Genomic DNA, 56585 nt, shown 5'->3' on the forward strand with positions numbered 1-56585 from the left:
TGATGATCTATAAGGGCGTCGAGAAGGAACTGTGGGGCGGCGAACGTGAGACCACCAACAACCGCATGGAGCTGATGGCCGCGATCCAGGGCCTGATGTCGCTCAAACGTGAATGCGAGGTGGTGCTGACCACCGACTCGCAGTACGTGATGAAGGGCATCAACGAATGGATGGTCAACTGGAAGAAGCGCGGCTGGAAGACCGCCGCCAAGGAGCCGGTGAAGAACGCTGACTTGTGGCAGCAGCTCGATGAGCAGGTCAACCGCCACAAGGTGACCTGGAAGTGGGTACGCGGCCATATCGGCCACCCCGGCAACGAACGCGCCGACCAGCTGGCCAACCGTGGGGTCGATGAGGTGCGCGCCCAGCGTTGAGCTGGGGTACAATCGCGACCTTTGTAACGGATGCAAGTTGGAGCGCCCGCGTGGAGCAGCAGCAAGATAAACGGTTCGTCATTCTCGATACCGAAACCACGGGTATGCCGGTTGGCGAAGGCCACCGGATCATCGAGATCGGCTGTGTCGAGGTCATCGGCCGGCGCCTGACCGGGCGGCACTTCCACGTCTACCTGCAGCCCGACCGCGAGAGTGACGAGGGCGCGATCAACGTTCACGGCATCACGGATGCCTTCCTGGTCGGCAAGCCCCGCTTTGGCGATGTCGCCGAGGAGTTCTTCCAGTTCATCCAGGGTGCCACGCTGGTCATCCACAACGCGGCGTTCGACGTTGGTTTCATCAACAACGAATTCGCCTTGCTGGGCCAGCAGGACCGTGCTGACATTTCGCAGCACTGCACCATTCTGGACACCCTGTTGCTGGCACGTTCGCGCCACCCGGGGCAGCGCAACAGCCTGGATGCGCTGTGCAAACGCTACGACATCGACAACTCGGGCCGTGAGTTGCACGGCGCACTGCTCGACTCGGAACTGCTAGCCGACGTTTACCTGGCAATGACCGGTGGCCAGACCAGCCTGTCGTTGGCTGGGAATGGCGCAGATGCCGAGGAGGACGGGCAGGGCGCTGGCGGCAGCGAGATCCGCCGGATTGTCGGGCGTGCGCCAGGGCGGGTGATCATGGCCAGCGCTGAAGAGCTGGAGGCGCATGCCGAGCGGCTGGCGGCCATTGCCAAGTCGGCGGGTGGGCCTTCGCTGTGGCAGGCCCTGACTGAGACGCCAGCCGGCTGATCTTTCGCCCTGCAACAGAAGTGGAGATCGTTGTAGGCGCGGGTTTACCTGCCGAATACGGTGGCGGCTGCGGCGGTGAATGGCGGGGGCAGATTGGCCAGCAGGCCCGGCCCTTTCGCGGGTAAACCCGCTCCTACGACGGCCTGTGTCCAATCACCGACCGGTGCCCAGTAGGAGCGGGTTCACCCGCGAAAGGTCCAGTACAGGCAATACAAGGCTCAACTACCCTGAAATGGACGCCATGTCCTTCGGAGGTAGCCACCTGATGTACAAGGACCTCAAGTTCCCGATCCTCATCGTCCACCGCGCCATCAAGGCCGACAGTGTTGCTGGCGAACGTGTGCGCGGCATCGCCGAGGAATTGCGCCAGGATGGCTTTGCCATTCTCGCCGCCGCTGACCACGCCGAAGCGCGCCTGGTCGCTGCCACCCACCACGGCCTGGCCTGCATGCTCATCGCGGCCGAAGGCGCTGGCGAGAACACCCATTTACTGCAGAACATGGCCGAGCTGATCCGCCTGGCCCGTCTGCGCGCACCCAACCTGCCGATCTTCGCCCTGGGCGAGCAGGTGACCCTGGAAAATGCTCCCGCCGAAGCCATGAGCGAGCTCAACCAGCTGCGTGGCATCCTTTACCTGTTCGAAGACACCGTGCCGTTTCTCGCCCGCCAGGTGGCGCGTGCTGCACACACCTACCTCGACGGCCTGCTGCCGCCGTTCTTCAAGGCGCTGGTGCAGCACACTGCGCAGTCCAACTACTCCTGGCACACCCCGGGCCATGGTGGCGGTGTGGCCTATCATAAAAGCCCGGTAGGCCAAGCCTTTCACCAGTTCTTCGGGGAAAACACCCTGCGCTCGGACCTGTCCGTTTCCGTGCCGGAGCTGGGTTCGCTGCTCGACCACACAGGCCCGCTGGCCGAAGCCGAGGCCAGGGCGGCGCGCAACTTCGGCGCCGACCACACCTTCTTCGTCATCAACGGTACCTCCACGGCCAACAAGATCGTCTGGCACGCCATGGTCGGCCGTGACGACCTGGTGCTGGTGGACCGCAACTGCCACAAGTCGGTGGTGCACGCGATCATCATGACGGGTGCCATCCCGCTGTACCTGTGCCCGGAGCGCAACGAACTGGGCATCATCGGCCCGATCCCGCTCAGCGAGTTCAGCCCCGAGGCGATCGCCGCGAAGATTCAGGCCAACCCCCTTGCCCGTGATCGTGGGCAGCGTATCAAGCTGGCGGTAGTGACCAACTCCACCTACGACGGGCTGTGTTACCACGCCGGGCTGATCAAGCAGGCCCTGGGTGCCAGTGTCGAGGTGCTGCACTTCGACGAGGCCTGGTTTGCCTATGCCGCGTTCCACGACTTTTTCACCGGGCGCTACGCCATGGGCACCGCCTGCGCGGCAGACAGCCCGTTGGTGTTCAGTACCCATTCCACCCACAAGCTGCTCGCGGCGTTCAGCCAGGCTTCGATGATTCATGTGCAGGACGGGGCCAGGCGGCAGCTGGACCGGGACCGTTTCAACGAAGCGTTCATGATGCACATCTCTACCTCGCCGCAGTACAGCATTCTCGCCTCGCTGGATGTGGCTTCGGCCATGATGGAAGGGCCGGCCGGGCGCTCGCTGCTGCAGGAGATGTTCGACGAGGCGTTGAGTTTTCGTCGTGCCCTGGCCAACCTGCGTGAGCACATTGCCGCAGAGGACTGGTGGTTCAGCATCTGGCAGCCGCCAAGTGCCGAGGGCATCCCCCGTCTGGCCGCGCAGGACTGGTTGTTGCAGCCGGGGGCGCAATGGCATGGTTTTGGTGAAGTGGCGGCCGACTATGTGCTGCTCGACCCGCTGAAAGTGACTTTGGTGATGCCGGGCCTGAGCGCTGATGGTGTACTGGGCGCGCACGGCATCCCGGCGGCAGTAGTCAGCAAGTTTCTCTGGGAGCGCGGGCTGGTGGTGGAAAAAACCGGCCTGTACAGCTTTCTGGTGCTGTTTTCCATGGGCATCACCAAGGGCAAGTGGAGCACCTTGCTCACCGAACTGCTTGAGTTCAAGCGCCACTATGACGGCAACACCCCGCTCAGCAATTGCCTGCCGAGTGTGGGGGCTGCCGACGCCCTTCGCTACCAGGGCATAGGCCTGCGCGACCTGTGCGACCAGTTACATGACTGCTACCGCGTCAATGCCACGGCCAAGCAGCTGAAGCGGCTGTTCACTCGTTTGCCGGAGGTGGCCGTAAGCCCGGCCCAGGCCTATGACAAGATGGTGCGTGGCGAGGTGGAGGCGGTACCGATCGAGGCGCTGCTGGGGCGTGTGGCGGCAGTGATGCTGGTGCCGTACCCGCCTGGCATTCCGTTGATCATGCCGGGTGAGCGGTTCACCGAGGCGACCCGCTCGATCCTGGACTACTTGGCATTCGCCCGAGCATTCAACCAGGGCTTTCCCGGGTTTGTCGCCGATGTGCACGGCCTGCAGCACGAAGGGGGCCGCTACACGGTGGATTGCATCACGGAATGCGCGTGATCTCGACGCCGGAGCGTGCCAGTTCGAAACGGTTATCACCCAGGTGGTTGACCTTGTCGCCGATGGCCAGGCGGTAGGTGGTGATGGGGGCGCCCAGCGTGCTGCCGTCGAGTTGCAGGGTGGATTCCTGAAACTCGTGCACGGGGTAGATGCGGCCTTCGGCGTCACGGGCGTGGAATTGGCCGACCATTACTGCTGCCATTTGGGTGGAAACCTCTGAATTACGTAGGAAATGTATGAAGGCATAGACCGTGAAACAGACGCGGAAGTTTTCGCCCTGCGGAAAAAAAACTTAGGCACTGGAGAACGGTCATCTATAACTACAACGTCTATTTAACCCGCAAAGGTTGGAATTGCCATGAGCCAGGTGTATTCGGTAGCAGTCGTCGTGGGCAGCTTGCGCAAGGAGTCCTACAACCGCAAGGTCGCCCGCGCACTTTCGGAGCTGGCGCCGTCCAGCCTTGCGCTGAAGATCGTCGAGATTGGCGACCTGCCGCTGTACAACGAAGATATCGAAGCCGAGGCACCGCCGGAAACCTGGAAGCGTTTTCGCGATGAAATCCGCCGCAGTGATGCGGTGTTGTTCGTCACCCCGGAATACAACCGCTCGGTGCCAGGCTGCCTGAAAAATGCCATCGATGTGGGTTCGCGTCCTTACGGGCAAAGTGCCTGGAGCGGCAAGCCGACGGCGGTGGTGAGTGTGTCGCCGGGGGCGATTGGTGGCTTTGGCGCCAACCATGCGGTGCGCCAGTCGCTGGTGTTTCTCGACATGCCCTGCATGCAGATGCCCGAGGCTTACCTTGGCGGTGCGGCGAGCTTGTTCGAGGATTCGGGCAAGCTCAACGACAAGACGCGACCGTTCTTGCAGGCGTTTGTCGACAGGTTTGCTTCATGGGTGAAGTTGAACAGGGCGGTCTGAGCCCCGAATGATGCTGTGCAGCGCCCCTGTGTAGGCGCGGGTTTACCCGCGAATGCGTCATTGAATTTGCCGACGCATTCGCAGGTAAATCCGCGCCTACCCGTCAGCGGAAGCTGTAGGAAACCCCGGCATATACGCCAAATCCTTCGCCCGGTGTCGAACGGGCATTGTCCTGGCCGGCGTCGTTGTAGGCCGGCGTCACGGTCGCTGCATAGCGCTGGTTGGTCAGGTTGCGCAGGTCCAGCCAGGTCTGCCAGTCCTGTTTCGGTGAGTCCCAGCCAACGCGTGCGCCGAGCAAGGCATATTCATCGGCGTGGTAGCTATTGGCGTAGTCCACCTGCACCTTCGAAGCCATTTGTGTGTTGACCCCGGCATAGAAGCCGCTCGGCCAGTCATAGCGCAGCTCGGCCTGGTAGTAGTGCATGGGGATGCCGGGCAGACGGTTGTCGCCAAACGTGTCGTCATCACGGTAGTGGAAGTCGCTGAAGGTGTAGGCCTGGCGCAAGCTCAGCTTGCCAGTGCCCGCGCGTTCCCACAGGGTGCTGTCGAGGCCGGCTTCAACGCCTTGGTGCACGGTAGCGCTGGCGTTGAATTCCGAGGTGAAGTTCGGCACTACCTCAACGGCCAGCAGTTCGTGGCGCACTTGCGAGTAGTACCAGGCCAGGTCCCAGCGGCCGAGCGCCGAGTCGCCACGGGCGCCCAGTTCCAGGGTGGTGGCTGTCTGGTTCTGCATCTCGATCGGCTGGATCTGCTTGCCGCCTGTGCTGGGCGCGCTCCAGATCAGCGACCACGGGTGTGGCGGCTCTACCGAGCGGCTCAGGTTGCCGTACACCTGCAAGTCCGGGCGGATGTCGTAGCGCAGCCCCAGGCGGGGTGCATAGTCCCAGTCATGCATGCTCACCTTGCCGCCTTCAGCGGGGTAGGTCACGTCACTTTCGCGGCGTGTGTAGACCATGGCCAGGCCGGTGCTCAGCCACAGGTTGGGGACCAGTTCCAGATCGTTGCCAACATGCAGCACGGTGTCCGAGCCCTGGTAGGTGAAGTCACGGGTGCGCTCGCCGAACACATCGCCATTGCGGGTAAATTGCGAAGCGCCGCTGTTGGGCAGGTGCTTGGTGGTACGCCAACCGACGGTGGTCTTGCTCTCGCGCCCGAACAGTGTGTCGCGGCGGAAATAGTTCAGCGTACCGCTGACATCGGTATAGGCGACCTTCAGGCGCATGGGGCCTTCGCGCAGGTCCATCGGGTAGTCGTGATAGACCAGGCCGGCTTCCAGGCGCGCCTCGTCGTCGAGGTAGAAGGTGGTCTTGTTGCCCACCCAGGTGCTGCCTGGTTGCGGGCGGCTGTCGTCGCGTGCCAGATAGTTGGGGTTGGCCGCGCGTGGGTGGTGCTTGATCTGGTCTTTGGTCAGGCGCCCAGGCAGTTCGTTTTCAGTTTCCCGGTAGCGCAGGTAGAAGCGGGTTTCCAGGTCGGGGTTGAAGCGGTAACCGACATTGGCGGCAATGCCCTTGGCGCTGCCGCTGCTGTGCGCCTGGTAGCCGTCATATTCCGAGTCGGTCAGGGCCACGTAATAGTCGAGATTGCCCAGCACCTGGCCCGAACTGATGTGCCGATGCTGGTAGCCGCGGCTACCGACCTCGTAGCGTACTTGCAGTGCAGGCGCGTCGTAGCCGGTGTGGGTGACGTAGTTGATGGCACCGCCCAAGGCCAGGGAGCCTTGGTCAAAGCCATTGGCGCCACGCAGCACTTCGGCACGGCTCAGCCACAGCGGTTCGAACAATTCGTAAGGCGTGCCGCCCGGGCCGGTCAGCGGCAGGCCGTCGAACATCGTGTAAACGCCGGAACCGTGCGCCCCCGGCGCGCGGTTGAGGCCCGAGCCGCGTATCGACAGCTTGATGCCGTCGTTGCCTGCCGATTGGGCGAACACCCCAGGCTGGTAGGCCAGCACGTCCTGGTTGCTGGCCACTCGGCCTTGCCCCACGCGCTGCATGTCCACCAGGTTGCTGGCTCCCGGTATTTCACGCAGGCGCTCGCTGGCTGCCGTCAGCTCGTTCTGCTCCTCATCGGTGATCAGCACTCGGCCCAATTCGACCGAGGATGCCCCCAGAGCGGGCTGAGTAGCAGCCAAGGCCGCCAGCAGACCGAGGCAGGACGAGAGGGGTAAATCGGAACGCATTGTACGACTCCAGGCGAAAGGCGAATGGACAACGGCGTTGAGACGAGCGAAATGCGGCTTGGAGCACGCAGAAAGTCAGCAAATCGTGCGTAACCTTCGTCATACGGTCTTGTACGAAAGTTCTTTACAAACCACGGCGGTGGAGGTGGGTGGCCTGTGCTTCGTAAGGTGACTGCAGGTAGGCAGTAATGCCTCGCTCAATCACCCGTGGAGTTCAAACATGACTGACAACGCTCGACACTCGCAGCAACCCTTGGCGGACGCCCCGGTTCGCCTGACGCCACGTGAACAGCAAGTGCTGTTGTGGTGTGCTTATGGCAAGAGCTCGTGGGAGATCGGCCAGATCCTTGAATGCAAGGAGTCGACGGTGAACTTTCACGTGTCCAACATCCTGCGCAAATTTGAAGTGCCTACCCGGGTGGCAGCTGTGATCAAGGCCATTCGCTACGGCATGCTGGCCGAGCAGTAAGGGGGGTAGAGCATGAGCAACGATCCTCGGCTACCGCGCTTTGCCGATTGCCATGACCCGTTCTGGCCGCGGGTGGATTTGGGCAGTTTGCGTGAGCACCTGCAACTGCCGCGGTCTGTCAGTGATGCTGCTTTGGAAGTGGCCGCGCGCTGCGCTGCTATCGAGGCTGCACGCGAATTCGCCCGCTGGCGGTCAGTGCTGCGAGAGCGGGGCTACAAGCGCCTCGAGGATGTGGCCGGGCATGATCATGGGCGTGCCTTGCGGGTGTGCTACATCCGTTTTGTCGAAGCGGCGGTCATGTATAGCCTGGGGGCAACCGCCTGCCTGCCTGTTCCGCGCGGAGGGCAAGCCCATGCCTGAGCGACCTGTTTTAGACAGTTTGACCTCGGCATTGGTGGCGTTCCTGGGGGTGGATGGCGATGTGTTGTTCGCCGCGTTGCTGGGGGCATTGCTGGTGAGCGCGGCACGCGATCGATTGATCACCAATGAGACCAGGCGCCTGACACTGGCCAAGAAACTCCTGCTGGTATTCGTGACCGTGGGCGTGGGCCATTTGTTTGAGCCACTGGTTTCGTCATTGGTGCCTTTGCTGACTCGGGGCATGTCGGCATTCGTGGCCGCTGTGGTGGTGATCCCCATCAGCCTCAAGGTCATGGTCTGGCTGGATACACTCGACCCGCGCGAACTCATCCAGCGCTGGCGCCGTCGGGGTTAGCCATTGGTTGCGCCGCCGAGCTCGCTCAGTTGCTGTTCCAACTGCTGGATGCGCTGCTTGTCCTTGATGAACAGCAGGATGGCCTGGCGATCGCTGTGCGAGAGCGTGCGCAGCCGTTCGAGCATGTCGCACTCCCAACCCGCATCACTTGGTGCGGCGTTGTGCTCGGCATGGCCCAGCAATAGCCAGTCCAGAGAGCATGCATGCTTTTTGGCGATGTCTATGCAAAGTGAGTAAGGGATGCTTTCGCGAACCTTCCAGCTGCTCAGCGTTTGCGGGCTGACCGACAGTGCACGTGACAGCTCGGCATCTGTGTTTGCGCCAGTGAGAAGCTTAAGGCGGGTGAGCACCTCAGCAAGTATGTGAGTACTCATAACAAATATCCATGACTGGTTTAATGATATTCCATGGGCTTAAACTACTCGTTATGAATACAGCCCTGCGTTTTAAGGAGCACTTCTGCAATGAGAACCATCAAATTGAAGAATACACCCACAGTTGCAGCCAATACTGATACACAGGCTAGCCTGGGCAATGCTAGCAGGTACTTGCCGTGAGTACTTACAAGCTGGTTTGCCCGCATTGCCACAGCCGGATGCGCATACGTACTAGCGAAGGGCGCCATATTTTCCTGCGAATCGCTTATTTGCAATGCACCACCGAGGCGTGTGGCTGGTCAGTGCGCGCCGAATTCGAAATGACCCATGAACTCTCCCCCAGCGGCATGCCCAACCCGGAAGTGTACCTGCCTTCGGCCAATGGTGATTTGCGCAAGGCCGCCTTGCCGGGCGCAGGCCAGGGCTGCCCGAGTGAGTGAGGCACCATTGGGCGCAGGTAACAAAACGTGCAGATAAAAAAACACCCCGCCTAGGCGGGGTGTTTTCTATTACTGGGGCTGCCAGGGTGATCAACCGATCAGTTGCAGGCCCGCTTGCTGAACCAGTTCCAGCAGCGGTTGCGGGTACACACCCAGTACGAAAGCGAGAATGGCGATAGCCAGCAGCATGACGCCGCCGGTGCGCTGTTCCCACTTCAGCGGGGCGTCGTGACGACGCAGATTCGGCTCGACCAGGTACAGGGTAACCATGACGCGCAGGTAATAGTACACGCCGATGGCACTACCGATCACCAGTGCACCGACCAACCACCACAGGTGCGATTCGACGCCGGTAGCGATGATGTAGAACTTGCCGATGAAGCCGGCGGTCAGCGGGATACCCGCCAGCGACAGCATCATCACGGTCAGTACCGCTGTCAGGTACGGGCGGCGCCAGAACAGGCCGCGGTACTCGTACAGGGCATCGGCGTCACGGCCGCCGTATGGCGAGGACATCAGGGTGATGACGCCGAAGGCGCCCAGGCTGGTGATCACGTAGGTGACCAGGTAAACGCCCATGGCTTCCAGGGCCAGGCCCTTGCTGGCGACCAACGCGATGACCAGGTAACCGAAGTGGGCGATGGACGAGTAACCCAGCAGACGCTTGAGGTTGCTCTGGGTCAGCGCCAGCAGGTTACCAATCAGGATCGAGGCTACGGCAATCACCGCCAGTACGGTGCTGAGCACGCCGCTGCTGGCAGCAGGGGAGAGCATGAACAGGCGTACGACAACGGCGAATACTGCCACCTTGCTGGCGGTTGCCAGGAACGCGGCGACCGGCGCCGGAGCGCCTTCGTACACGTCCGGGGTCCACAGATGGAACGGCACCAGCGACAGCTTGAAGGCCAGGCCGACCAGCATCATGCCCAGGCCCAGCTGGGCCACCAGGCTTGGCATGCTGGTGGTAGCCAGGGCTTTGCCGATCTGGTCGAAGCTCAGGCTGCCGGCGTCGGCGTACAGCAGTGCCATGCCGAACAGCAGGAAAGCCGAGCCTGCGGCCGACAGCACCATGTACTTGATGCCGGCTTCCAGCGATCGCTTGTTGAAGAAGGCATACGCCACCAGGCCGTAGACCGGTACCGACAGCAGCTCCAGGCCGATGAACAGGCCGGCCAGGTGGTTGGCGCTGACCAGCACCAGGCCACCGAGGGCCGACATCAGCAGCAACAGGTACAGTTCTTCACGGTTGCCCGGGAAACCCTTGGAGCCCTCGCCGAGGTAGGCGTGGGCAAGGGTGACGCAGGCCAGCGTCGCGATGAGGATGATCGCCATGTACAGGCAGGCGAATTTGTCGATGGTGATCAGCGAGGTGACCGCCAGCGGCGCGACCTTAAGCGCCGGCAGGAGCGACAGCAGGGCCAGGTTCAGGCCCACGGTGGACAGCAGGAAGGTCTGCGAGTGGTTGCGCTTCCAGGCGATCGCCAGCATCACCACCACCGTGGTGATGGTGGTGATCAGCATCGGCGCCAATGCGATGAAGTGTTGAGTGGTGAATTCCATAGCGCTCTTACCGGGCCGAAGCGAGTTGAGTGAAAGCGGATCCGAGCCACTGCTGCACACCACTCATGGTGGCGGCAGAGGTGTCGAGGAACGGCTGCGGATACACGCCCAGCAGGATCAGCAATACCGCCAGACCCAGAACCATGATCAGTTCGCGACCGTCCATGCCGGCCAGCACGGTGTCGGTCTTGGCCGGGCCGAAGTAGGCGCGGTGGATCATGATCAGCGAGTACACCGAACCGAACACCAGGCCGGTGGTGGCAATCACGGTGATCCACGGTACATGCACGAAGCTGCCGATCAGGATCAGGAACTCGCCGACGAAGTTGCCGGTGCCTGGCAGGCCCAGCGATGCCGCTGCGAAGAACAGGCTGATGGCCGGCAGGTAAGCGATGCGGTGCCACAGGCCACCCATCTGGCGCATGTCACGGGTGTGCAGGCGCTCGTACAGCTGGCCAGACAGGATGAACAGTGCCGCAGCCGACAGGCCGTGGGCCAGCATCTGGATCACCGCACCTTGCAAGGCCTGCTGGCTGCCGGAGTAGATACCGATCAGCACGAAGCCCATGTGCGAGACGCTGGAGAAGGCGATCAGGCGCTTGATGTCGGTTTGTGCGAAGGCCAGGAAGGCACCGTAGAAGATACCGATCAGGCCCAGGGTCATGGCGATCGGCGCGAACTCGGCCGAGGCGTTCGGGAACAGCGGCAGGGCGAAGCGCAGCAGGCCGTAGGCCGCGGTCTTCAGCAAGATACCCGCCAGGTCCACCGAGCCTGCGGTCGGTGCCTGGGCGTGAGCGTCAGGCAGCCAGGAGTGGAACGGCACCACCGGCAGCTTCACCGCGAAGGCGATGAAGAAGCCCAGCATCAGCACGTACTCGACACCGGCAGGCAACTCGGCCTTGAGCAGGTCGCTGTAGTTGAAGGTGAGCACGCCAGTGGTGTTGTAGTTGACCAGCACCAGGCCCAGGATCGCCACCAGCATGATCAGGCCGCTGGCCTGGGTGAAGATGAAGAACTTGGTCGCCGCGTAGATCCGGGTCTTCTTGCCGTCTGCCGAGCTGTGACCCCAGAGCGCGATGAGGAAGTACATCGGCACCAGCATCATTTCCCAGAAGAAGAAGAACAGGAACAGGTCCAGGGCCAGGAACACACCGACCACGCCGCCGAGGATCCACATCAGGTTGAGGTGGAAGAAGCCGACGTGGCGCTGGATCTCTTTCCAGGAACACAGTACCGACAGCACACCGAGCAGGCCGGTGAGCAGGATCATCAGCAGCGACAGGCCATCAAGGGCCAAGTGGATGCTGATGCCGAAGCGCTGGATCCACTGGACTTTGTATTCCAGGGCCCAGGCCGGTTCGGCGCCCGGGGCGGGAGCAAGGGTGTAGTCGCCGGTACCCCACAGCCACAGGCCGATGCCAAGCAGCAGGGACATGGTAAGCAGCGCGATCCAGCGCGGCAGGGTGGCGCCGAAGCGCTCACCCAGCCAGCACAGGAAGCCGCCGATGAAGGGGATCAGGATCAGCCAAGGCAAAATCATGACGGGTTGGTTTCCTTTGGCAAAGTCGCAAGATTCATAGTCATACCGCAGCCACTACCACGGCACCGAGCACCAGCACGGCACCCACGGCGATAGAGGCGGTGTACCAGCGCAGTTGGCCAGTCTCGGTCTTGCTCATGGCCACGTGGCCACCACGCGCCATCCGAGGAATCAGGCCGATGGTGCGGTCAACCGGGTCCTTGCGCAGGATGTGGCTGATCAGCAGGTACGGTTTGACGAAAAGCTTGTCGTAGATCCAGTCGAAGCCCCAGGCAGCGAACCACCAGGCCGACAGGACGCGACCGATGCCACTGTTAGCGACGGCGCTGACGAAGCGGCGCTTGCCCAGGAACAGCAGGGCGGCCAGCAGGATACCGGCGATGGCGATGGCACCCGAGGTGATCTCCAGCGCGTGCTTGGCTTCGCCACCGGCATGGCCGGCGCTTTCTGGCAGCACACCGGCCAGCGGCGGGGTGATCCAGGCGCCGACGAAGGTCGACAGCACGATCAGCACGCCCAGCGGCAGCCAGTGGCTGATGCCGTGGCCCGCGTGGGCTTCGGTCTTGGCTTCGCCGTGGAAGGCGATGAAGATCAGGCGGAAGGTGTACAGCGAGGTCATGAACGCGCCTACCAGGCCGGCATACAGCAGGCCGGTGTTGCCGCTGGCGAAGGCTTCCCAGAGGATCTCGTCCTTGGAGTAGAAGCCCACGGTCACGATCGGCAGGGCCGCCAGTGCCGCACCACCGACCACGAAGCTGGCGTAGGCCAGCGGCAGCTTCTTCCACAGGCCGCCCATCTTGAAGATGTTCTGCTCGTGGTGGCAGGCAACGATCACCGCACCGGAGGCAAGGAACAGCAGGGCCTTGAAGAAGGCGTGGGTCATCAGGTGGAAGATCGCCGCGTCCCAGGCACCCACGCCCAGGGCCAGGAACATGTAGCCGATCTGGCTCATGGTCGAGTAGGCGAGGATACGCTTGATATCGGTCTGTACCAGCGCAGCGAAGCCTGCCAGTACCAGGGTCACGCCACCGACCACACCTACAAGGTGCAGGATGTCCGGCGCCAGCAGGAACAGGCCGTTGGTACGGGCGATCAGGTACACGCCCGCGGTCACCATGGTTGCGGCGTGGATCAGTGCCGAAACCGGAGTCGGGCCCGCCATGGCGTCGGCCAGCCAGGTCTGCAGTGGCAGCTGTGCCGATTTACCGACCGCACCACCCAGCAGCATCAGCGTGGCCAGCACCATCCAGGTGTCGCCAGCCTGGAACTTCTGCGGTGCCAGCACCAGCAGTTCCTGCACGTTCAGGGTGCCCAGCTGGGCGAACAGGATGAACAGGCCGATGGCCATGAACACGTCGCCGATACGGGTGACGATGAATGCCTTGAGTGCCGCGTTACCGTTGTTGCGGTTGCTGTAGTAGAAACCGATCAACAGGTACGAGCACAGGCCCACGCCTTCCCAGCCGAAGTAGATGAACAGCAGGTTATCGCCAAGGATCAGGAACAGCATGCTGGCGATGAACAGGTTGGTGTACGAGAAGAAGCGCGAGTAGCCGGCTTCGCCACGCATGTACCAGGATGCGAACAGGTGGATCAGGAAGCCGACACCGGTCACCACACCGAGCATGGTGACCGACAGGCCGTCCAGGTACAGGGTGAAGTTCGGCGCAAAGCCGTCCACCGACATCCACTGCCACAGCAGCTGGCTGTACGCGCCGCCCTCAGGCGGGGCGACGTTGAACTGCCAGATGACGTAAGCGGCCGTGGCGGCCGACAGGCCTACCGAGCCGACGCCGATCAGGGCGGACAGGTTCTCCGAGAACCGTCCGCGCGAGAACGACAGCAGCAGGAAGCCGATGAGGGGAAAGACGAAAGTCAGGAAGAGAAGGTTCATCCGCGCATCTCACTGGCAGCATCGATGTCGAGAGTGTGGAAGCGGCGATACAGCTGCAGCAGGATGGCCAGGCCAATGCTGGCCTCGGCGGCTGCCAGGCTGATCACCAGAATGAACATCACCTGGCCGTCGGGCTGGACCCAACGGGCACCGGCGACGACGAACGCCAGGGCAGAGGCGTTCATCATGACTTCCAGGCTCATGAGCACGAAGAGGATGTTGCGGCGGACCATCAGGCCAACCAGACCTAAGCAGAACAGGATGCCGGCGACCGCCAGACCATGCTCGAGAGGGATAGCACCCATGATTTACTCCTTCGCCTCGTTGCGGCCCAGGTGGAAGGCGGTGACGGCTGCAGCCAGCAGCAGCATCGACGCCAGTTCGACCACCAGCAGGTACGGGCCGAACAGGCTGATGCCCACGGCTTTCGGGCCCACGGTGGTACCGCTGATGCCGGCGCCGCTCGGGGCGACGAACAGGACGTACAGCAGCTCCGCCAGCAGCAGGGTGCCGAGGATCACCGGCCCTGCCCAGATACCGGGCTTGAGCCAGCCCCGTTCCTGGGCGACCGAAGCCGGCCCGAGGTTGAGCATCATCACCACGAACACGAACAGCACCATGATGGCGCCGGCGTAGGCGATCACTTCCAGGGCGCCGGCAAACGGCGCACCCAGGGCGAAGAAGATCATGGCCACGGAAATCAGCGAAATGATCAGGTAAAGCAAGGCGTGCACGGGGTTGGTGCCAGTTACCACCCGAAGGGTGGAGACCACGGCGATCCCGGATGCGAAGTAGAAAGCGAATTCCATCTTTCTGTCCTTATGGGAGCAAGCTCTTCACGTTGATCGGCTCGGCTTCGTTCTGTGCAGAGCCCTTCGGCTTGCCAGCGATTGCCATACCCGCAACACGGTAGAAGTTGTAGTCAGGGTTCTTGCCGGGGCCGGAGATCAGCAGATCTTCTTTCTCGTACACCAGGTCCTGACGCTTGAACTCGGCCATTTCGAAATCCGGAGTCAGCTGGATCGCGGTGGTCGGGCACGCTTCTTCACACAGGCCGCAGAAAATGCAACGCGAGAAGTTGATGCGGAAGAACTCCGGGTACCAGCGGCCGTCCTCTGTCTCGGCCTTCTGCAGCGAAATGCAGCCAACCGGGCAGGCCACCGCGCAGAGGTTGCACGCTACGCAGCGCTCCTCGCCATCGGGGTCGCGGGTGAGGACGATGCGGCCGCGGTAGCGCGGCGGCAGGTACACGGGTTCTTCGGGGTACTGCAGGGTGTCGCGCTTGCGGAACCCGTGGGAGAACACCATTGCCAGGCTGCGCAGCTGGGTGCCGGTGCCCTTAACGATGTCGCCGATATACTTGAACATGGGTCAAATCCTCACTGGGCCGCGACGGCTGGCGTGTTGTAGAGCACGATCGCAGCGGTCACCAGCAAATTGATCAGGGTCAGCGGCAGGCAGAACTTCCAGCTGAAGTCCATCACCTGGTCATAGCGTGGGCGCGGGATCGAGGCGCGCAGCAGGATGAACAGCATGATGAAGAACGCGGTCTTCAGGGCGAACCACAGGAACGACAGTTGCGGCAGGATGCCGAACGGGCCGTGCCAGCCGCCGAAGAACAGGGTTACCAGCAGCGCCGAGATGAGGATGATGCCGATGTACTCACCGACGAAGAACATGCCCCACTTCATGCCGGCATACTCGATGTGGTAGCCGTCGGCCAGTTCCTGTTCTGCTTCCGGCTGGTCGAACGGGTGACGGTGAGTCACGGCGACGCCAGCGATGAAGAAGGTGCAGAAGCCGAAGAACTGCGGAATGATGAACCACAGGTTCTGCGCCTGGTACTCAACGATGTCGCGCATGTTGAACGAGCCCACCTGCACCACCACGCCCATCAGCGCCAGGCCCAGGAACACCTCGTACGACACGGTCTGTGCCGAAGCACGCAAGCTGCCCAGCAGGGCGTACTTGTTGTTCGACGACCAGCCGGCGAACAGCACCGCGTAGACCGACAGGCCGGCCATGGCGAAGAAGAACAGCAGGCCGATGTTCAGGTCGGCAACGCCCCAGGTCGGGGTGATCGGGATGACCACGAAGGCGATCAGCAGGGCGCTCATGGCCACTACCGGTGCCAGGGTGAAGATCACGCGGTCGACGAAGGGTGGGTTCCAGTCTTCCTTGAAGAACATCTTCAGCATGTCGGCAGCGATCTGGAACATGCCGAACGGGCCGACGCGGTTCGGACCGTAGCGGTCCTGCCACCAGCCCAGCAGGCGGCGCTCGACGAAGCTGAGCAGCGCACCGCAGACCACCACGGCCAGCAGGACCACGATGGCCCGCAGCACGGTGAGGATCACATCGATCACTTCGGGGGTGAACCAGCTCATTGTGCTGCCTCCTGCAGACCTTCGACGGATGCACCGAAGATGGCAGGCGGAATGCCAGCCAGGCCTTTCGGCAGCGCGACCAGGCCAGCGCCCAGCTCTTCATTGATACGCAGCGGCAGGCGCAGGGCCACACCGGCGACGTTCAGGCTCAGCAGGGCACCCTCGTTGACGCCCAGGCGGTCGGCTTCGGACTTGGCCAGGGCCACGTAGGCAGCCGGGATGCGTTCTTGAACCGGAGCGGCGCGCGAGGAGCTTTCTTCGCTGCCGAACAGGTGGAAGAACGGTACGGCAGTCCAGGTGCCACGGGCCGGGTTGAAGGCCCCCGGAATGGTGTTGAACCAGTTCAGGCGGTCGCCTTGCGATTCGATCAGGCGCACGCCCGGGTCACCGGCACGCAGGTGGCCACCGACCTCGTCCTGAAACTTGTTCCAGGCTTGTGGGGAGTTCCAGCCCGGCGACCAGGCGAACGGCACCTGCTGGCGCGGTTCGGCCGAACCCGAGTAGCCTTCCATGGAGAAGGCGAACGCGGTGTCCTTGTCTTGCGGGGTGCGCGGCTCGTGCACGCTGATGTTGGCACGCATGGCGGTACGGCCGGAGTAGCGCAGCGGCTCACGGGCCAGCTTCATGCCCTTGATGCGGAACGCAGCGCTTGGCGCGGCGTTGACGATGCCGGCCAGTTGCGGGGCGGCTTCGGCGCAGGCGCTGGTGACGTGGTCCAGCTGGGTCCAGTCGACCGGCTTGTTCAGCAGGGTGGCACGCAGGGCGTGCATCCAGCGCCAGCCTTCGTGGATCTGGATGCTGCTGTCCAGGTACTGCGGGTCGAACACCTGGAAGAAGCGCTGGGCACGGCCTTCCTGGCTGACCAGGGTACCGTCACCCTCGGCGAACGAGGCGGCCGGCAGCACCAGGTGGGCGCGGTCGACGGTGGCAGTTTTGGAGTGGTCGGCAACGATCACCACCTTGGCCGCAGCCAGGGCTGCATCGACCTTGGCGGCCGGTACGCGGGCGTACAGGTCGTTTTCCAGCACGACGATGGCGTCTGCTTTGCCGCTGATGACCGCGTCCAGGGCGGCATCGACCGACTCGCCACCGAGCATGGCCAGGCCGATGCTGTTGGCCTCAGGCACCACCAGGCTCAGCGAGCCGTTTTTCTCGCGCAGCTTCAGGGCCTTGGCGATGTTGGCGGCGGCTTCGATCAGCGCCGGGTCGGCCAGCGACGTACCGGCAACGACCAGTGGGCGCTTGGCGGCGACCAGGGCGTCGGCGATGCGCTGGGCCAGGGCCTTGGCTTCGTCGTCCAGGCCGGCGACGGCAGGGGCGCTCGGGTCGATGGCGTGGGCCACGGCGAAACCGATGCGGGCCAGGTCGGCCGGCGCGGCGTGTACGCACTCTTCGGCGACGTCGTCCAGCTTGGTTTCCGCCAGGGACGCGATGAACAGCGGGTACAGCGCGTGCTGGCCGATGTTCTTCACGGCAGCGTCGAGCCAAGGCTGCACTTTCATTGCTTCGGCCATGGCCTCGGCCTTGCCTTTGGTGGCCTGGCGCACGGCCAGGGCAACGCGGGCAGCGGTCTGGGTCAGGTCTTCACCGAGCACGAACACGGCGTCGTGGTCTTCGATGTCGCGCAGGGTCGGCACGGGCAGCGGGCTGTTGTTCAGCACGTTCAGGGCCAGGCGTACGCGGGCCAGTTCGCCCGCTTCCATGCCCGAGTAGAAGTACTCGGCGCCGACCAGCTCACGCAGGCCGTAGTTGCTTTCGAGGCTGGCGCGTGGCGAGCCGATACCGACGATGGTACGGCCGCGCAGCAGGTCGGCGGCCTTGTCCAGGGCGGCGTCCAGGCCCAGCTTGGTGCCGTCGGCCAGTTGTGGCTGGCGCGGGCGATCCTTGCGGTTGACGTAGCCATAGCCGAAGCGGCCGCGGTCGCACAGGAAGTACTGGTTGACCGAACCGTTGAAGCGGTTTTCGATACGGCGCAGTTCGCCGTAGCGCTCACCCGGGCTGATGTTGCAGCCGCTGGAGCAGCCATGGCAGATGCTCGGGGCGAACTGCATGTCCCACTTGCGGTTGTAGCGCTCGGAGTGGGTCTTGTCGGTGAATACGCCGGTCGGGCAGACCTCGGTCAGGTTGCCGGAGAACTCGCTTTCCAGCACACCGTCTTCGACGCGGCCGAAGTACACGTTGTCGTGGGCGCCGTAGACGCCCAGGTCGGTACCACCGGCGTAGTCCTTGTAATAGCGCACGCAGCGGTAGCAGGCGATGCAGCGGTTCATCTCATGGGCGATGAACGGGCCGAGGTCCTGGTTCTGGTGGGTACGCTTGGTGAAACGGTAGCGGCGCTCGTTGTGGCCGGTCATTACCGTCATGTCCTGCAGGTGGCAGTGACCGCCTTCCTCGCACACCGGGCAGTCGTGCGGGTGGTTGGTCATCAGCCATTCGACGACGCTGGCGCGGAACGCCTTCGACTCTTCATCGTCGATGGAAATCCAGGTGCCGTCGGAAGCAGGGGTCATGCAGGACATGACGATACGACCACGGGTGTCGTTCTCGTCGGTGTACTGCTTGACTGCGCACTGCCGGCAGGCGCCAACGCTACCAAGCGCCGGGTGCCAGCAGAAATAAGGGATGTCGAGGCCGAGCGACAGACATGCCTGTAACAGGTTGTCTGCACCGTTGACTTCGAGCGCTTTGCCGTCTACGTGGATAGTGGCCATTGTTCAAAGTTCTTCGTTGGCCCGCGTGAGCGGGCGTGGCTAATGGAAATCGGTGAGCTTGCGACACGCCTCGATTGCTCGGGCCTGCCGGTAAGCTGGCGAGTGGCACGGACCACCCGCCTAATCATCTTGTTATGCGCCGACCACGATCGGCTTCGCCAGGTCGGGGCGCAGGGTGGCAGCGCTTTCTGGCGCCACACCGGCCTCGAACTCCGAGCGGAAGTATTTGATGGCACTGCCCAGCGGCTCGACGGCACCCGGTGCGTGAGCACAGAAGGTACGGCCCGGGCCGAGGAAGTTGACCAGTCCCAGCAGCGTCTCGATGTCCTCGGCGCGGCCTTGGCCGTTTTCCAGTGCGCGCAGCATCTTCACGCTCCACGGCAGGCCGTCACGGCATGGGGTGCACCAGCCGCACGATTCGCGGGCGAAGAACTCTTCCATGTTGCGCAGCAGCGACACCATGTTGACGCTGTCGTCGACCGCCATGGCCAAGCCAGTACCCATACGGGTGCCGACCTTGGCGATGCCACCGGCGTACATTTGTGCATCAAGGTGCTCGGGCAGCAGGAAGCCGGTACCGGCGCCGCCTGGCTGCCAGCACTTGAGCTTGAAGCCATCACGCATGCCACCGGCGTAGTCTTCGAACAATTCGCGTGCGGTAACGCCAAATGGCAGTTCCCACAGGCCTGGGTTCTTCACCTTGCCGGAGAAGCCCATCAGCTTGGTGCCGTGGTCCTCGCTGCCTTCGCGGGCCAGCGACTTGTACCAGTCGTTGCCGTTGGCGACGATGGCCGGGACGTTGCACAGGGTTTCGACGTTGTTCACGCATGTCGGCTTGCCCCACACGCCAACGGCGGCAGGGAAGGGCGGCTTGGAGCGCGGGTTGGCGCGGCGGCCTTCCAGCGAGTTGATCAGCGCGGTTTCTTCACCGCAGATGTAGCGGCCGGCACCGGTGTGCACGAACAGCTCGAAATCGAAACCGCTGCCCAGGATGTTCTTGCCCAGCAGGCCGGCGGCCTTGGCTTCATCGATGGCACGGTTGAGGTTTTTCGCTGCGGTGGTGTACTCGCCACGCAGGAAGATGTAGCCGCGGTAGGCCTTCAGGGCGCGGGCGCTGATCAGCATGCCCTCGACCAGCAGATGGGGCTGTTGCTCCATCAGCATGCGGTCCTTCCAGGTGTTCGGCTCCATTTCGTCCGCGTTGCACAGCAGGTAGCGGATGTTCATGGATTCGTCTTTGGGCATCAGGCCCCACTTCACGCCAGTGGGGAAGCCTGCGCCGCCACGGCCTTTGAGGCCGGAGTCCTTGACGCTCTGCACGATGTCGTCGGCGGACATTTGCGCCAGCGCCTTGCGGGCTGCGGCGTAGCCGTTCTTCGATTCGTACTCGGCCAGCCAGACCGGCTCGCCGTCGTCGCGCAGGCGCCAGGTCAGTGGGTGGGTTTCGGCCGAGCGCGCGATGCGGTTGGCCGGGCCGAAGGAAGTAATGGTCATACGTAACCCTCCAGCAGTTTGGAAACGCCAGCCGGCTGCACGTCACCGAAGGTGTCGTCGTCGATCATCAGTGCCGGGGCCTTGTCGCAGTTGCCCAGGCAGCACACGGGCAGCAGGGTGAAACGGCCGTCGGCGGTGGTCTGGCCGAGGCCGATGCCCAGCTCGCTCTGGATCTGGCTGACCACCGACTCATGGCCGCCGATGTAGCAGACCATGCTGTCGCACACGCGGATGATGTGGCGGCCGACCGGTTGGCGGAAGATCTGGCTGTAGAAGGTGGCGACACCCTCGACGTCGCTGGCCGGAATGCCCAGCACTTCGCCGATGGCGTGAATGGCGCCGTCCGGCACCCAGCCACGCTCCTTCTGGACGATCTTCAGGGCTTCGATGGACGCCGCGCGCGGGTCCTCGTAGTGATGCATTTCGTGCTCGATGGCCGAGCGCTCGGTTTCGCTCAGGGCGAAACGGTCTGTCTGGATAAGCGTGCTGTTCATGCTTAGCGGTCCACGTCAGCCATAACGAAGTCGATACTGCCCAGGTACGCAATGAGGTCGGCAACCATGCTGCCTTTGATCACCGAAGGGATCTGCTGCAGGTGCGGGTAGCTCGGGGTGCGGATCCGGGTGCGGTAGCTCATGGTGCCGCCATCGCTCGTCAGGTAGTAACTGTTGATGCCCTTGGTCGCTTCGATCATCTGGAACGACTCGTTGGCCGGCATGACCGGGCCCCACGAGACTTGCAGGAAGTGCGTGATCAGGGTTTCGATGTGCTGCAGGGTGCGCTCTTTCGGCGGCGGCGTGGTCAGCGGGTGATCCGCCTTGTACGGGCCTTCCGGCATGTTGCGCAGGCACTGGTCGATGATGCGGATACTCTGACGCATCTCCTCGACACGGACCATGCAGCGATCGTAGGCATCGCCGTTGTGGGCCAGCGGTACTTCGAACTCGAAGTTTTCGTAGCCGGAGTAAGGACGGGCTTTACGCAGGTCGAAGTTGCAACCGGTGGCACGCAAGCCGGCACCGGTGGTGCCCCATTCCAGCGCTTCCTTGGTGTTGTACGCGGCAACGCCGATGGTACGGCCCTTGAGGATGCTGTTTTGCAGGGCGGCCTTGGTGTATTCGTCGAGGCGCTTGGGCAGCCACTCGACAAAGTCCTTGACCAGCTTGTCCCAGCCACGTGGCAGGTCGTGGGCGACGCCACCGATGCGGTACCAGGCCGGGTGCAGGCGGAAACCGGTGATCGCTTCGATCACGGTGTAGGCGCGCTGGCGGTCGGTGAAGGTGAAGAACACCGGGGTCATGGCGCCGACGTCCTGGATGTAGGTACCCAGGAACAGCAGGTGGCTGGTGATGCGGAAGAACTCGGCCAGCATGATGCGAATCACGTCGACCTTCTGCGGCACCTTGATGCCGGCCAGCTTCTCTACCGCAAGCACGTACGGCAGGTTGTTCATCACCCCGCCGAGGTAATCGATACGGTCGGTATAGGGGATGAAGCTGTGCCAGGACTGGCGCTCGGCCATTTTTTCGGCACCACGGTGGTGGTAGCCGATGTCCGGTACGCAGTCGACGATTTCTTCACCGTCCAGCTGCAGGACGATACGGAACGCACCGTGCGCCGAAGGGTGGTTGGGGCCGAGGTTGAGGAACATGTAGTCCTCGTTGGCGCCCTGACGTTTCATGCCCCAGGCTTCCGGGTTGAAGCGTGCCGATTCCTCTTCAAGCTGCTGCTTGGCCAGGGTCAGGCTGTAGGGGTCGAACTCGGTCGCACGGGCAGGGTAGTCCTTGCGCAGCGGGTGACCTTCCCAGGTCGGCGGCATCATGATGCGGCTGAGGTGCGGGTGGCCGGCAAAGTCGATGCCGAACATGTCCCAGACTTCGCGCTCGTACCAGTTGGCGTTTGGCCAGATGCCCGTCACGGTCGGCAGGTTCAGGTCGCCTTCGCTGAGCGACACCTTGATCATCACATCGCTGTTACGCTCGATCGACAACAGGTGGTAGAACACGCTGAAATCGGCGGCTGGCAGGCCACGGCGCTGGGTGCGCAGGCGCTCGTCGACGCCATGCAGGTCGTACAGCATGCTGTAAGGCTTGGCGACGCCGCGCAGGAAACTGAGCACCTCTTTGAGCTGGGCGCGTTTTACCCACAGCACGGGCATGCCGGTGCGGGTCTCCTGGGCGACGAATGCTTCGGCGCCAAAACGGTTGTTCAGTTCGACGACCACATCCTGGTCGTCAGCCTTGTAGGGCGGAATGAAAATAGCGTTGTCCGCTGTCATGGTCTCGGTCGCTTTGGGTCAACGTTAAGAATGAAGCCAGGCCGCCGGCTCCTTCGGGAGCGGGCGGCAGGTCGCTGGATCAGACTTCGTCGGGGCTGCGCAGGTTGGTTACTGCAATGCGCTGCTCACGACGCAGGTCTTTCTGGGCTGGCATCTCGGCACGGTAAATACCTTGATCACCAACAACCCAGGAAAGCGGGCGTCGTTCTTGGCCGATCGACTCCTGCAACAGCATCAAGCCTTGCAGGAAAGCCTCAGGGCGTGGCGGGCAGCCAGGCACATAGACGTCCACGGGGAGGAACTTGTCGACCCCCTGAACGACCGAGTAGATGTCGTACATGCCACCGGAGTTGGCGCACGAACCCATGGAAATGACCCATTTTGGTTCGAGCATCTGCTCGTACAGGCGCTGGATGATCGGCGCCATCTTCACGAAGCAGGTACCGGCAATGACCATGAAGTCGGCCTGACGCGGCGAGGCCCGGATGACTTCGGCGCCGAAGCGGGCGATGTCGTGGGGTGCCGTGAAGGCCGTGGTCATTTCCACGTAGCAGCAGGACAGGCCGAAGTTGTACGGCCAGAGGGAGTTCTTGCGGCCCCAATTGACCGCGCCACGCAGCACATCTTCAAGTTTGCCCATGAAGATGTTCTTGTGGACCTGGTCCTCTAGCAGTTGATCGGTGACGGTTTCCCGTTCACCGACCGGGTACTGCTCGTTGGGCGCATCCGGATCGATTCTGGTGAGATTGTATTGCATGCCAAAGCCTCATTGTTTCAGCTTCGCTTGCCGCTTGCGGCGACCTTCGGGAGCCCAATCAAGTGCCCCGACGCGCCATAGGTAGACAAGACCTGCCAACAGAATTGCTATGAAAACGAGTGCTTCGACGAATCCGGTCCAGCCGCTTTCGCGGACGGACACAGACCATGCAAAGAGAAAGAGGGCTTCGATATCGAAGATCACGAACAGCATCGCGACCAGATAGAATTTGGCGGACAGGCGCAGGCGAGCGCTGCCGACGGGCAGCATGCCGGATTCGAAGGGTTCGTTCTTGGCGCGGCCCCAAGCCTTGCTACCGAGCAGGCTGGACAGGCCGAGCATGAAGGCGCACAGGCCGACGACACCCAGGAGGAAGATGGCAAAGCCCCAGTTGTGGGCGATGAGTCCTGCCGAATCGGACATGCTAGAAATCCTTATACAGAGACCCAGCTCTGCAGTCTGAAATAAGTGTAGAGCGGCGACTTGGCGTCGCACATGCAGTGACCAAATGTCGCAGCCGAATCAATCGCGCTGATTTTATGGGTAAACCTGGTGCAAGTAAAATTTCTGTCGCAAATTTATTCGTAGGATTAAGTACAAAAACCGTTCGTAACTGGCTGAGAGCCTTGAAATTCGGGCATTAGGCGCGGTTTTGTTAATTATGTTTCTTGCTGCAGGTAACGAATTGCAAGTCCTGTAATGATAATTAATATCATTTGAGCTGCTGCCGTTGAATTTGGCTCTTCTGTGCCTTGTAAAGTTCATCTGGCGATTCCCCCTACTTGCAATTGCAAAAAACCCTTGTTCTAGCAGCTCTCGGTCCTGCGCGCACCGCTCTGGGTCAATACTTTATCGGTTGAGCGATGACCGACTGATGAAGCGATGGCCCATTGGCCGAGCCAGTAGGCGAGGATGATCAGGTACGGTGCGGCGGCGAACGGGCTGACGAAGCGGTCGATGCCGATCAGGCTGTCGGAGAACACGAACAGGCCGGCACCAAGCGCTGCCAATCCCCCGCAGGCCAGTGCGCGCCAGAGCATGGCGCTGATAGCCAGGGCGTAGAGCGCTACCGGGATCAGCAACGGGCCGAGGCCGTGGCTGGCCAGTACGCCGAGCAGCGCGATGCCCGTGATTGCGCTGAAGATCAGTGCGGGCAGGGCGGGGCGCAGGGTAATGCCGCAATAGCCGCGCAGGTAAGCAAGGTGAGCGCAAAGGAAGGCGGCCAAACCGAACACGAACAGGTCGGCGGGGATGGCCAGCAGGATGTCACCGAGTACCGAGAAGCCCAGGCCGATCGAGATCCACGTGCGATAAGGCGAAACCGGGGTGCTGCGCAGCCAGGCAATTAAGGCCAGCACCGGGATGGGTTTGGCCATGAGGGCGAGCAGGGTGTTGTCGCTGGCCAGTGCATATAGATAGAGGGCAGCGGCGGTCAGGGCGAGAATCATCAGGTGGCTTGGACGAGGCATGGGCGGTCCTTGCTGCTGGGCTGCCGCAAGCATAGCCCTGATCCGGGGTTTTGCTGCGGCCTGTGCCGGCCCTTTCGCGGGTAAACCCGTTCCTGCAGCGGCCTGTGCCCAATCGCCGATGTGTGTGTCTTCCCGATCAGTGTAGGAGCGGGTTTACCCGCGAATACGGTAGCGGCGGCAACGGTGAACGGCTGGTAAAAATTGGCCAGCAGGCCCGGCCCTTTCGCGGGTAAAAACAAAGGCCCGGAGCTTTCACAAGCCCCGGGCCTTTGTTCAACCGCAACCCACTATCAGTGGAACTGCTCTTCCTCGGTCGAACCGGTCAGTGCAGTCACCGACGAAGCGCCACCCTGGATCACGGTGGTCATGTCGTCGAAGTAGCCAGTGCCCACTTCCTGCTGGTGCGCCACGAAGGTGTAGCCCTTGCTGGCGTCAGCGAATTCCTGCTCCTGCAGCTTCACGTAGGCGGTCATGTCGTTGCGGGCGTAGTCGTGCGCCAGGTTGAACATGCCGTGCCACATGTTGTGGATGCCAGCCAGGGTGATGAACTGATGCTTGTAACCCATGGCCGACAATTCGCGCTGGAACTTGGCGATGGTGGCGTCGTCCAGGTTTTTCTTCCAGTTGAAGGAAGGCGAGCAGTTGTACGACAGGATCTGGTCCGGGTACTCCTTCTTGATCGCCTCGGCGAAGCGGCGGGCTTCGTCCAGGTCCGGCTTGGCGGTTTCACACCAGATCAGGTCGGCGTACGGGGCGTAGGCCAGGCCGCGGGCAATGGCCTGATCGAGGCCGGCACGGACCTTGTAGAAGCCTTCGCGGGTGCGCTCGCCAACCACGAACGGCTGGTCGTACGGGTCGCAGTCGCTGGTCAGCAGGTCGGCGGCGTTGGCGTCGGTACGCGCCAGGATGATGGTCGGTACGCCCGACACGTCAGCGGCCAGGCGCGCGGCTACCAGCTTCTGTACGGCTTCCTGGGTCGGTACCAGCACCTTGCCGCCCATGTGGCCGCATTTTTTAACCGAGGCCAGCTGGTCTTCGAAGTGCACGCCGGCGGCGCCTGCTTCGATCATGTTCTTCATCAGCTCGTAGGCGTTCAGTACGCCACCGAAACCGGCTTCGGCGTCGGCCACGATGGGCGCGAAGTAGTCGATGTAGCCGTCGTCGCCCGGGTTCTTGCCGGCTTTCCACTGGATCTGGTCGGCGCGGCGGAACGCGTTGTTGATGCGTTTGACCACGGTCGGTACCGAGTCGACCGGGTACAGCGACTGGTCAGGGTACATCGACTCGGCCGAGTTGTTGTCGGCGGCAACCTGCCAGCCGGACAGGTAGATGGCCTGGATGCCGGCCTTGACCTGTTGTACAGCCTGGCCGCCCGTCAGGGCGCCCATGCAGTTGACGAAATCTTTTTCGGGGCGGAAGGACGGGTGGGCACCTTCGGTGACCAGCTTCCACAGTTTTTCTGCGCCCTGACGCGCAAAGGTGTGCTCAGGTTGCACGGAGCCACGCAGGCGAACGACATCAGCGGCGGTGTAGGTACGGGTCACGCCTTTCCAGCGCGGGTTTTCGGCCCAGTCTTTCTCGAGGGCTGCAATTTGCTGTTCGCGTGTCAGTGCCATGGAAATAAACCTCGTCGCATCGATCTTGGGTTAATTGTGCTGATGCTCGGAGCAGATCAGGTGCCTGGCGGCTGTCCTGTTCGCAGGAATGCGGCGGCGAACGCGAAGGCTCGAAGGGGAAGGGTGGGCAGACCAGGCGAAGGTGTGCTCCGGCAGGTCGGCTCGTGGTTGCCTTGCTGCGGTGCGACGCGATTGCCAGTACTGCGGTGATGCGCTTCCGTCCCTCGGGACAACTTCTTCGTTGCAGTCGCAATCCCGTCGAACCGCCTTGTGGGCCGTATAGACACGAGGCGCCTCCAGGGGTGGGAGGAGCACGCCTCGAAGGCCCTTGCCAGGGCCCCTGATTAGCGGGAGCGAGGCCATCATGCCCTTGGGAAAAAGACCCTGTCAAATGTTTTGTAGTGCTTTTTTGTACTTACTACATCTTTGGTCTAATGCGACTTGGCAGTCAGTTTCAAGGCCTTTGGTCGAGGCCTTGAATTGCCTGGTATCAGTCGACAAGGTCGACTTTGACCCGCAATGTCATGTTTTCACCCCGTTGGGTGCTGTACGTATGGCTTGATGCGCTGCGATCGGCTTGGCTCTGCTGGTTGAACCCCGCCAGGGTGATCCACTCGCCGAGCTTGCCCGTGACTGTCGTGTCGGTACTTTGTACTTTCACTACATCTGCACGTTCGTGGCTGATGCGGTCATTATTACTGCTTATTTGCAGACGAACCGTTTCGCCGCTCAGGCTGGGGGTCACGTAGAAGCCTTGGGTCACGTTGCGGTATTCGGTGTTGCTCTGAATGCGCCCATAGCCGTCTGTGCTGGTGCTGGTAATGGGGATGCTCTGGCCCACCTGGATCAGTGCCGGTTGCCCTTCGCTGGCTTGTACCTGCTGCATGCCGCCGTCGCGGTTGCTGGTGCCGTAGTGAATGACGCGTGCGTTGCCGCGGTTGTCCTGGAAGTTGCTGTCGTTGTTGTCGACGCTGATCAGCAGGCGCTTGGGCGCGGTATCCAGCTGTTGCAGCAGGGCGCGCAGGTCGTCGATGCGCTCGGGGCTGGCGTTGACGATCAGTTTGTTCTCGAAGGCGCTGACCGTGCCGTCCTTGCCGATGAACGCCTGCAGGGCGGGCAGCAGTTCGGCGCTGCTGCGATGCTGAAGTGGCACCACCTCGGTGGCGGCATGGGCGGTGAGGCTGGCGACCAGCAACAGGGAGGTGAAAAGGGGGCGTAGCGGCATGTCCATGATCTCCGCAGGTGGAATCAACATGATGGCAAATTTGCTGACTTTTTGCCGGATCTGGATCACGCCGGCACTGTTGCGGACGGTCGTATTATCCTGGTTTATCTTGTAGGCTATAAATTATAGTAGGCAAGATAATTGAGGTTAATTGCATGTCTCCCGTTCGCCCGCTCCTACGCCGTCATCAGTTGGCCACCGCACTGGCCCAAGACCTGGCCGGCGAGTCGTTGGTCGATTACAGCTCGGGCATGTTCCTGGCCGCGCCCCGGCGTACGGGCAAGAGCACCTTCCTCAACAACGACTTCATACCGGAATGCGTACAGCGCGGCTGGCTACCGGTTTACGTCGACCTGTGGTCGGATCGCGACGCCGCCCCTGCGCAGCTCATCAGCGGCGCCATCGGTACTGCGCTGGCCAGATTCGAAGGTGCGCTGGCCAGGACGGCGAAAAAGGCCGGTGTCGACAAGATCAACCTGCTGCGCACCCTGAGCTGGGATTTCACCCGCCCGCAACTGCCTGCGGGTACTACCCTGGCCCAGGCGCTTGCCGTGTTGCATCAAGTGTCAGGGCAGTTGGTAGTACTGATCATCGACGAGGCTCAGCACGCCCTTAACAGCGAAGATGGCCTTAATGCGATGTTCGCGCTGAAAGCCGCGCGTGACCACCTTAACCGTGGCGACCGTCCGGACGGCTTGCGCCTGGTGTTCACGGGCTCTAGTCGCGACAAGCTGGCCAACCTGGTACTCAAGAGCAAGCAGCCATTCTTTGGTGCCAGCATCACGCCTTTTCCGTTGCTGGGGCGTGACTATGTCGAATTCATCACCGCCTTGTGGAACCGTCGCCTGGCCGACAGTAACCAGTTCAAGGTAGAGGACCTGGCATACGCGTTCGAATTGGTCGGCCGGCGCCCGGAAATGCTCAACAAACTGTTGGCCGAAGTCAGTGTCGGCCTGGGGGAGGCGGGCAACCTGGGTGAACTGCTGCGCAATGGGGCGCTGAACCATCAAGCCGGGGTGTGGAGCGACTACGAAAGCGCTTGGAACGAACTTACGCCGTTGCAGCAGGCCGTGCTAGAGGTCATGGCTGAGCGCACGCTGGGTCGGCAGCCGTTTTCCCCGTTTACCGAGCAAACCCTGGTTGAGGTCAGCCGCAAGCTGGAGCAGGCCCAGGCGGTAGCCAACGTCAACACGGCAAACGTACAGAAGGCCCTCGATGCCCTGCGCGACAAGGAGCTGGTATGGAAGGCCAATCGTGGCGAGTACGCGTTGGAGGATACTGCCATGGCCGAATGGCTCGCCCGCGACCAGGCAGTCGCCGGCCACAGGTGAACCTTTGAGGTGCCCCGTAAGTCGCACTCACAGGGAGCGCGTGGGGTGATTGCATGAAGGGTGTCCTGATCTTGCTGTTATGGCTTTGCAGTCTTGGTGCACAGGCTGCAGCGGACACGCTGCGCATCAAGCAGCTGCAGCGTTGCGGCGACTTGTTCAGCGATAGCCAGCAGCGATGGTGCCTGCGTGCCGAAGGGCTCCGGGCAAATCTGCCAACGGTATGGCTCGGCGGTACGCGGCTGTCAGAAGCCGATATCGAGCGCCAAGGTGACCGGCTAACGCTGAAACTGGCGAGACAAGCCCAGCGCAGTGCCCCGCTCTGGCTGGCCGATGGCGGCCGCACCAGCAACCCGGTATGGCTGAGCCGCCAACGCAGTCATGTGATCGCCGCAGGGCCCGATGAAGTGGCGAAGAACATGGATGGCCTGATCACCTATGTCGATCTGGTCAGCCTGTTGATCGAAGAAAAATACGACGGCCTCGACGAGGCCCGGCGCATCGCCGGCAAATACGGCGCCCAGGTTGTCGGTGCCATACCGCCGCTGAATGTCTACCAGTTGCGCTTGCCGGTAGATGACCTGGTGCAGCGCGATGCGATGGTCCTGCGCATGGGCAGTGAAGTCAGCGTGGATGCCGTGATTGTCGAAGAGTCCGGCCCCGAGCGCGGGGAGGAGGGCAATGGGCGCAGCACCCGGGCCATCGACCAGGCGGACGAATGGGCCGCCAACCGCTTCATGGACGCGCTGTATTTCTACCGGCGCCGGATTGCCGCATCTCGCTTGCCGGTGAAGCCCGTGCGGGTCGGGGTAATCGAGCGCGAAGTGGACTTTGACGCCCCAGGGTTCAGCCATTATCGAGGGGGCTGCGAACAAGGCCAGACATGCCTCTACGCGCGCGACGGTGATCACCCGGCAAGCCACGGCAGCCATGTCGCAGGCATTCTCGCTGCGCAGGGTGAGGGCTTTTTGCCGGGGCTGGGCAAGCACAGCCCTGGCTTCGAGGTGGTGGTAGAGCGCAACTCGGATGCCGGTATCACCGCCAACATCGCTGCCTCGGTGAACCTGGTCGAAGATGGCGTGCGGGTGCTGAACTGGAGCTGGGGCATTCACCGGGTCGGGGCACGCAATGTGAAGGGTGATGAGGTCGATTCGCTGGTGCGCTCCGGGCTGGCAATGAGTGGCTACGAGGAGTTACTTGAGGAGTTCTTCCTCTGGCTGCGCAAGGAGCACCCTGATGTGGTGGTGGTGAATTCGGCGGGCAATGGTGCGTCCTGGTCGGGGACCGATGAATATCGCCTGCCTTCGTCGTTTATCACCGAGCAATTGCTGGTAGTGGGCGGGCATCAGCGCAGTGACAAGGCTACGGCAGTTGAAGCCCACGATCACGTGCGCAAGCGTCACAGTTCCAATATCGACATGCGCGTGGATGTCAGTGCTGCTGCCTGCATACGCCCGGTGTCTGCCGAGGCTGCGCATTGCGGCACGTCGTACGCGACACCCTTGGTGACTGCCACTGTGGCGACGATGCTGTCGATCAACCCGGCACTTACCCCGGAACAGGTGCGCATGCTGTTGCGGCGCAGTGCCTTGACCCTGGGCGCCGAACAGGATTTTGAAGCGATGGATGCCGAAGACCTGACGGCGCCGATCCTGCCCTCAGAGCGTGGTGGCCGCCTGAACGACCCGGACCTGGGCCGTTCGGCGCGCCTGGACATGCAGCGTGCGCTGGACCTGGCCGTGCAGAGCCTGGAACGGGTGCGTTGAGCGGTGGCCGCTGTCAGACAAATTCCGTAACATCGCGCCCCTCGTTTTTCTATCGTCCGTCAGGACTGCACCACAGGAAGCCCATGAAGCCCGCCCGACTACGCGCCGACCTGCTCGCCGGCCTCACTACCTCGTTTGCCTTGGTCCCCGAGTGCATCGCCTTTGCTCTGGTGGCCCATCTCAACCCGCTGATGGGCCTGTATGGCGCGTTCATCATTTGTACCCTGACGGCGCTGTTCGGCGGGCGGCCGGGGATGATCTCAGGCGCTGCCGGCTCGATGGCGGTGGTGATCGTCGCCTTGGTGGTGCAGCACGGCGTGCAGTACCTGCTGGCCACGGTGCTGCTGGGCGGTGTGGTGATGATCCTGTTCGGCCTGCTGCGTCTGGGCAAACTGGTGCGCCTGGTGCCATACCCGGTCATGCTTGGCTTCGTGAACGGCCTGGCCATCGTCATCGCCATGGCTCAGCTGGAGCATTTCAAGGACGGCGAACACTGGCTCAGTGGCACGCCGCTGTACCTGATGATCGGCCTGGTCGCGCTGACCATGGCGGTGGTTTATGTGCTGCCGAAACTGACCCGTGCGGTGCCGCCGGCCCTGGTGGCGATCCTCGGTGTTGGCCTGCTGGTGTACGTGCTCGGGCTGCCTACCCGCACCCTGGGCGACATGGCGCACATCGCCGGTGGCCTGCCGGGGCTGGCGCTGCCGGAGGTACCCTGGAATCTGGAAACCCTGAAGATCATCGCCCCCTACGCGGTGCTGATGGCCATGGTCGGCCTGCTGGAAACCCTGCTCACCCTCAACCTGACCGACGAAATCACCGAGAGCCGTGGCTTCCCGGACCGCGAGTGTGTGGCATTGGGCGCTGCGAACATGGTGTCGGGCCTGTGCGGCGGCATGGGCGGCTGCGCGATGATCGGGCAGACGGTGATCAACCTCAGCTCCAATGGCCGGGGCCGGTTGTCGGGGGTAGTGGCCGGGGTGATGATTCTGCTGTTCGTGCTGTTCCTGTCGCCGCTGATCGAGCGCATTCCCCTGGCGGCGCTGGTTGGGGTGATGTTCGTGGTGGCCCAGCAGACCTTTGCCTGGGCGTCGTTGCGGGTGTTGCACAAGGTGCCGGTGAATGATGTGCTGGCGATCGTTGCAGTGACTGTGGTCACGGTGCTCACCGACCTGGCCATGGCAGTGCTGTTCGGTATCATCATCGCGGCGCTCAACTTTGCCTGGCAGCATGCGCGGGAGCTGTATGCCGACACCCATGAGGACGCGGAGGGCGGCAAGCGTTATCAGCTGCATGGCACGCTGTTCTTTGCCTCGACCACCTCGTTCCTCAACCAGTTCGACACGGCCGGGGACCCGGCCCAGGTCACGCTGGATTGCCAGCATTTGAGCTTTGTCGACTATTCGGCGGTTGCGGCGCTGAAAACCCTGCGCGAGCGCTATGCCAAGGCGGGCAAGCATTTGCGCGTGGTGCATTTGTCCGAGCGGTGCAAGAAGCTGTTGAAGCGGGCGGGCGAGCAGCACTGAAAACGGTTGCTGTCTGTGTCGGTTTCTTCGCGGGTAAACCCGCGCCTACGGGAGATCGCATACCCCTGTAGGCGCGGGTTTACCCGCGAAGAGGCCGGCACAGGAGAACCACTTACTCTCCGCGGCTCTTCTTGACGATGCCATCGGCAATGCTCGCCGGGGCCTCGGCATAGCGGGTGAACTCCATCGAGAAGCTGGCCCGGCCCTGGGTCATCGAGCGCATCGAGGTGGCGTAGCCGAACATTTCACCCAGCGGCACTTCGGCACGTATCACCTTGCCAGCCGGTGTTTCATCACCGTCCTGGATCATGCCGCGACGTCGGCTCAAGTCGCCGAGGATGTCGCCCTGATATTCCTCGGGCGTCACCACCTCTACCTTCATCACCGGCTCCAGCAACACTGCGCCGCCTTTCTGCGACAACTGCTTGGTGGCCATTGACGCGGCGATCTTGTAGGCCATCTCGTTGGAGTCGACATCGTGGTACGAACCGTCGAACACGGCGGCCTTGAGGTTGATCAGGGGGTAGCCGGCAAGCACGCCGTTCTTCATTTGCTCTTCGATACCCTTCTGGATTGCCGGGATGTACTCGCGGGGTACCACGCCGCCGACGATCTCGTTGATGAACTCCAGGCCTTCTTTGCCTTCATCACCGGGGGCGAACCGGATCCAGCAATGGCCGTATTGGCCACGGCCACCGGACTGGCGCACGAAACGCCCCTCGATCTCGCAGGTATTGCGGATTTTTTCCCGGTAGGCCACCTGCGGCTTGCCGATGTTGGCCTCGACGTTGAACTCGCGGCGCATGCGGTCGACGATGATATCCAGGTGCAGCTCGCCCATGCCCGAGATGATGGTCTGGCCAGTCTCTTCATCGGTACGCACGCGGAATGAGGGGTCTTCCTGGGCCAGCTTGCCCAGCGCGATACCCATTTTTTCCTGGTCGGCCTTGGTTTTCGGCTCTACTGCGACGGAAATCACCGGGTCGGGGAAGTCCATGCGTTCGAGAATGATCGGCTTGTCCATGTCGCACAGGGTGTCACCAGTGGTCACGTCTTTCATGCCGATCAGCGCGGCGATATCGCCGGCACACACGTCCTTGATTTCTGCGCGCTGGTTGGCGTGCATCTGCACCATGCGGCCGATGCGTTCCTTCTTGCCTTTGACCGAGTTGAGTACCGCATTGCCTGAACTGAGCACGCCGGAATAAACGCGGGCGAAGGTGAGGGTGCCGACGAACGGGTCGGTGGCGATCTTGAAAGCCAGTGCCGAGAACGGCTCTTTGTCGTCGGCGTGCCGTTCCAGGTGCTTTTCTTCATCGTCCGGGTCGGTGCCGCGGATGGCAGGAATTTCCGAGGGGGCGGGCAGGTAATCGATTACCGCATCGAGCATCAGCGGCACGCCCTTGTTCTTGAAAGAGGAGCCGAGGATGGTCGGCACGATTTCGTTAGCGATGGTGCGTTTGCGCAATCCGGCCTTGATTTCGTCGACGCTCAGCTCTTCGCCTTCGAGGAACTTGTTGAGCAGTTCGTCATTGGCCTCGGCGGCTGCTTCTATCATGTGCGCGCGCCATTCGTCGGCAAGCGCCTGCAGATCGGCGGGGATTTCTTCTTCGCGGTAGCTGGTGCCCTGGTCGGCATCGTTCCAGTAGATGGCCTTCATCTTCACCAGGTCGATCTGGCCCATGAAGTTTTCTTCGCTGCCGATGGCCAGCTGGATGGGCACCGGGTGGTGCCCCAGGCGTTGATCGATCTGCTTGACCACGCGCAGGAAGTCGGCCCCTTGGCGGTCCATCTTGTTGATGTAGGCCAGGCGTGGCACGTGGTACTTGTTGGCCTGGCGCCAGACTGTCTCGGACTGCGGCTCGACGCCGTCCGCGCCGCTGAATACCACGACCGCGCCATCGAGCACGCGCAATGAGCGCTCCACCTCGATGGTGAAATCGACGTGGCCTGGGGTGTCGATGATGTTGAAACGGTACTTGTGGGCGAACTGCTTGGTCGAGCCTTGCCAGAACGCTGTGGTCGCCGCCGAGGTGATGGTGATGCCGCGTTCCTGCTCCTGGGCCATCCAGTCCATGGTCGCCGCGCCATCGTGCACTTCGCCCATCTTGTGGTTGACCCCGGTGTAGAACAGGATCCGCTCGGTGGTCGTGGTCTTGCCGGCATCCACGTGGGCGACGATGCCGATATTGCGGTACAGCTCGATGGGCGTTGTGCGGGCCATGGCGGACTACCTGTGGATGGACGGATTCCACCAAGTTAGCAGACCGGTGGAATCCTGCCCTGCCACCGGGCCGTCAGTCGGCCTGGGCTTGCAGCATCCACTGGTCATCTACTTCACGGGCCAGGCCGCTGGCCGGCAGCAAGGCCAGCAGGCGCGTGTGCAGGGCGGCCTCGGTGAAGGTCTTGAGGGTGGTCAGGTCCAGCGCGCCGACCAGGTTGAGATCAGCCTTGGTGTACGACAGCCAGGCTTTTTTCAACACCTGGGCGACGTCGCTGCCGGCGGTGGTGGCGAACCGGCGGTGCCACTGGCGGCCTTCGAAGGTGAAGTTGTGCGCGTGGCTGTAGGTGCTTTGGTCGGCGCCTTCTACGCAGCGGTGGCAGCGGCATGGGCCCTCGCCGAAGGCGTTGCGCAGGTAGCTGTTGAAGTCCACGACGGGCTTGAGGGACAGGCGTTTGTCGACTTCGAACAGGTCGGCGATCAGGGGTTCTTCGGCGCTCACTCGGGATCCTCGTGTGGTGTGGCTTGCATCGGCGGGCACCCTAACAGATCGGGGCATTCAGATCACCTGTTGCAGGTGTCCTGCATACCCTGAGCAACATGCGATCCCCGTGGGAGCGGGCGTGCCCGCGAAGAGGCCAGTAGAGACAACAGAGACGGCCTGCCGTACTCTACGCGCCCGTACGCCTATACACCCACCGAGGTAACCCCGTTTGAGCATCAAGTACCCGTACATCGCCACCGTGACCATCAGCGCTGAAGACCGTGGCGGAGATACCGAGGCTTCGGAAAACCCCAGGATGCGCGTGGGCCTGGAAGCGGTGACCGAAACCCTGAAGAAGGTGCATTTCGTCGGTACGCTCGCGGCCCCTGAGAAACCGGCCACGCACATTTGCGTAACCCTGGAGAACGGCCTGACCTATTACGGCCCGATCGTCAACGGCCATGCCGAACTGGAAGGCGGCTGGATCGCCTTCGAGTCCGACATGCTTACCCCGGAAGAACTCGGCCTGTAAGCCTCAGTTCAGTTCTGCCAGGCACTGCTCGAGGATATCCAGCCCTTCCTCGAGCACCTCGGCCTCGATGGTCAACGGCGCCAGCAGGCGAATGATGTGCCGCGCCTTGCCGCTGGGCATCAGCAGCAGGCCCTTGGCGCGGGCCGCTTCCATCACCTTGGCCAGTTGTGCCGGTGCCGGGCTGCCATCGGCATTGGCGAACTCGATCCCTCGCATGGCGCCCACGCCGGTCAGGCGGCCGATGTACGGGCTCAGGCCCGAAGCCTTCCAGCGCTCATAACGGCTGACGATGGCCTGTTCCTGCTGTTCACCCCAGGTTGCAACGTTTTCGTCGGTCATCTGCGCCAGGCTGGCCAAGGCCGCCGCACAGGCAATCGGGTTGCCCGAATAGGTGCCACCCAGGCCGCCCTTGGGCAGCGCCGCCATCAATTCCTTGCGCCCGACCACTGCACCCAGCGGCATACCGCCAGCGATGCTCTTGGCCAGCAGCAGCAGGTCGGGCTCGATACCCAGGCGCGGAAACGCGAAGCGCTGGCCGGTGCGGCCGAAGCCCGACTGGATCTCGTCGATGATGATCAGGATGCCACGCTCGTCGCAGAAGCGGCGCAGGGCCTGGGCGAAGGCCGGGTCCAGGGCAAGGAAGCCGCCTTCACCCTGCACCGGCTCGAAGATGAACGCCGCGACGTCCTCCACCGCCAGCTCGACGCTGAACAGGCGGTCCATGGCCTTGAGTGCCTGTTCGCAGGTAACCCCGGTATCCGCGCCAGGGTAGGGCAGGTGGTACACCGGCCCGGGCAGTTCGCCGACCCGCTGCTTGTAGGGGGCGACCTTGCCATTGAGGTTCAGGGTGGCCAGGGTGCGGCCATGGAAGCCGCCGTCGAACGCGATGATGGCGCGTTTGCCGGTGGCGCCGCGGGCCACTTTCAGGGCGTTTTCCGCCGCTTCCGCGCCGCTGTTGGTGAGCATGCCGGCCAGTGGGTAGCTGACTGGCACAAACTGGCTCAGTTGCTCCATCAGGGCCAGGTACGGGCCGTGAGGGGCCGCGTTGAAGGCGTAGTGGGTCAGGCGGGTGGCCTGAGCCTGAATGGCCTCGACTACAGCGGGGTTGCAGTGGCCCAGGTTGAGCACGCCGATACCGCCGACGAAGTCGATGTAACGTTTGCCGTCAGTGTCCCAGACTTCGGCGTTACGGCCATGGGAAAGTGTGATCGGGTGAACGATGGCAATGGATTGGCTGATACTTTCCTGGTTCATGGGGGCACGCGGACCTTGTTCGAGTTTCTTATTATCCAAGCGTGTCGGCGGGTTATTCCGCAAACGAATTATTCGATTGCGATCATTCCATGGATTCGTGATCTGGCCGGTTTTTTGGGTTGGCTGTGCCGGCCTCTTCGCGGGCAAGCCCGCTCCTACCAGAGGCCGGGGCAGGTCAAATCAATCGCCTTCAGCCACCCGCTCCCGGATCCACTGCACGAAGGCCCTGATCTTGGGCACTTCGGCCGCATGCTCGGCATGCGCAATGAAGTGCCTCCCGTTGCTTGCCACAGGGTGGTCCCAGGCCACCACCAGCTTGCCCTCGCTCAGCTCTTCGGCCACCAGATAGCGGGGAATCAGGGCTATGCCGCAGCCGGAGATGGCCGCGCGGATGCACAGGTAGAACGTGTCGAAGCGCGGCCCGTGGTAGCTGTTCTGGCTATGCAACCCAAGCCCCAGGAACCACTCATGCCAGGCCTCCGGCCGCGACACGCATTGCAACAGGCGGTGCTCAGTCAATGCCTGGGCGCTGTCGAAACGGTGGCTGGCCAGCAGCTGCGGGCTGCACACCGGCACCACTTCTTCGCTGAACAACTCGATGCAGGTCGCCCCGGGCCAGGTGCCCTGGCCGAAGAAAAAGGCGACGTCAGCCTTGGCCTGTACCAGGTCGAATGGCTCCAGCTCGTTGCGCACATCCAGGTGAATGCGTGGGTAGCGGTCACCAAAACCCTTGAGCCGGGGCACCAGCCAGCGGGCGCCGAAGGTCGGCTGTGTGGCGATGCGCAGCACTTCGGTTTCGTCGCCGTAGCTGAGGATGTAGCGGCTGGATATGTCGATCTGGGTGAGGATCTTGTTCACTTCGGTGAGGTACAGCGCGCCGGCCGGGGTCAGGTGCAGGCGCCGGCGAATGCGCTGGAACAGCGAGTGCGAGAGCATGTCTTCAAGCTGCGCGACCTGCTTGCTGACGGCGCTCTGGGTCAGGTGCAGTTCCTGGGCCGCGCGGGTGAAGCTGAGGTGGCGAGCGGCCGCTTCGAAGCACTGAAGGGCGGTGGTCGAAGGCATCAGGCGTTTGGACATGACGGGCAAATACCGAGCAAAAAAGGAAGGAGTTCATTCCATAAAGGAATTATGTGGTTCGAAAAGGTCGTTTGTTGACCCCGGCCTATAGATTAATACTGACCTGGATCAACGATTACAACCGGTCATGCGAAGAGGAGGTCAATACCCGCTTCGGTCATCTGCAAAAAACAACAACAACACACATCAGAAATTTATAAGAATTCTGCTCAGACCTTCAGCCGCTTTGCTGCGGCCGACCCATTCGAGGGTTCTTCATGGCTTCGCAAGACAACAAGAAACAGCGCTCACTGCAGCACGGCCTGACTTCCCGTCAGGTTTCCATGATCTCCATTGCCGGCATCATCGGCGCCGGGCTGTTCATCGGGTCCTCCAACGCCATTGCCACCGCCGGCCCGGCCATCCTCATCTCCTACGCCATGACTGGCCTGCTGGTCTTGCTGGTGATGCGCATGCTGGGTGAAATGGCCATCGCAAACCCCAACAGCGGCTCTTTTTCCACCTACGCCTCGGAGGCCATCGGGCCTTGGGCGGGCTTTACCATTGGCTGGCTGTACTGGTGGTTCTGGGTGTTGATCATTCCGGTGGAAGCCATTGCCGGTGCTGACATCCTGCATGCCTACTTCCCTGGCGTGCCGTCCTGGCTGTTCGCCTTCCTGATCATGCTGGTGCTGTCGGGCACCAACCTGGTCAGCGTGAAGAACTTCGGTGCTTTCGAGTACTGGTTCGCGTTGGTCAAGGTGGTCGCGATCATTGGCTTCATCGGGGTGTGCACCTTGGCGGTGTTCGGTTTCTGGCCGCTGGCCGAGGTCTCCGGGGTCAGCCGACTGTGGGACAGCGGTGGTTTCATGCCCAATGGGTTCGGGACGGTGCTTGGGGGCGTGCTGATCACCATCTTCTCGTTCTTCGGTGCCGAAATCGTCACCATCGCGGCGGACGAAACCGCCAACCCGAAAGACAAGATTCGCCGCGCCACCAACCTGGTGGTGTACCGCATCGCCATTTTCTACCTGGCGTCGATCTTCCTGGTGGTGTCGCTGGTGGCCTGGAACGACCCCGGGCTGAAAGCAGTAGGGTCGTTCCAGCGTGTACTGGAAGTGCTGAACGTGCCGGGCGCCAAGTTGCTGGTTGACCTGGTGGTGCTGGTGGCGGTGACAAGTTGCATGAACTCGGGGCTGTACACGGCGTCGCGCATGCTCTATTCGCTTGGCGCGCGTGGCCAGGCGCTGAGCGTGACCAAGCGCATCTCCGGTTCCGGCGTGCCGACCGTGGCAGTGATCTTCTCGACCCTGGCGGGTTTCGCTGGCTGCCTCGTCAACTATGTGTTCCCGGGCAAGGTGTTTGGCTTCCTGCTGTCGACCACTGGCGCCATCGCTTTGCTGGTGTACCTGGTCATTGCCGTGTCGCAGCTGCGCATGCGTGCCCGTGCCGAGCGTGAAGGGCGCCCGCTGGAACTGAAGATGTGGCTGTTCCCATGGCTGACCTGGCTGGTGATCGGCACCATCGTCATGGTGCTGGGCTACATGCTGTTCAGCGATGCCTACCGCTATGAGACGCTGATGACTGCCGGGGTGACCGCGTTCATCCTGCTGGTTTCGCTGACCCAGCGGCGTACGAAGATGGTTGCCCAGACGGTCTGATGTTTCTGCTTTAATGGGGGCGTTGCGCGCCCCCATTCCAACAAGCACAGGAAGCGTATGACTGATCACACACTTTCCCTTCAAGCCCTCGCGGCCCCTGAGGGTACTTGCTATGGCTGCGGCTGTTCCCACCCCAGCGGCCTGCACCTGCAAAGCCACTGGGACGCCGACGGTGTTCACCTGGTGTGCCGGCACTCGCCCGACAGCACCTTCATTGGCTGGCCTGGCCTGGTTTACGGTGGCCTGCTGGCGATGCTGGTCGACTGCCACTCCAACTGGACGGCGATGGCCTACCACTACCGTAACGAAGGCCGAGAACCGGGCAGCCTGCCGCGGATCGACTGCGTTACCGGCACGCTCAACCTGACCTACCTGAAACCTACGCCGATGGGCGTCGAGCTGTTGCTCAAGGCGCGTGTCGAAGGCGAAGTGGGGCGCAAGAGCCGGGTCATCTGCGAAGTCTGGGCAGAGGATGTACTGACGGTGACGGCCGACTCCGTGTTTGTCCGCGTCGATACCGAAAAGCTCAAGCTCAAGGCCCACGGCCAGGCCTGAGCTGCCAACGCTGATGAGTGGTCGGTGATGGTCAGCGGCTGGGGATGTCTCTAGAGTGACAGGCTCATTCCCTTGGCAAGGTTGATCATGACCGAACTCAGTGCTTTCCCCATTACCCGCAAATGGCCCGCCAAACATCCCGAACGCCTGCAGTTGTACTCGCTGCCGACGCCCAACGGGGTGAAGGTGTCGATCATGCTCGAAGAGATCGGCTTGGCTTACGAGGCGCACAAGGTCAGCTTCGACAACGATGACCAATTGAGCCCCGAGTTCATCTCGCTCAGCGCGAACAACAAGATCCCCGCCATCCTCGACCCGAACGGGCCGGGCGGTCAGCCGCTGCCGCTGTTCGAGTCGGGGGCGATCTTGCAGTACCTGGCGGAGAAGAGCGGCCAGCTGCTCAGCCAGGACCCCGCCCAGCGCTACCAGACCCTGCAGTGGCTGATGTTCCAGATGGGCGGCATCGGGCCGATGTTCGGCCAGGTCGGGTTCTTCCATTTCTTTGCGGGCAAGGAATATGAAGACAAGCGCCCGCGCGACCGCTATGTCAACGAGTCCAAGCGGCTGCTGGGCGTGCTGGATCGGCATTTGAAAGGTCGGCAGTGGATGGCTGAGGAATACAGCATTGCCGACATCGCCATCTTCCCTTGGGTGCGCAACCTGGTGGAGCGCTACAACGCCCGTGACCTGGTGGGCTTCGACCAGTTCAAGGAAGTGCAGCGCGTGCTGGCGAATTTCCTCGAACGGCCAGCCGTGCAGCGTGGCCTGAAAATCCCGGGCTGATCAACCTGTGTAGGGACAACTGCCTTGTGCAAACGTTGAAAGGCCTGCGCGGTGGCCCGTAGGCGCGGGTTCGCCCGCGAAAGGGCCGGGCCTGCTGGCCAATCTCCACCCGCCGTTCAGCGTTGCCGCCGCTACCGTATTCGCGGGTAAACCCGCTCCTACACCTGATCGGGGGTGGACACATGTCGGTGATTGGGCGCAGGCCGTCGTGTAGGCGCGGGTTTACCCGCGAAAGGGCCGGGCCTGCTGGCCAATCTCCACCCGCCGTTCACGGTTGCCGCCGCTACCGTATTCGCGGGTAAACCCGCTCCTACAGAAGGCGGCGTACGGGTTCAGAAGATGTGGTTCAGCAGCCAGTACAGGCTGCCAGCCAACAGCATTGCCGCTGGCAGGGTCAGCACCCAGGCCATCAGCAGATTGAACAACGTGCGTTTCTGAATCCCCGACCCATTGGCGACCATGGCGCCGGCCACCCCCGAACTCAGCACATGCGTGGTCGACACCGGCAACCCGAACATATCCGCCGCGCCAATGGTGCACATCGCCACCACTTCAGCCGATGCGCCTTGGGCATAGCTGAGGTGGGTCTTGCCGATCTTCTCGCCAACGGTGACCACAATACGCCGCCAGCCAACCATGGTCCCCAACCCGAGCGCGATGGCTACAGCCACCTTCACCCACAACGGAATATAGCGGGTGGCGTCGTCCAGCTGGGCCTTGAACAACAGCACTTGGCTGCGGGTGTCGGCATCGAATGTCACCAGGTGGTTTTTCTCCATGAGGCGGATGGCTTCACTGGTCAGGTACATGTCGTTGCGCACGTTGGCCATGGCTTCAGCCGGTACGCGTTTGAGCGAGCCATAGCCTTTGACCTCTTCGCCGATCATCCCGGTCAGCGCCGCCAATGCCGGTACCAGGTGCGGGCTGGCCTTGGGCTGGGCAATGAACAGGGTAAGCACCTGGCGCGGGTCATCCGGGGCCGCTTGCGGGTTGCTGCGTACCAGTGCCTGGCGGGTCACCTCGGCGACGGCGGAAAACTGCAGGGCCTGCGCGTTGGGCATGGTCTTGTTCAGCGCATAGGCCATCGGCAGGGTGCCGACCAGAATCAGCATGATCAGCCCCATGCCTTTCTGGCCATCGTTGGAGCCGTGGGCAAAAGAGACCCCGGTGCAGGTCAGAATCAGTAGGCTGCGGATCCACCACGGTGGCGGTGTTTGGCCTTCCGGTGCCTGGTAAAGCGCCTTGCGTTTGACCAGCGCGCGCAGGGCCAGCAGCAGCAGGGCTGCACAAGCAAAACCGATCAGCGGTGAGAACAGCAGGGCATAACCCACCTTGCTGGCCTGGGCCCAGTCCACGCCGCTGGTGCCGTCACGCCCATGCATCAGCGCATTGGCCACGCCCACGCCGATGATCGAGCCAATCAGGGTGTGCGAGGACGATGCCGGCAGGCCCAGCCACCAAGTGCCAAGGTTCCAGATGATCGCCGCCAGCAGCAGGGCGAAGACCATGGCGAAGCCGGCCGAAGAACCCACCTGTAGAATCAGTTCTACCGGTAGCAAGGCGATGATGCCGAAGGCCACCGCGCCACTGGAAAAAAGCACGCCCAGGAAATTGCACAGCCCAGACCACACCACCGCTACCGGCGCGGGCAATGAATGGGTGTATATCACGGTGGCTACCGCGTTGGCGGTGTCGTGGAAGCCGTTGACGAACTCGAAGCCCAGGGCAATCACCAGCGCCAGGCCCAGCAGAAGGAACGGTGTGGCCGTGGTGATGACCGTACCGCTTGCGGTCACATCCTGCTTGAGGCTCCAGGCGGTGTAGGCGATACCCGCCAGCAGCAGGCTGAAGAACAACGTTAAGGTGGCACGCCCAGGTTTGTGGGAGAGCTGCGGGCGAGCGTCGTGTTTGGCCAGTAGTGGGCTGCTGGCCACTGACGGGGTTGCCATGGGGGCTCCGGTTGGCGTTGGGCGAAAGTGCCGAAGGCCTTGAGCATAGAAACAATTCGTAACCCGGCCGTGACCTCGATCAATGAATTATCTAGGCTCAAGACGGACGGTAATGGCAGGAGACGCCCATGATTCGCTGCAAACGTGTCTATGATGCGGTTGAGGATGAAGATGGCCAGCGTGTGCTGGTCGACCGCCTTTGGCCGCGCAACAAACGCAAGGAAGACCTCCATGGGCAGTGGTTGCGCGAAGTGGCACCTTCGAATGAATTGCGTAAGGCGTTCCATCAGGGTGAAGTGGATTTCGCCGGTTTTACCCAGCGGTACCAGCAAGCGCTGGCGGCCCACCCCGAACACTGGTATCCGCTGCTGGACATGGCCAGGAAGGGGACGCTGACATTGCTTTATGCTGGCAAGGACAGCGAGCACAACAATGCCCGGGTACTGGCCGACTGGTTGGAAAACGAACTGGACAGGTGTGGCCCTGGCAGTTCGCCAGTGTGTTATGCCCAATGAGCGCAATGCGATGCCCTTACAGTTGATTCCCGCCCAAGACATCCACTGCACCTTCGCCCGCGACCTTACGCGCCGCGCCATGTTGCCCTACTACCGTGAATTCGACCTGCTGTGGATCGAGGACGCCTTCGACGCGGCCTGGGGCTGGCGCGAGCAGTGGCTGGTGATCGAAGGCGACACGCTGTTGGGTTTTTGCAGCCTCAGCCAGGACCGCCAGGCGCTGTTCATCCGCGAGTTGCACCTGTTGCCTGAGTACCGTGGGCGAGGGGTCGGTAGCTGGGTGCTGGAAGAACTGGCGCTGTGGGCCAGGCAGCGGCGCCTTCCCCTGTTGCGGCTGATGGTGTTCCGCAGCAACCCGGCCCGCCTGCTGTACCAGCGCCATGGCTTCATCGAAATGGGTGAAGACGAATGCTTTGTGCGGATGCAGCGGGATATCAACGTAGTAGCTAAATGATGGCTTGTCGCGACCGCAGAGCATGGGCATAGTGGATCCACACCTTTACGGCTGCCTGCAGGCGGGCAGGCCGTACTTGAGAGGATAAGGGAAAAGGAGAAGCCCCTATGAACGGAATCGGTCCACGGCTGCGGGAAGAGCGTGAGCGGCTGGGTATGACCCAGCGTGTATTTGGCGATATCGGTGGCGTCGAGCCCAACGCTCAGGGCAAGTACGAAAGCGGTGAGCGCACGCCGCGGCTAGATTACCTGGCGGCATTGGCGACCCGGGGCGTGGATGCGTTGTATGTCCTCAGCGGCCTGCGCACCCCGGCAGCGCACGAAGGTTTGAACACGGATGAGTCCGGTTTGCTGGGGGCTTTTCGGAAATTGCGGTCGGATGATCAGGCGGCGCTCTTGCACCTTTTGGGGCGGTTGGCCAACGACGCCAAGCCCCGGCAAATAGTGCGGCCTCTCACAGTCGAACGTCAGTCGTTTCTGACGGAAGCAATGCGTTAGGCCCACCGTGAAAAATTTTGTTAAGGTGGCGGGATCCAATCGCCCTGCTGACGAGGTGTGTGCTTGATTAGGGTCTTAGTGGTCGATGATCACGATCTGGTACGAACCGGTATTACACGCATGTTGGCCGACATCGACGGCCTGCAGGTGGTGGGTGAGGGAGATTCCGGCGAATCGGCACTGAAACTGGCCCGGGAGCTGAAACCGGACGTTGTGCTGATGGATGTGAAAATGCCCGGTATCGGCGGCCTGGAGGCCACCCGCAAACTGCTGCGCAGCCACCCTGACATCAAGGTAGTGGCGGTGACGGTGTGCGAGGAGGACCCGTTCCCCACACGCTTGTTGCAGGCCGGCGCTGCCGGCTACCTGACCAAGGGTGCAGGCCTTGACGAAATGGTCCAGGCCATTCGTCTGGCCTTTGCCGGCCAGCGCTATATCAGCCCGCAGATCGCCCAGCAGTTGGCGCTGAAACCGTTCCAGCCGCAGGGCTCGCCGTTCGACGCGCTGTCCGAGCGGGAAATCCAGATTGCCCTGATGATTGTCGGCTGCCAGAAAGTGCAGATCATCTCCGACAAGTTGTGCCTCTCGCCCAAGACCGTCAATACTTACCGTTATCGGATCTTTGAAAAACTCTCGGTCACCAGCGACGTCGAATTGACCTTGCTGGCCGTTCGCCACGGTATGGTTGACGCAAGCCTGTAAAACCTCATGTCCCAAGTCTTTGATGCCAGCGCATTCCTGGCGACCTGCAGTGGTCGCCCGGGCGTTTACCGGATGTTCGACGGCGAAGCCCGGCTGCTTTACGTGGGCAAGGCCAAGAACCTGAAGAAACGCCTGGCCAGCTATTTCCGCAAGGCTGGCCTTGCGCCCAAGACCGCCGCGCTGGTTGCGCGCATCGCCCAGGTTGAAACCACCATCACCGCCAACGAAACCGAGGCGTTGCTGCTGGAGCAGAACCTAATCAAGGAGTGGCGGCCGCCTTACAACATCCTGCTGCGCGACGATAAGTCCTACCCCTACGTGTTTCTGTCCGATGGCGAGTTCCCGCGCCTGGGCATTCACCGTGGGGCGAAAAAGGCCAAGGGCCGTTACTTTGGCCCGTACCCCAGCGCCGGGGCCATTCGCGAAAGCCTCAGCCTGCTGCAAAAGGCCTTTTCTGTGCGTCAGTGCGAAGACAGCTACTACGCCAACCGCACCCGGCCATGCCTGCAGTACCAGATAAAGCGCTGCAAAGGGCCCTGCACCGACCTGGTGACTGCCGAGGAATACGCAGAAGACGTGCGCCATTCGGTGATGTTTCTGGAAGGGCGTAGCCAGCAACTGGGCAATGAGTTGAACGCCGAGATGGAAAAGGCCGCCATGGCCCTCGATTTCGAAAAAGCCGCCGAGCTGCGCGACCAGATCGCCTTGTTACGCCGCGTGCAGGACCAGCAGTACATCGAGGGCGGCAGCGGCGATGTCGACGTCATCGCCGCCTTCGTCAACCCGGGTGGTGCCTGTGTGCACCTGATCAGCGTGCGCGGCGGGCGAGTACTGGGCAGCAAGAACTTCTTCCCGCAGGTGGGCATCGAGGAGGAGGTGGCCGAGGTCATGGCCGCATTCCTGTCCCAGTACTATCTGGGCAACGCAGAGCGCGAGCTGCCCGGCGAGTTGATCGTCAACGTTGTTCACGAAGACTTCAACGCCATCACCGAAGCGCTGCACACGCTGCGTGGCCGCGAACTGACCATCAGCCACCGGGTGCGCGGCACCCGCGCCCGCTGGCAGCAACTGGCCGTGACCAATGCCGAGCAGGCGCTGAATGCCCGCCTGGCCAACCGCCAGCACATGGCTGCGCGCTTCGAAGCCCTGGCCGAAGTGCTGGGCCTGGATGAAGTGCCGCAACGCCTGGAATGCTACGACATCAGCCACTCCAGTGGTGAAGCGACCGTGGCCAGTTGCGTGGTGTTCGGCCCCGAGGGGCCGATCAAGTCCGACTACCGCCGCTTCAACATCGAAGGTGTCACCGCAGGTGACGATTACGCGGCCATGCATCAGGCCCTGACCCGCCGCTATGGGCGCATCAAGGACGGCGAGGGCAAGCTGCCCGACGTGCTGCTGGTGGATGGCGGCAAGGGCCAGCTGAACATGGCCCGCGATGTGATGCAGGCGCTGGGCTTCACCGACCTGACCCTGCTGGGTGTGGCCAAGGGCGTTACACGCAAGGCGGGTTTCGAAACCCTGTACCTGAACGATGTGCATCACGAATTTACCCTCAAGGGCGATTCATCGGCGTTGCACCTGATCCAACAGATCCGCGACGAAGCCCACCGCTTCGCTATCACCGGCCACCGCGCCCGCCGTGGCAAGGCCCGTCGAGTTTCCAGCCTTGAAGATGTGGCCGGGGTAGGGCCCAAGCGCCGCCGCGACCTGCTGAAACATTTCGGCGGCCTGCAGGAGCTCAACCGCGCCAGTATCGATGAAATCGCCAAAGCCCCCGGCATCAGTAAAAAGCTTGCCGAGTCGATTTATGCCAGCCTGCATAGCGAGTAGAATGCCGGGCTCAACTTGCAGCCAGTCGTACCGATGAATATTCCAAACCTGCTCACCGTTCTACGCGTCCTGCTCATTCCGTGCTTCATTCTGCTGTTCTACATGCCCTATCAGTGGAGTTACATGGCCGCCAGCAGCGTATTCGCCGTAGCCGCCGCCACCGATTGGCTGGACGGCTACCTGGCGCGTCGACTGCAGCAGAGCACGCCGTTCGGCGCCTTCCTCGACCCGGTGGCCGACAAGCTGATGGTGGCAGTGGCCCTGGTGCTGCTGGTGCAGACCCACGCCAACTTCTGGCTGACCCTGCCCGCCGCGGTCATCATCGGCCGCGAGATCGTGGTGTCTGCGCTGCGCGAGTGGATGGCTGAGCTAGGCGCGCGGGCGCATGTGGCGGTGTCCAACCTCGGTAAGTGGAAGACTGCGGCGCAGATGCTGGCGCTGGTGATCCTGCTGGGCAACCCACCGGCGGTGACCTTCTGGGTGATCCTGGGCTACGGGCTGCTGCTGGTGGCAGCGGGGCTGACGCTGTGGTCGATGGTGCACTACCTGCTGGCCGCCTGGCCGCACCTGCGCGAAGGCTCAGAAAAAAAATAAAAGTTTTTTGAATCAAGGGGTTGACGCTGTTTTAGAAATCGCTAGAATGGCACCTATCACGACGCGGGAATAGCTCAGTTGGTAGAGCACGACCTTGCCAAGGTCGGGGTCGCGAGTTCGAGTCTCGTTTCCCGCTCCAGTTATAGATCTACAGAGTTCCATGGAAGTCTGTAAGTCGTTGAAATAAGGGCCTTCGGGCCCTTTTTTCGTTCCAGCGGAAACCACCGAAAACCGGCAGTATCCGGACATTTTAAGTCCAGAATTGAGTCCAGAATTGGAAATGCCCCAATTCGCTTTTCCGGTAGAGCTAGGTGGAGCACGAGACGAGCATTTGGCCTCTGACAGGTTCAGGAGGTCACCATGGCACTCTCGGAGATGGCGATTCGGCACGCCCGAGTTACCGGTAAGGACTACACGCTCGCGGACAGCGATGGCTTGTTCCTCAATGTCACGGCGCAGGGCGGTAAGATCTGGCATTTCCGCTACTACTGGGCTGGCCGGCAGAAACGCATGTCGTTTGGCAGCTACCCACAGGTCGGCCTGCGCGACGCACGTACGCGTCGCGATGAAGCACGGGCACTGATTGCTCAGGGCACTAATCCGTGCGAGCAGCGCAAGCAGCAACGGCAGGCAGTCCGCCTCTCCAGCGACCATTCCTTTGAGGCCGTGTTTAATCAGTGGATCGCTTTTCGCCGGCTGAGCCTCAACGAGGGGCGGCAGAGCACGCTGTCGCAGATCCTGCGCATTTTCGGCAAAGACATTCTTCCCTACCTCGGTGATCGCTCCATCTACGACATCAGCCGTCATGTGCTCATGGAGGTGCTGGATCGCATCGAGTCTCGTGGCGCGTACACCACTGCAGAAAAGTGCCGGACCTGGCTCAATCAATTGTTTCGGTATGCGCTTGTGCGCGTAGCGGGGCTTGATTACAACCCTGCTGCAGACCTGGATGTGGTGGCTATGCCCAAGCCACCGGTAGAGCACAATCCCTTCCTACGCATGGAGGAGTTGCCTCAACTGCTGAGCAAGCTGCGAGGTTATCATGGCGGTCAGCAGACCCTATTGGGTATCTGGCTCCTGCTGCTCACTGGTGTGCGAACCGGTGAGCTGCGCCTGGCCACACCGGATCAGTTCGACCTGGAGCGCCGGCTGTGGGTCATTCCAGCTGAGGTGGTCAAGCAACTACAACTCAAACTACGCAAGAACCGCAGTCTCGCCTCCAAGGTGCCGCCGTATATCGTTCCGCTCTCCGTCCAGGCGACCGAGGTGGTCAGGCTATTACTTGATCGTGTGGTTCCCGCGCAGCGGCATCTGCTTACCCATCGAAGCGATCTCAGCAAGCGCATCAGCGAGAACACTTTGAACAGCGCGTTGCGGCGCATGGGGTTTGCTGATCGGCTCACCGGGCACGGTATGCGAGCGACCATATCGACTGCCCTGAACGAGATCGGCTATCCGAAAGTTTGGGTCGACGCACAACTTTCACATGCAGACCCTGACAAGGTCAGCGCTTCGTACAACCACGCCGAGTATGTCGAGCAGCGCAGAGCCATGATGCAAGACTGGGCGAATCGGTTGGACCTCTGGGCGCAAGGTCAAGCCCAGGCAGCTGGTGCACCCTTGAGCATACGTTTGGAGGGGACGGCTTCCCAACAAATGCCTACCGATGTTCTACGCGCTGCTGTTCCACTGCACAATATCCCTGTGCAAACCAATCCTCGACTGGGACGGAAAGATGGTCGAGCACGATGGCAGCCAGCACTCGAGGTGTCCGAGCAAGAGCGGAACCATGAAGTCTCCGATATCCAAAAAGAGCGTGCACAGATGCTCGCAGTCTATGAAGCCCCTACTAATCTTCCGCTTCCTGTGTTCGCTCGTCTCGCGGGCAAGTCCCGTGATCAGATCAACCGTGAGATCAAGGCGCGTCGGCTGCTTTCGCTCAGCCTTGGTAACCGGGGGCAGCGTATTCCAGACTGGCAGCTGGATCCTTTGAGACTCAAATTGGTGCTGGCAGTATTTGAATTACTGCCGAGGTTGGGTGATTGGGATGTCTACCGCATGCTGAGCGAACCGCACGGCAAGTTGCGCGGAAATGCTCCGTGCCATGTTGTCACCGTCGCTAATTTTGACGATACGTTACGGTTGCTGACCTGCGCGGGCTAGTGCGTGAATGGATTCGATTTCCTGTCATTCACCGCTGTACTGCTTGGGCTGATCAGATATGGCGGCAGTTGAGGCTCCAGTGGTAAACGCTGATCCGCTATGGGCCCAGGCTGTGTGAAAACGCACGTGATTGTCTAACCTTCTGATCGTCGAGATCGTGGCGGGGACGATCATGAAGCGATTCATTAAAGGTGAATCTCGGACGCAAGTCACGTTGCTGCCGGAGTGCCTGGACGATTACATCACCGAAGAAAATCCAGTTCGGGTGGTCGACGTTTTCGTCGATGAACTCGACCTCGGAGCACTCGGCTTCGAGGGTGTCGATCCGGCTGCAACGGGGCGCCCGGCCTACCATCCAGCAGTCCTGCTGAAAATCTACATCTATGGCTACCTCAACCGGATTCAGTCCAGCCGCCGGCTTGAGCGCGAGGCAGAGAGCAATGTCGAGCTGATGTGGCTAACGGGCCGGTTGGCTCCCGACTTCAAAACGATTGCCGACTTTCGGCGAGACAACGGCAAAGCTATTCGCAGCGTCTGCCGGCAATTCGTAGTGCTTTGCCGCAGCCTCAATCTCTTCTCCCAATCGATCATCGCCATCGATGGCAGCAAATTCAAAGCCGTGAACAACCGCGACCGAAATTTCACTCAAGGCAAGGTGAAGGCGCGCATGCAGCAGATCGAGCAGAGCATTGACCGCTATCTAGCGGCAATGGATTCAGCCGATCAGGCAGCGCCGGAAGTGGCCGAGGCCAAGACTGAGCGATTGAAAGACAAAGTCGAAAAGCTGAAACAGCAGATGCAAAAACTCAAGGACATTGAGGCGCAGCTTCACGCCAGTCCCGATCAGCAAATCTCTCTTACCGATCCAGATGCCCGCTCAATGGCCACTAGCGGCCGAGGCTCCGGCACAGTTGGGTACAACGTACAAACAGCAGTCGACGACAAGCACCATCTGATCATTGCCCATGAGGTGACCAACGTTGGTAATGATCGCGGGCAACTGAGCAATATGGCTAACCAGGCACGAGAAGAAATCGGTGCCGAGGCGCTGACAGTGGTCGCCGACCGAGGCTATTACAAAGGTCCGGAGATCCTTGCTTGCGAGCAGGCCGGGATCACCACTTTTGTCCCGAAGCCGATGACATCAAGCAGCAAAGCGGAAGGCAGATTCGGCAAGCAGGACTTCATCTACATCGCTGCATCGGATGAATACCGATGCCCTGCGGATCAACTACTGACCCGCAGGCATTCTTCGGTGGAAGACGGCATGTTGCTGCACTCCTACTGGTTCGCTGGCTGCCAAAGTTGCTCCTTGCAGAAGCAGTGTACGACGGGTAAGGAACGCCGGTTGAAGCGCTGGGAGCATGAAACGGTAGTCGAAGCGGTGCAGATCCGATTGGAGCATGACCCCGGAAAGATGAAGGTTCGCCGGCAGACGGTGGAGCATCCCTTCGGAACGCTCAAATACTGGATGGGAAGCACCCACTTCCTGACCAAAACCCTGCCGAGGGTAAGCACCGAGATGAGCCTTCACGTACTTGCTTACAATCTCAAACGAATGATGAGCATCTTTGGCATCGCTGGGCTGATTGAAGCGATCAGGACATGAGTCCAAGCGTTTATGCGTCCATATACGGCTATCTGGGCCGCTGCCGCGGCCCAGATAGCACAGGCATCGCCTGGCGCCCGACTGAGTTAGACCTGCACTTACATCTGCTGAATTTACAGGCTGACCCAGCTTCTTTCGCTACTCGATATACTTATTTGCGTTTTCACACGGCCTGGGCCGATAGCAGTCAGTCATGGCTGACCGTTATCGAGCCAAACGGACGTAGTCAAACCTGACGATTTACCGTTCGGCGACCGACATACTCACTGATGAAACAGCAAATTCTTTTACCTTTGGGCTGCGGCGAATGCTTCTGGCGTCGGGCTCTCCTGTCATTGCGCGCTAGTCCCCGACAGCGCCCACGTTCGGCGATGTCCTGGACGGCCTGTTCATCACAGGTTTTGCGGGTGGCTTGTTCTACCTCGCTGGCAGATGGTGAGCGCTCATCCGTGCCCTCACCAAACATCTGCCTTTCACCTGCCAGCGTCAGCTCAGATCGAACTCACCACAACCCCCACGTATAACTAACAATCAACCGCGTCTCATCCAGATCATTACCAAAGTTCGACCGCACCGTCGCATTACGCACCTTCACCCCGAGATTCTTCAACGCCCCAGTCTGCACCACATAACCGATATCGGTATTACGCTCCCACTCCTTCCCCCCATGCCCACCACCGACGCTTACATTGTCGCCACTCACATAGCGGGTCATGAAGGTCAGCCCCGGCAGGCCCATGGCGGCAAAGTTGTAGTCGTAGCGCAGTTGCCAGGAGCGCTCGTCGATGTTGGCGAAATCGTTGATCTGCACGAAGTTGACCAGGTACGGGTCACTGTTGGCGATATACGGGAACGGGTCATCGCCGCTCATGCGCTGGTAGGCGGCGGTGACCATATGGCCGCCAAGGGTATAGGCCACCTGGCCGTTGGCCGAGCGGTTGTCGAGCGGGCGGAAGTTGCCGTCCTCGCGGCTTTTGGCGTAGCGCAGGTCGAATTTGAGGGCCTGCTGCGCGGCCAGTGGTAGTTCGTACACGACACCTGCGAAGATCTGCCGGTAGACGTCTTCGAGGTTGCCGTAGAACAGGCTGGTGCTGAGCCCTTTGTTGAAGCTGTAAGTGCCGCCGGCAAAGCGAAAATCATCGCTCACGCCGCCAATGCGGTTGCCGGTGAAATCCTGGTAGTCAGATGAACTGTTGAACTTGATCTGCTGCAGCTTGCCCGCTTGCAACGCCAGCTTGCTGATGTCGCTCGAGGTGACCATCGCGCCTTCGAAGGTGGAGGGCAGCAGGCGGGTGTCGTTGCTTTGCGCGACCGGGTTGCGAAAGGCCAGCGAGCCAACTTTCAGCACGGTTTCGGACACCTTGGCTTTGGCGGTCAGCTCAAGCTTGGCATAGTCGCGCTGCGAGCCCTGGCCATTGTTGGCGCTCAGGTCCGCTGGCAACAACCCGGTGCCGCCGGAGCCGTCACCGCCATCGAGCTTGAAGCCATACATCCCCAGCGCATCCACCCCCAGGCCAACGGTGCCCTCGGTGTAGCCGGAGCTGAAGCGGAACATCGCGCCTTGTGCCCATTCGGCGGCGTTGTCGCGCTGCGCGGTGGGTGGGCCGTTGCGAAAATCCCGGTTGAAGTAGAAGTTGCGCAGTTCGATGCCGGCGGTGCTGTCGGCGATGAAATCCGCCGAGGCCAGCACCGGGAAAAACAACGCGCACGAACCGAGTGTTGCAAGGGTCTTTTTTGACGACATGCCTGGCATGCTCCGTAGTGGGCAGAGGGGTCGATAAACGTTCTTGTTGTGGGTGCAACAGCGCCGGAGGCTGATTTCCGGCAACATGCAGCCCCTCGGGCCCGAAGGCCCGAGTGCGCGTGGTGGTTCAGGGTGACGCGGGGTGTATCAGTCGATGCGGCCGATGCTGGCGCGCGCCTCGAAGTAGTTGCCGGGTTGCTCGGCAATGCGCAGGGTGCCGGCGCACGGGGCGAGGATGGAGGTTTCCATCTTCATCGCTTCCATCACCGCGATCACTTGCCCGGCCTGCACCTGGGCGCCGTCTTCAATCACCCAGGCGTGCAGGTTGCCGGCCACCGGGGTGATGACGGCTTTGTCGTCGACTGCGGCGGCTGGCGCAGTGGCCTCAGTTGCAGGCGCTGCGCCGTTGAGGCTGATGCCGGCCAGCAGGGCGGCGGGCAGGCCCATCTGGTGGCGCTTGCCGTCGATCTCGACGAAGGTGCGCAGCACGCCTGGGTCGGCCTGCGTGGCGCTGCGCGGGGCGATGCTGACGTGCTCGGCAAAGTCGGTTTCGATCCACCGGGTGTGCACGGCAAAGGTATCGGCGGCGGTGAAGTCGTCGTGGTCCATGACCGCGCGGTGGAACGGCAGCACGGTGGCCACGCCGTCGATGCGAAATTCCGCCAGGGCACGGCGGGCGCGGCGGATGGCTTGCTCGCGGGTGGCGCCGGTGACGATCAGCTTGGCGATCATCGAGTCGAAGTTGGGCGAGACGCGCGAGCCTTCGACCACGCCGGTGTCCAGGCGCACGCCTGGGCCGCTGGGTGGCTGGAAGCCGTCGATGCGGCCGGGGGTGGGCAGGAAGCCGTTGCCGGCGTCTTCGGCGTTGATGCGAAACTCGAAGCTATGCCCGCGCGGCGCCGGGGTGCCGTCGAACGACAGCGGCAGGCCGTCGGCCACGCGCAGCTGTTCGATCACCAGGTCCACGCCGCTGGTTTCTTCGGTGACCGGGTGCTCCACCTGCAGGCGCGTGTTGACCTCCAGGAACGACAGGGTGCCATCGGCGCTGAGCAGAAATTCCACGGTGCCGGCGCCCACGTAGCCGGCCTCGGCGCAGATATCCCGAGCCGAGGCGTGGATGCGCTGGCGCAGCGCGTCGTCCAGGTAGGGTGCCGGGGCTTCTTCGATGAGCTTCTGGTTGCGCCGCTGCAGCGAGCAGTCGCGGGTGCCGACCACGATCACGCGGCCATGGCGGTCGGCGATGATCTGCGCCTCGATGTGCCGTGGGCGGTCGAGGAAGCGCTCGACGAAGCACTCGCCGCGGCCGAAGGCGGTGATGGCCTCACGCACGGCGGACTCGTACAGCTCGCTGACCTCATCGAGCTGCCAGGCCACCTTCAGGCCGCGGCCACCGCCGCCGAAGGCGGCCTTGATGGCAATCGGCAGGCCGTGCTGCTCGGCGAAGGCGACCACTTCACTGGCATCGTTCACCGGGTCTTCGGTGCCGGCCACCAGCGGTGCGCCGACTTTCAGCGCGATACGCCGCGCCTGGACCTTGTCGCCCAGGGCGTCGATGGTGGCAGGGTCCGGGCCGATCCAGGTCAGCCCGGCAGCTTGCACGGCGCGGGCGAAGTCGGCGCGCTCGGACAAGAAGCCGTAGCCTGGGTGCACTGCATCGGCGCCGGCGCGGGCCGCCACCGCCAGCAGTTTCTCGATGTTCAGGTAGCTGTCGGAGGGGCGTTGGCCGTCGAGGGCGTAGGCTTCGTCGGCCTGGTGTACGTGCAGGGCATCGATGTCGGCATCGGCATACACCGCGACACTGGCGACGCCGTAGTCACGGCAGGCGCGGGCGATACGCACGGCGATTTCGCCACGGTTGGCAATCAGGACCTTTTTCATCGGGCAGCAATCTCGTTGGAAGGGGCAGGCCGCACGGGCTCGAAAGCGCCCAGCGGATTGAAGCGAATACGGGCGTTGACCGGGATCTGCCCGGCCAGGTCCAGGTGGTGCGGGGCGACCACGCCAATCACCGGGTAACCACCGGTCAACGGACGGTCGGCGAGGAACAGCACCGGCTGGCCGCTGGGCGGCACCTGGATGGCGCCGACGGTGGTGCCTTCGCTGGGCAGCTCGCCGTCGATGGCGCGTTGCAGCGGCTGCTCGCCAGCCAGGCGAATGCCGATGCGGTTGGATTGCGGCGTCATCTGCCAGACCTGTTCGGCCAGCAGGGCCTGTGCCTCTGCGGTGAACCAGTCGCTGCGCGGGCCCATCACCACGTCCAGGGTGATGACCTGATCGCGGCGCGGCATGGCGAACGCCGGTTGCTCGGTGAGCGACACGGCGGCGCCGCCGACGCGGGCGTGCACACCCAGGCGGTCACCGGCAGCCAGTGGCGCCGGGCCGACCTGGGCCAGGGTGTCGGTGGCCAGGCTGCCCAGCACCGGGGCATGGGTGAAACCCCCGCGGATCGCCAGGTAGTTGCGCAGCCCCGCCGTGGGCGCGTGCAGGCTGACCTGATCGCCGTCCTGCAAGGTGAAGGGCGCGTACAGGGCAGGGCGCAGTACTTCACCATCGGCGCTGCGCACTTCGACCACGGCGTCGGCGCCGGTCACCGCGGCCACGGTCTGGCCGTGGCAGGTAAAGGCCAGGCCGCCCATCAGCACTTCCAGGCAGGCGCTGCCGGCGTCGTTGCCTACCGCGCGGTTGGCCGCGCGCAGGGCGCCGCGGTCCAGCGCGCCGGAGGCCGAGACGCCTTGCCCGGCGCGGCCGGGGCGGCCGAGGTCCTGCAGCAGGGTTTGCAGGCCAGGCGTGAGGATCTCCAGGGCGGTACCGGTGTGGGTGGTCGAGCGGCTGGGCGTTGCCACCGAGACGCGCTGCTCGGCCGAAGGGCCGGCGTCGACGAAGCGCACGCGGTAGCCCGGTTGCAGCAACGCAGGCTCGTCACGCTCCAGGTCCCACATGCGCGTGCCGGTCACGCCGATGATCTGCCAGCCGCCGGGGCTGGCTTGCGGGTAGATGCCACTGAAGCCGCCCGCCAGCGCCACGGCACCGGCCGGGATGCGGGTGCGCGGGGTGCTGCGCCGAGGCACCACGAACCCGGCGCCGCCGCTGAGGTAGGCAAAGCCTGGGGCGAAGCCGCAGAAGGCCACGCTGTAGTCTCTGCCGGTGTGGCGCCGGATCACTTCATCGGTGCTGATGCCCAGCGCCTGGGCGACGTCGGCGAGGTCTTCGCCGTTGTAGTGCACTGGGATCTCGATGAGCTTGCCGGCCTGGCGCGCCGAGGCGCTGATGTCGCGCGCGGCAATCTGCGCCGCCAGCGCCTCGCGGCTGATGAAGCCTGGGCGAAAGTGCACCAGCAAGGTCCGTGCGGCGGGCACGATTTCCTGTACGCCAGCGATGGGCGCCTGCTGCAGGGCGTCGAACAGGGCGAGGGTTTCGTCCAGGTTCGCAAGCTCAACCAGCAACGCGTCCAGGCTGACCGGGTAGAAACGCATGATCCACTCCTATACGTGGTATTGGCTGTCAGGCACGTCGGTGATGAACATGTGCCCCGGCGCGTGGGAAATCGCGAACGGCACCTTCGAGGCCATCACCACCGATTGCGGAGTGACCCCGCAGGCCCAGAACACCGGGATCTCGCCGGGCTTGATGCTGACCG

The 56585-nt window shown here is 62.3% G+C and carries 51 protein-coding genes and 1 tRNA gene (2 of these 52 cut by a window edge); 24 read left to right on the forward strand and 28 right to left on the reverse strand.

The annotated features are described in order from the left end of the window. The 3 genes from rnhA to KW568_RS09255 form a co-directional block, all read left to right on the forward strand. Window positions 1-374 carry the 3' portion of a ribonuclease HI gene (gene rnhA, locus KW568_RS09245; protein ID WP_003251460.1) on the forward strand. Its footprint begins 73 nt before the window's first position, so only the last 374 of its 447 coding nucleotides appear in the window; its start codon lies beyond the left edge, outside the window; its stop codon occupies window positions 372-374. A 50-nt stretch (window positions 375-424) separates the two neighbouring features. Continuing rightward, window positions 425-1183 (forward strand): DNA polymerase III subunit epsilon, encoded by a 759-nt coding sequence (gene dnaQ / locus KW568_RS09250; RefSeq protein ID WP_003251459.1) that lies wholly within the window; start codon window positions 425-427, stop codon window positions 1181-1183. Window positions 1184-1448: 265 nt separating this feature from the next. Then, window positions 1449-3698 carry an Orn/Lys/Arg decarboxylase N-terminal domain-containing protein gene (locus KW568_RS09255; protein WP_004576946.1) on the forward strand — a complete coding sequence of 750 codons (2250 nt, stop codon included), beginning with the start codon at window positions 1449-1451 and terminating at the stop codon, window positions 3696-3698. Here the strand turns inward: KW568_RS09255 and KW568_RS09260 are convergent. Further along, a complete protein-coding gene (locus KW568_RS09260) occupies window positions 3682-3900 on the reverse strand; it encodes a hypothetical protein (RefSeq protein ID WP_003251457.1) in 219 nt (72 codons plus the stop codon). The genes KW568_RS09255 and KW568_RS09260 overlap by 17 nt on opposite strands. A 156-nt stretch (window positions 3901-4056) precedes the next feature. Here KW568_RS09260 and chrR point away from each other — a divergent pair, with 156 nt between their 5' ends. Next, window positions 4057-4617 (forward strand): class I chromate reductase ChrR, encoded by a 561-nt coding sequence (gene chrR / locus KW568_RS09265; protein WP_003251456.1) that lies wholly within the window; start codon window positions 4057-4059, stop codon window positions 4615-4617. Between the two features lie 103 nt (window positions 4618-4720). Here the strand turns inward: chrR and KW568_RS09270 are convergent, their stop codons facing one another. Next, window positions 4721-6793: a TonB-dependent receptor domain-containing protein gene (locus tag KW568_RS09270; protein WP_004576945.1), complete on the reverse strand. Its 2073-nt coding sequence runs from the start codon at window positions 6791-6793 to the stop codon at window positions 4721-4723. 220 nt (window positions 6794-7013) lie between these two features. Here KW568_RS09270 and KW568_RS09275 point away from each other — a divergent pair, with 220 nt between their 5' ends. The 3 genes from KW568_RS09275 to KW568_RS09285 are packed head-to-tail and all read left to right on the forward strand — an operon-like array spanning window position 7014 to window position 7977. Next, the gene (locus tag KW568_RS09275; protein ID WP_003251454.1) at window positions 7014-7262 is read left to right on the forward strand and encodes a helix-turn-helix domain-containing protein; all 249 of its coding nucleotides are present in this window, start codon (window positions 7014-7016) and stop codon (window positions 7260-7262) included. 12 nt (window positions 7263-7274) lie between these two features. Then, the gene (locus KW568_RS09280; RefSeq protein WP_004576944.1) at window positions 7275-7622 is read left to right on the forward strand and encodes a head completion/stabilization protein; all 348 of its coding nucleotides are present in this window, start codon (window positions 7275-7277) and stop codon (window positions 7620-7622) included. Next, window positions 7615-7977, forward strand: coding sequence for a hypothetical protein (locus tag KW568_RS09285; protein ID WP_004576943.1), 363 nt, complete (start codon window positions 7615-7617; stop codon window positions 7975-7977). Before KW568_RS09280 ends, KW568_RS09285 begins: the two co-directional genes overlap by 8 nt. Here the strand turns inward: KW568_RS09285 and KW568_RS09290 are convergent. Continuing rightward, window positions 7974-8351, reverse strand: a complete 378-nt coding sequence (locus KW568_RS09290; RefSeq protein ID WP_003251451.1) for a helix-turn-helix domain-containing protein — start codon at window positions 8349-8351, stop codon at window positions 7974-7976. The two genes, KW568_RS09285 and KW568_RS09290, sit on opposite strands and share 4 nt — an antisense overlap. Before the next feature lie 179 nt (window positions 8352-8530). Between KW568_RS09290 and KW568_RS09295 the strand changes: the two genes are divergently transcribed. Beyond that, on the forward strand, window positions 8531-8794 hold the full coding sequence (locus KW568_RS09295; RefSeq protein WP_004576942.1) for an ogr/Delta-like zinc finger family protein: 264 nt from the start codon (window positions 8531-8533) through the stop codon (window positions 8792-8794). 90 nt (window positions 8795-8884) lie between these two features. Here the strand turns inward: KW568_RS09295 and nuoN are convergent, their stop codons facing one another. The 16 genes from nuoN to KW568_RS09375 all read right to left on the reverse strand — a co-directional run bounded on the left by nuoN (window position 8885) and on the right by KW568_RS09375 (window position 27755). Further along, window positions 8885-10354 carry an NADH-quinone oxidoreductase subunit NuoN gene (gene nuoN, locus KW568_RS09300; protein WP_003251449.1) on the reverse strand — a complete coding sequence of 490 codons (1470 nt, stop codon included), beginning with the start codon at window positions 10352-10354 and terminating at the stop codon, window positions 8885-8887. Window positions 10355-10361: 7 nt separating this feature from the next. Then, on the reverse strand, window positions 10362-11894 hold the full coding sequence (gene nuoM, locus KW568_RS09305) for an NADH-quinone oxidoreductase subunit M (RefSeq protein WP_003251448.1): 1533 nt from the start codon (window positions 11892-11894) through the stop codon (window positions 10362-10364). 40 nt (window positions 11895-11934) lie between these two features. Continuing rightward, the gene (gene nuoL / locus KW568_RS09310; protein WP_003251447.1) at window positions 11935-13788 is read right to left on the reverse strand and encodes an NADH-quinone oxidoreductase subunit L; all 1854 of its coding nucleotides are present in this window, start codon (window positions 13786-13788) and stop codon (window positions 11935-11937) included. Continuing rightward, entirely contained in the window at window positions 13785-14093 is a 309-nt protein-coding gene (nuoK, locus tag KW568_RS09315) for an NADH-quinone oxidoreductase subunit NuoK (RefSeq protein ID WP_003251446.1), read from the reverse strand. Before nuoK ends, nuoL begins: the two co-directional genes overlap by 4 nt. Before the next feature lie 3 nt (window positions 14094-14096). Beyond that, a complete protein-coding gene (gene nuoJ, locus KW568_RS09320; protein WP_003251444.1) occupies window positions 14097-14597 on the reverse strand; it encodes an NADH-quinone oxidoreductase subunit J in 501 nt (166 codons plus the stop codon). A 10-nt stretch (window positions 14598-14607) separates the two neighbouring features. Continuing rightward, the gene (gene nuoI / locus KW568_RS09325) at window positions 14608-15156 is read right to left on the reverse strand and encodes an NADH-quinone oxidoreductase subunit NuoI (RefSeq protein ID WP_003251442.1); all 549 of its coding nucleotides are present in this window, start codon (window positions 15154-15156) and stop codon (window positions 14608-14610) included. Window positions 15157-15167: 11 nt separating this feature from the next. After that, window positions 15168-16175 (reverse strand): NADH-quinone oxidoreductase subunit NuoH, encoded by a 1008-nt coding sequence (nuoH, locus tag KW568_RS09330; RefSeq protein ID WP_003251440.1) that lies wholly within the window; start codon window positions 16173-16175, stop codon window positions 15168-15170. Next, the gene (gene nuoG / locus KW568_RS09335) at window positions 16172-18886 is read right to left on the reverse strand and encodes an NADH-quinone oxidoreductase subunit NuoG (RefSeq protein ID WP_004576941.1); all 2715 of its coding nucleotides are present in this window, start codon (window positions 18884-18886) and stop codon (window positions 16172-16174) included. Before nuoG ends, nuoH begins: the two co-directional genes overlap by 4 nt. 132 nt (window positions 18887-19018) lie before the next feature. Beyond that, entirely contained in the window at window positions 19019-20380 is a 1362-nt protein-coding gene (gene nuoF / locus KW568_RS09340) for an NADH-quinone oxidoreductase subunit NuoF (protein ID WP_003251436.1), read from the reverse strand. After that, window positions 20377-20874, reverse strand: coding sequence for an NADH-quinone oxidoreductase subunit NuoE (nuoE, locus tag KW568_RS09345; protein ID WP_003251433.1), 498 nt, complete (start codon window positions 20872-20874; stop codon window positions 20377-20379). The genes nuoF and nuoE overlap by 4 nt, the downstream gene beginning before the upstream one ends. A 2-nt stretch (window positions 20875-20876) precedes the next feature. Continuing rightward, the gene (gene nuoC, locus KW568_RS09350; protein ID WP_003251431.1) at window positions 20877-22658 is read right to left on the reverse strand and encodes an NADH-quinone oxidoreductase subunit C/D; all 1782 of its coding nucleotides are present in this window, start codon (window positions 22656-22658) and stop codon (window positions 20877-20879) included. A 79-nt stretch (window positions 22659-22737) separates the two neighbouring features. After that, window positions 22738-23415: an NADH-quinone oxidoreductase subunit B family protein gene (locus KW568_RS09355; protein WP_003251429.1), complete on the reverse strand. Its 678-nt coding sequence runs from the start codon at window positions 23413-23415 to the stop codon at window positions 22738-22740. A gap of 9 nt (window positions 23416-23424) precedes the next feature. After that, on the reverse strand, window positions 23425-23838 hold the full coding sequence (locus KW568_RS09360) for an NADH-quinone oxidoreductase subunit A (RefSeq protein WP_003251427.1): 414 nt from the start codon (window positions 23836-23838) through the stop codon (window positions 23425-23427). A gap of 383 nt (window positions 23839-24221) precedes the next feature. Next, entirely contained in the window at window positions 24222-24884 is a 663-nt protein-coding gene (locus KW568_RS09365; RefSeq protein WP_004576940.1) for a lysoplasmalogenase, read from the reverse strand. Between the two features lie 290 nt (window positions 24885-25174). Continuing rightward, window positions 25175-26500 (reverse strand): isocitrate lyase, encoded by a 1326-nt coding sequence (aceA, locus tag KW568_RS09370; protein WP_003251416.1) that lies wholly within the window; start codon window positions 26498-26500, stop codon window positions 25175-25177. A 490-nt stretch (window positions 26501-26990) separates the two neighbouring features. Then, complete coding sequence (locus tag KW568_RS09375; protein WP_173879731.1) at window positions 26991-27755, reverse strand: secretin N-terminal domain-containing protein; 765 nt, start codon at window positions 27753-27755, stop codon at window positions 26991-26993. 125 nt (window positions 27756-27880) lie between these two features. Between KW568_RS09375 and KW568_RS09380 the strand changes: the two genes are divergently transcribed. The 3 genes from KW568_RS09380 (at window position 27881) to KW568_RS09390 (ending at window position 32345) form a co-directional block, all read left to right on the forward strand. Beyond that, on the forward strand, window positions 27881-29056 hold the full coding sequence (locus KW568_RS09380) for a hypothetical protein (RefSeq protein ID WP_004576939.1): 1176 nt from the start codon (window positions 27881-27883) through the stop codon (window positions 29054-29056). 53 nt (window positions 29057-29109) lie between these two features. Continuing rightward, complete coding sequence (locus KW568_RS09385) at window positions 29110-30819, forward strand: S8/S53 family peptidase (RefSeq protein WP_004576938.1); 1710 nt, start codon at window positions 29110-29112, stop codon at window positions 30817-30819. An 83-nt stretch (window positions 30820-30902) separates the two neighbouring features. Then, window positions 30903-32345, forward strand: coding sequence for a SulP family inorganic anion transporter (locus KW568_RS09390; RefSeq protein ID WP_003251409.1), 1443 nt, complete (start codon window positions 30903-30905; stop codon window positions 32343-32345). Window positions 32346-32457: 112 nt separating this feature from the next. Here KW568_RS09390 and fusA read toward each other — a convergent pair whose 3' ends face one another. Together fusA and KW568_RS09400 are read right to left on the reverse strand one after the other, a co-directional pair. Further along, entirely contained in the window at window positions 32458-34569 is a 2112-nt protein-coding gene (gene fusA, locus KW568_RS09395; protein ID WP_004576937.1) for an elongation factor G, read from the reverse strand. Between the two features lie 73 nt (window positions 34570-34642). Next, window positions 34643-35068, reverse strand: coding sequence for a hypothetical protein (locus KW568_RS09400; protein WP_003251404.1), 426 nt, complete (start codon window positions 35066-35068; stop codon window positions 34643-34645). A gap of 211 nt (window positions 35069-35279) precedes the next feature. On the opposite strand from KW568_RS09400, the gene KW568_RS09405 reads away from it, so the two are divergent. Next, the gene (locus KW568_RS09405) at window positions 35280-35582 is read left to right on the forward strand and encodes a hypothetical protein (RefSeq protein ID WP_003251402.1); all 303 of its coding nucleotides are present in this window, start codon (window positions 35280-35282) and stop codon (window positions 35580-35582) included. A 3-nt stretch (window positions 35583-35585) separates the two neighbouring features. Here the strand turns inward: KW568_RS09405 and KW568_RS09410 are convergent, their stop codons facing one another. After that, window positions 35586-36836, reverse strand: coding sequence for an aspartate aminotransferase family protein (locus tag KW568_RS09410; protein WP_004576936.1), 1251 nt, complete (start codon window positions 36834-36836; stop codon window positions 35586-35588). Between the two features lie 180 nt (window positions 36837-37016). Beyond that, a complete protein-coding gene (gene gcvA, locus KW568_RS09415) occupies window positions 37017-37913 on the reverse strand; it encodes a transcriptional regulator GcvA (RefSeq protein ID WP_003251398.1) in 897 nt (298 codons plus the stop codon). Window positions 37914-38170: 257 nt separating this feature from the next. Here gcvA and KW568_RS09420 point away from each other — a divergent pair, with 257 nt between their 5' ends. The 3 genes from KW568_RS09420 (at window position 38171) to KW568_RS09430 (ending at window position 40891) form a co-directional block, all read left to right on the forward strand. After that, window positions 38171-39553 (forward strand): amino acid permease, encoded by a 1383-nt coding sequence (locus KW568_RS09420; protein ID WP_003251396.1) that lies wholly within the window; start codon window positions 38171-38173, stop codon window positions 39551-39553. Between the two features lie 57 nt (window positions 39554-39610). After that, entirely contained in the window at window positions 39611-40108 is a 498-nt protein-coding gene (locus KW568_RS09425; protein WP_003251394.1) for a PaaI family thioesterase, read from the forward strand. An 87-nt stretch (window positions 40109-40195) separates the two neighbouring features. Next, window positions 40196-40891: a glutathione S-transferase N-terminal domain-containing protein gene (locus KW568_RS09430; RefSeq protein WP_003251392.1), complete on the forward strand. Its 696-nt coding sequence runs from the start codon at window positions 40196-40198 to the stop codon at window positions 40889-40891. Window positions 40892-41223: 332 nt separating this feature from the next. On the opposite strand, the gene KW568_RS09435 is transcribed toward KW568_RS09430, so the two are convergent. Further along, window positions 41224-42840, reverse strand: coding sequence for an inorganic phosphate transporter (locus KW568_RS09435; RefSeq protein ID WP_003251390.1), 1617 nt, complete (start codon window positions 42838-42840; stop codon window positions 41224-41226). A gap of 128 nt (window positions 42841-42968) precedes the next feature. On the opposite strand from KW568_RS09435, the gene KW568_RS09440 reads away from it, so the two are divergent. From KW568_RS09440 to KW568_RS09480, 9 genes are all read left to right on the forward strand, one after another. After that, on the forward strand, window positions 42969-43355 hold the full coding sequence (locus tag KW568_RS09440) for a DUF488 domain-containing protein (RefSeq protein WP_003251388.1): 387 nt from the start codon (window positions 42969-42971) through the stop codon (window positions 43353-43355). Between the two features lie 10 nt (window positions 43356-43365). Continuing rightward, window positions 43366-43809, forward strand: a complete 444-nt coding sequence (locus KW568_RS09445; protein WP_003251386.1) for a GNAT family N-acetyltransferase — start codon at window positions 43366-43368, stop codon at window positions 43807-43809. Between the two features lie 107 nt (window positions 43810-43916). Continuing rightward, complete coding sequence (locus tag KW568_RS09450) at window positions 43917-44306, forward strand: helix-turn-helix domain-containing protein (protein WP_004575637.1); 390 nt, start codon at window positions 43917-43919, stop codon at window positions 44304-44306. 63 nt (window positions 44307-44369) lie between these two features. Continuing rightward, window positions 44370-45008: a UvrY/SirA/GacA family response regulator transcription factor gene (gene uvrY / locus KW568_RS09455; protein ID WP_003251380.1), complete on the forward strand. Its 639-nt coding sequence runs from the start codon at window positions 44370-44372 to the stop codon at window positions 45006-45008. A 6-nt stretch (window positions 45009-45014) separates the two neighbouring features. After that, on the forward strand, window positions 45015-46838 hold the full coding sequence (gene uvrC, locus KW568_RS09460; protein WP_003251376.1) for an excinuclease ABC subunit UvrC: 1824 nt from the start codon (window positions 45015-45017) through the stop codon (window positions 46836-46838). A gap of 33 nt (window positions 46839-46871) precedes the next feature. Next, complete coding sequence (pgsA, locus tag KW568_RS09465) at window positions 46872-47432, forward strand: CDP-diacylglycerol--glycerol-3-phosphate 3-phosphatidyltransferase (RefSeq protein ID WP_003251374.1); 561 nt, start codon at window positions 46872-46874, stop codon at window positions 47430-47432. 63 nt (window positions 47433-47495) lie between these two features. Further along, window positions 47496-47571: transfer RNA gene (locus KW568_RS09470), tRNA-Gly, on the forward strand. A 221-nt stretch (window positions 47572-47792) separates the two neighbouring features. Next, window positions 47793-49595: an integrase arm-type DNA-binding domain-containing protein gene (locus KW568_RS09475; RefSeq protein ID WP_004575636.1), complete on the forward strand. Its 1803-nt coding sequence runs from the start codon at window positions 47793-47795 to the stop codon at window positions 49593-49595. 172 nt (window positions 49596-49767) lie between these two features. After that, window positions 49768-51204, forward strand: a complete 1437-nt coding sequence (locus KW568_RS09480; protein ID WP_004575635.1) for an IS1182 family transposase — start codon at window positions 49768-49770, stop codon at window positions 51202-51204. A 502-nt stretch (window positions 51205-51706) separates the two neighbouring features. Here KW568_RS09480 and KW568_RS09485 read toward each other — a convergent pair. The 4 genes from KW568_RS09485 to KW568_RS09500 form a co-directional block, all read right to left on the reverse strand. Continuing rightward, complete coding sequence (locus tag KW568_RS09485) at window positions 51707-52948, reverse strand: OprD family porin (protein WP_004575634.1); 1242 nt, start codon at window positions 52946-52948, stop codon at window positions 51707-51709. Between the two features lie 147 nt (window positions 52949-53095). Then, entirely contained in the window at window positions 53096-54826 is a 1731-nt protein-coding gene (locus KW568_RS09490; protein ID WP_004575633.1) for a biotin carboxylase N-terminal domain-containing protein, read from the reverse strand. Beyond that, window positions 54823-56421, reverse strand: coding sequence for a 5-oxoprolinase/urea amidolyase family protein (locus KW568_RS09495; protein WP_004575632.1), 1599 nt, complete (start codon window positions 56419-56421; stop codon window positions 54823-54825). Before KW568_RS09495 ends, KW568_RS09490 begins: the two co-directional genes overlap by 4 nt. A 9-nt stretch (window positions 56422-56430) precedes the next feature. Further along, window positions 56431-56585, reverse strand: partial view of a putative hydro-lyase gene (locus tag KW568_RS09500; RefSeq protein WP_004575631.1) — the 3' end only. It continues 640 nt past the right edge of the window; 155 of the gene's 795 nt are visible here — the last part of the coding sequence; its start codon lies beyond the right edge, outside the window; its stop codon occupies window positions 56431-56433.

Source organism: Pseudomonas sp. HD6515, assembly GCF_024971855.1.
Classification (GTDB): domain Bacteria; phylum Pseudomonadota; class Gammaproteobacteria; order Pseudomonadales; family Pseudomonadaceae; genus Aquipseudomonas; species Aquipseudomonas alloputida.

What these genes read in the sequence shown, in the direction of transcription:
- KW568_RS09255 (WP_004576946.1), top strand. Translation starts at nt 1,449, where the DNA reads ATGTACAAGGACCTCAAGTTCCCGATCCTCATCGTCCACCGCGCCATC.
- KW568_RS09260 (WP_003251457.1), bottom strand. Translation starts at nt 3,900, where the DNA reads ATGGCAGCAGTAATGGTCGGCCAATTCCACGCCCGTGACGCCGAAGGC.
- chrR (WP_003251456.1), top strand. Translation starts at nt 4,057, where the DNA reads ATGAGCCAGGTGTATTCGGTAGCAGTCGTCGTGGGCAGCTTGCGCAAG.
- KW568_RS09270 (WP_004576945.1), bottom strand. Translation starts at nt 6,793, where the DNA reads ATGCGTTCCGATTTACCCCTCTCGTCCTGCCTCGGTCTGCTGGCGGCC.
- KW568_RS09275 (WP_003251454.1), top strand. Translation starts at nt 7,014, where the DNA reads ATGACTGACAACGCTCGACACTCGCAGCAACCCTTGGCGGACGCCCCG.
- KW568_RS09280 (WP_004576944.1), top strand. Translation starts at nt 7,275, where the DNA reads ATGAGCAACGATCCTCGGCTACCGCGCTTTGCCGATTGCCATGACCCG.
- KW568_RS09285 (WP_004576943.1), top strand. Translation starts at nt 7,615, where the DNA reads ATGCCTGAGCGACCTGTTTTAGACAGTTTGACCTCGGCATTGGTGGCG.
- KW568_RS09290 (WP_003251451.1), bottom strand. Translation starts at nt 8,351, where the DNA reads ATGAGTACTCACATACTTGCTGAGGTGCTCACCCGCCTTAAGCTTCTC.
- nuoN (WP_003251449.1), bottom strand. Translation starts at nt 10,354, where the DNA reads ATGGAATTCACCACTCAACACTTCATCGCATTGGCGCCGATGCTGATC.
- nuoM (WP_003251448.1), bottom strand. Translation starts at nt 11,894, where the DNA reads ATGATTTTGCCTTGGCTGATCCTGATCCCCTTCATCGGCGGCTTCCTG.
- nuoL (WP_003251447.1), bottom strand. Translation starts at nt 13,788, where the DNA reads ATGAACCTTCTCTTCCTGACTTTCGTCTTTCCCCTCATCGGCTTCCTG.
- nuoK (WP_003251446.1), bottom strand. Translation starts at nt 14,093, where the DNA reads ATGGGTGCTATCCCTCTCGAGCATGGTCTGGCGGTCGCCGGCATCCTG.
- nuoJ (WP_003251444.1), bottom strand. Translation starts at nt 14,597, where the DNA reads ATGGAATTCGCTTTCTACTTCGCATCCGGGATCGCCGTGGTCTCCACC.
- nuoI (WP_003251442.1), bottom strand. Translation starts at nt 15,156, where the DNA reads ATGTTCAAGTATATCGGCGACATCGTTAAGGGCACCGGCACCCAGCTG.
- nuoH (WP_003251440.1), bottom strand. Translation starts at nt 16,175, where the DNA reads ATGAGCTGGTTCACCCCCGAAGTGATCGATGTGATCCTCACCGTGCTG.
- nuoG (WP_004576941.1), bottom strand. Translation starts at nt 18,886, where the DNA reads ATGGCCACTATCCACGTAGACGGCAAAGCGCTCGAAGTCAACGGTGCA.
- nuoF (WP_003251436.1), bottom strand. Translation starts at nt 20,380, where the DNA reads ATGACCATTACTTCCTTCGGCCCGGCCAACCGCATCGCGCGCTCGGCC.
- nuoE (WP_003251433.1), bottom strand. Translation starts at nt 20,874, where the DNA reads ATGAACAGCACGCTTATCCAGACAGACCGTTTCGCCCTGAGCGAAACC.
- nuoC (WP_003251431.1), bottom strand. Translation starts at nt 22,658, where the DNA reads ATGACAGCGGACAACGCTATTTTCATTCCGCCCTACAAGGCTGACGAC.
- KW568_RS09355 (WP_003251429.1), bottom strand. Translation starts at nt 23,415, where the DNA reads ATGCAATACAATCTCACCAGAATCGATCCGGATGCGCCCAACGAGCAG.
- KW568_RS09360 (WP_003251427.1), bottom strand. Translation starts at nt 23,838, where the DNA reads ATGTCCGATTCGGCAGGACTCATCGCCCACAACTGGGGCTTTGCCATC.
- KW568_RS09365 (WP_004576940.1), bottom strand. Translation starts at nt 24,884, where the DNA reads ATGCCTCGTCCAAGCCACCTGATGATTCTCGCCCTGACCGCCGCTGCC.
- aceA (WP_003251416.1), bottom strand. Translation starts at nt 26,500, where the DNA reads ATGGCACTGACACGCGAACAGCAAATTGCAGCCCTCGAGAAAGACTGG.
- KW568_RS09375 (WP_173879731.1), bottom strand. Translation starts at nt 27,755, where the DNA reads ATGTTGATTCCACCTGCGGAGATCATGGACATGCCGCTACGCCCCCTT.
- KW568_RS09380 (WP_004576939.1), top strand. Translation starts at nt 27,881, where the DNA reads ATGTCTCCCGTTCGCCCGCTCCTACGCCGTCATCAGTTGGCCACCGCA.
- KW568_RS09385 (WP_004576938.1), top strand. Translation starts at nt 29,110, where the DNA reads ATGAAGGGTGTCCTGATCTTGCTGTTATGGCTTTGCAGTCTTGGTGCA.
- KW568_RS09390 (WP_003251409.1), top strand. Translation starts at nt 30,903, where the DNA reads ATGAAGCCCGCCCGACTACGCGCCGACCTGCTCGCCGGCCTCACTACC.
- fusA (WP_004576937.1), bottom strand. Translation starts at nt 34,569, where the DNA reads ATGGCCCGCACAACGCCCATCGAGCTGTACCGCAATATCGGCATCGTC.
- KW568_RS09410 (WP_004576936.1), bottom strand. Translation starts at nt 36,836, where the DNA reads ATGAACCAGGAAAGTATCAGCCAATCCATTGCCATCGTTCACCCGATC.
- gcvA (WP_003251398.1), bottom strand. Translation starts at nt 37,913, where the DNA reads ATGTCCAAACGCCTGATGCCTTCGACCACCGCCCTTCAGTGCTTCGAA.
- KW568_RS09420 (WP_003251396.1), top strand. Translation starts at nt 38,171, where the DNA reads ATGGCTTCGCAAGACAACAAGAAACAGCGCTCACTGCAGCACGGCCTG.
- KW568_RS09425 (WP_003251394.1), top strand. Translation starts at nt 39,611, where the DNA reads ATGACTGATCACACACTTTCCCTTCAAGCCCTCGCGGCCCCTGAGGGT.
- KW568_RS09430 (WP_003251392.1), top strand. Translation starts at nt 40,196, where the DNA reads ATGACCGAACTCAGTGCTTTCCCCATTACCCGCAAATGGCCCGCCAAA.
- KW568_RS09435 (WP_003251390.1), bottom strand. Translation starts at nt 42,840, where the DNA reads ATGGCAACCCCGTCAGTGGCCAGCAGCCCACTACTGGCCAAACACGAC.
- KW568_RS09440 (WP_003251388.1), top strand. Translation starts at nt 42,969, where the DNA reads ATGATTCGCTGCAAACGTGTCTATGATGCGGTTGAGGATGAAGATGGC.
- KW568_RS09445 (WP_003251386.1), top strand. Translation starts at nt 43,366, where the DNA reads ATGCCCTTACAGTTGATTCCCGCCCAAGACATCCACTGCACCTTCGCC.
- KW568_RS09450 (WP_004575637.1), top strand. Translation starts at nt 43,917, where the DNA reads ATGAACGGAATCGGTCCACGGCTGCGGGAAGAGCGTGAGCGGCTGGGT.
- uvrC (WP_003251376.1), top strand. Translation starts at nt 45,015, where the DNA reads ATGTCCCAAGTCTTTGATGCCAGCGCATTCCTGGCGACCTGCAGTGGT.
- pgsA (WP_003251374.1), top strand. Translation starts at nt 46,872, where the DNA reads ATGAATATTCCAAACCTGCTCACCGTTCTACGCGTCCTGCTCATTCCG.
- KW568_RS09475 (WP_004575636.1), top strand. Translation starts at nt 47,793, where the DNA reads ATGGCACTCTCGGAGATGGCGATTCGGCACGCCCGAGTTACCGGTAAG.
- KW568_RS09480 (WP_004575635.1), top strand. Translation starts at nt 49,768, where the DNA reads ATGAAGCGATTCATTAAAGGTGAATCTCGGACGCAAGTCACGTTGCTG.
- KW568_RS09485 (WP_004575634.1), bottom strand. Translation starts at nt 52,948, where the DNA reads ATGTCGTCAAAAAAGACCCTTGCAACACTCGGTTCGTGCGCGTTGTTT.
- KW568_RS09490 (WP_004575633.1), bottom strand. Translation starts at nt 54,826, where the DNA reads ATGAAAAAGGTCCTGATTGCCAACCGTGGCGAAATCGCCGTGCGTATC.
- KW568_RS09495 (WP_004575632.1), bottom strand. Translation starts at nt 56,421, where the DNA reads ATGCGTTTCTACCCGGTCAGCCTGGACGCGTTGCTGGTTGAGCTTGCG.